General features: G+C 73.5%; 58 protein-coding genes (2 of these 58 running past the window's edge). 36 read left to right on the top strand and 22 right to left on the bottom strand.

Annotation, left to right across the window (positions count from 1 at the left end; genetic code table 11):
• The 7 genes in view from ATL31_RS08155 to ATL31_RS08125 are tightly spaced (at most 20 nt apart) and all read left to right on the top strand, a layout consistent with a single transcriptional unit that may run on beyond the window.
• A protein-coding gene (locus ATL31_RS08155) for a glutamine synthetase family protein (RefSeq protein ID WP_101395329.1) crosses the window boundary here: on the top strand, positions 1-891 show its 3' portion. Its footprint begins 465 nt before the window's first position; only the last 891 of its 1,356 coding nucleotides appear in the window; the start codon falls outside the window, past its left edge; it ends in the stop codon at positions 889-891.
• Between the two features lies 1 nt (position 892).
• Entirely contained in the window at positions 893-2,059 is a 1,167-nt protein-coding gene (locus ATL31_RS08150) for an amidohydrolase family protein (RefSeq protein ID WP_101395328.1), read from the top strand.
• Positions 2,056-2,823: an SDR family NAD(P)-dependent oxidoreductase gene (locus ATL31_RS08145; protein WP_101395327.1), complete on the top strand. Its 768-nt coding sequence runs from the start codon at positions 2,056-2,058 to the stop codon at positions 2,821-2,823. The genes ATL31_RS08150 and ATL31_RS08145 overlap by 4 nt, the downstream gene beginning before the upstream one ends.
• 20 nt (positions 2,824-2,843) lie before the next feature.
• The gene (locus ATL31_RS08140) at positions 2,844-3,614 is read left to right on the top strand and encodes a class II glutamine amidotransferase (protein WP_101395326.1); all 771 of its coding nucleotides are present in this window, start codon (positions 2,844-2,846) and stop codon (positions 3,612-3,614) included.
• 15 nt (positions 3,615-3,629) lie between these two features.
• Positions 3,630-4,283, top strand: coding sequence for a GntR family transcriptional regulator (locus ATL31_RS08135; protein ID WP_101395325.1), 654 nt, complete (start codon positions 3,630-3,632; stop codon positions 4,281-4,283).
• Complete coding sequence (locus tag ATL31_RS08130; RefSeq protein ID WP_101395324.1) at positions 4,280-5,551, top strand: methylaspartate ammonia-lyase; 1,272 nt, start codon at positions 4,280-4,282, stop codon at positions 5,549-5,551. Before ATL31_RS08135 ends, ATL31_RS08130 begins: the two co-directional genes overlap by 4 nt.
• Positions 5,548-6,882 carry a class I adenylate-forming enzyme family protein gene (locus ATL31_RS08125; protein WP_211283989.1) on the top strand — a complete coding sequence of 445 codons (1,335 nt, stop codon included), beginning with the start codon at positions 5,548-5,550 and terminating at the stop codon, positions 6,880-6,882. The genes ATL31_RS08130 and ATL31_RS08125 overlap by 4 nt, the downstream gene beginning before the upstream one ends.
• 10 nt (positions 6,883-6,892) lie before the next feature.
• Here the strand turns inward: ATL31_RS08125 and ATL31_RS08120 are convergent, their stop codons facing one another.
• The 3 genes from ATL31_RS08120 to ATL31_RS08110 form a co-directional block, all read right to left on the bottom strand.
• Entirely contained in the window at positions 6,893-7,594 is a 702-nt protein-coding gene (locus tag ATL31_RS08120) for a class F sortase (RefSeq protein WP_101395323.1), read from the bottom strand.
• Positions 7,594-8,364 carry a CHRD domain-containing protein gene (locus tag ATL31_RS08115; RefSeq protein WP_101395322.1) on the bottom strand — a complete coding sequence of 257 codons (771 nt, stop codon included), beginning with the start codon at positions 8,362-8,364 and terminating at the stop codon, positions 7,594-7,596. Before ATL31_RS08115 ends, ATL31_RS08120 begins: the two co-directional genes overlap by 1 nt.
• A 158-nt stretch (positions 8,365-8,522) precedes the next feature.
• Positions 8,523-8,969 carry a ferritin-like domain-containing protein gene (locus tag ATL31_RS08110; protein ID WP_101395321.1) on the bottom strand — a complete coding sequence of 149 codons (447 nt, stop codon included), beginning with the start codon at positions 8,967-8,969 and terminating at the stop codon, positions 8,523-8,525.
• A gap of 105 nt (positions 8,970-9,074) precedes the next feature.
• On the opposite strand from ATL31_RS08110, the gene ATL31_RS08105 reads away from it, so the two are divergent.
• On the top strand, positions 9,075-10,061 hold the full coding sequence (locus ATL31_RS08105; RefSeq protein ID WP_101395320.1) for an aldose epimerase family protein: 987 nt from the start codon (positions 9,075-9,077) through the stop codon (positions 10,059-10,061).
• 6 nt (positions 10,062-10,067) lie between these two features.
• Here the strand turns inward: ATL31_RS08105 and ATL31_RS08100 are convergent, their stop codons facing one another.
• Both ATL31_RS08100 and ATL31_RS08095 read right to left on the bottom strand, forming a co-directional pair.
• Positions 10,068-11,315, bottom strand: a complete 1,248-nt coding sequence (locus ATL31_RS08100; RefSeq protein WP_101395319.1) for an FAD-binding protein — start codon at positions 11,313-11,315, stop codon at positions 10,068-10,070.
• Positions 11,316-11,393: 78 nt separating this feature from the next.
• Positions 11,394-12,896, bottom strand: a complete 1,503-nt coding sequence (locus ATL31_RS08095; protein WP_101395318.1) for an AAA-type ATPase lid domain-containing protein — start codon at positions 12,894-12,896, stop codon at positions 11,394-11,396.
• A gap of 159 nt (positions 12,897-13,055) precedes the next feature.
• On the opposite strand from ATL31_RS08095, the gene ATL31_RS08090 reads away from it, so the two are divergent.
• The 7 genes from ATL31_RS08090 (at position 13,056) to ATL31_RS08055 (ending at position 17,842) form a co-directional block, all read left to right on the top strand.
• A complete protein-coding gene (locus tag ATL31_RS08090) occupies positions 13,056-14,099 on the top strand; it encodes an amidohydrolase family protein (RefSeq protein ID WP_101395317.1) in 1,044 nt (347 codons plus the stop codon).
• Positions 14,099-14,878: an iron-sulfur cluster assembly protein gene (locus ATL31_RS08085; RefSeq protein ID WP_101395316.1), complete on the top strand. Its 780-nt coding sequence runs from the start codon at positions 14,099-14,101 to the stop codon at positions 14,876-14,878. Before ATL31_RS08090 ends, ATL31_RS08085 begins: the two co-directional genes overlap by 1 nt.
• Positions 14,879-14,881: 3 nt before the next feature.
• Positions 14,882-15,916: an NAD(P)-dependent alcohol dehydrogenase gene (locus ATL31_RS08080; RefSeq protein ID WP_211283988.1), complete on the top strand. Its 1,035-nt coding sequence runs from the start codon at positions 14,882-14,884 to the stop codon at positions 15,914-15,916.
• Positions 15,917-15,953: 37 nt separating this feature from the next.
• The gene (locus ATL31_RS08075) at positions 15,954-16,457 is read left to right on the top strand and encodes a DUF1097 domain-containing protein (protein WP_101395315.1); all 504 of its coding nucleotides are present in this window, start codon (positions 15,954-15,956) and stop codon (positions 16,455-16,457) included.
• 109 nt (positions 16,458-16,566) lie between these two features.
• Entirely contained in the window at positions 16,567-16,911 is a 345-nt protein-coding gene (locus tag ATL31_RS08065; RefSeq protein ID WP_101395314.1) for a putative quinol monooxygenase, read from the top strand.
• Positions 16,912-16,988: 77 nt separating this feature from the next.
• Positions 16,989-17,513 (top strand): polyketide cyclase, encoded by a 525-nt coding sequence (locus tag ATL31_RS08060; RefSeq protein WP_101395313.1) that lies wholly within the window; start codon positions 16,989-16,991, stop codon positions 17,511-17,513.
• A gap of 32 nt (positions 17,514-17,545) precedes the next feature.
• On the top strand, positions 17,546-17,842 hold the full coding sequence (locus ATL31_RS08055; RefSeq protein ID WP_101395312.1) for a putative quinol monooxygenase: 297 nt from the start codon (positions 17,546-17,548) through the stop codon (positions 17,840-17,842).
• A 20-nt stretch (positions 17,843-17,862) separates the two neighbouring features.
• Here ATL31_RS08055 and ATL31_RS08050 read toward each other — a convergent pair whose 3' ends face one another.
• Positions 17,863-18,648 carry an isocitrate lyase/PEP mutase family protein gene (locus ATL31_RS08050; protein WP_101395311.1) on the bottom strand — a complete coding sequence of 262 codons (786 nt, stop codon included), beginning with the start codon at positions 18,646-18,648 and terminating at the stop codon, positions 17,863-17,865.
• Between the two features lie 121 nt (positions 18,649-18,769).
• Here ATL31_RS08050 and ATL31_RS08045 point away from each other — a divergent pair, with 121 nt between their 5' ends.
• The 8 genes from ATL31_RS08045 (at position 18,770) to ATL31_RS08010 (ending at position 23,424) form a co-directional block, all read left to right on the top strand.
• On the top strand, positions 18,770-19,051 hold the full coding sequence (locus tag ATL31_RS08045) for a DUF427 domain-containing protein (protein WP_101395310.1): 282 nt from the start codon (positions 18,770-18,772) through the stop codon (positions 19,049-19,051).
• Positions 19,052-19,171: 120 nt separating this feature from the next.
• Positions 19,172-19,669 (top strand): DoxX family protein, encoded by a 498-nt coding sequence (locus tag ATL31_RS08040; protein ID WP_101395309.1) that lies wholly within the window; start codon positions 19,172-19,174, stop codon positions 19,667-19,669.
• Positions 19,669-20,598, top strand: a complete 930-nt coding sequence (locus ATL31_RS08035; protein ID WP_101395308.1) for a glucosyl-3-phosphoglycerate synthase — start codon at positions 19,669-19,671, stop codon at positions 20,596-20,598. Before ATL31_RS08040 ends, ATL31_RS08035 begins: the two co-directional genes overlap by 1 nt.
• Before the next feature lie 59 nt (positions 20,599-20,657).
• Positions 20,658-21,470: a dihydropteroate synthase gene (gene folP, locus ATL31_RS08030; RefSeq protein ID WP_101397391.1), complete on the top strand. Its 813-nt coding sequence runs from the start codon at positions 20,658-20,660 to the stop codon at positions 21,468-21,470.
• Positions 21,467-22,102: a class III extradiol ring-cleavage dioxygenase family protein gene (locus ATL31_RS08025; RefSeq protein ID WP_101395307.1), complete on the top strand. Its 636-nt coding sequence runs from the start codon at positions 21,467-21,469 to the stop codon at positions 22,100-22,102. The genes folP and ATL31_RS08025 overlap by 4 nt, the downstream gene beginning before the upstream one ends.
• A 79-nt stretch (positions 22,103-22,181) precedes the next feature.
• Complete coding sequence (locus ATL31_RS08020; RefSeq protein ID WP_101395306.1) at positions 22,182-22,532, top strand: ArsR/SmtB family transcription factor; 351 nt, start codon at positions 22,182-22,184, stop codon at positions 22,530-22,532.
• Entirely contained in the window at positions 22,529-23,011 is a 483-nt protein-coding gene (locus tag ATL31_RS08015; protein ID WP_101395305.1) for an SRPBCC family protein, read from the top strand. Before ATL31_RS08020 ends, ATL31_RS08015 begins: the two co-directional genes overlap by 4 nt.
• A 5-nt stretch (positions 23,012-23,016) precedes the next feature.
• The gene (locus ATL31_RS08010; protein WP_101397389.1) at positions 23,017-23,424 is read left to right on the top strand and encodes a VOC family protein; all 408 of its coding nucleotides are present in this window, start codon (positions 23,017-23,019) and stop codon (positions 23,422-23,424) included.
• A gap of 26 nt (positions 23,425-23,450) precedes the next feature.
• Here the strand turns inward: ATL31_RS08010 and ATL31_RS08005 are convergent, their stop codons facing one another.
• On the bottom strand, positions 23,451-23,633 hold the full coding sequence (locus ATL31_RS08005; RefSeq protein WP_101395304.1) for a hypothetical protein: 183 nt from the start codon (positions 23,631-23,633) through the stop codon (positions 23,451-23,453).
• Positions 23,634-23,675: 42 nt separating this feature from the next.
• Between ATL31_RS08005 and ATL31_RS08000 the strand changes: the two genes are divergently transcribed.
• Positions 23,676-24,341: a hypothetical protein gene (locus tag ATL31_RS08000; RefSeq protein WP_101395303.1), complete on the top strand. Its 666-nt coding sequence runs from the start codon at positions 23,676-23,678 to the stop codon at positions 24,339-24,341.
• On the opposite strand, the gene ATL31_RS07995 is transcribed toward ATL31_RS08000, so the two are convergent.
• The 11 genes from ATL31_RS07995 to ATL31_RS07945 all read right to left on the bottom strand — a co-directional run bounded on the left by ATL31_RS07995 (position 24,293) and on the right by ATL31_RS07945 (position 36,103).
• A complete protein-coding gene (locus tag ATL31_RS07995) occupies positions 24,293-24,679 on the bottom strand; it encodes a hypothetical protein (RefSeq protein WP_101395302.1) in 387 nt (128 codons plus the stop codon). The two genes, ATL31_RS08000 and ATL31_RS07995, sit on opposite strands and share 49 nt — an antisense overlap.
• A 71-nt stretch (positions 24,680-24,750) precedes the next feature.
• On the bottom strand, positions 24,751-25,110 hold the full coding sequence (locus tag ATL31_RS07990) for a fluoride efflux transporter FluC (protein ID WP_245862113.1): 360 nt from the start codon (positions 25,108-25,110) through the stop codon (positions 24,751-24,753).
• Positions 25,107-25,520: a fluoride efflux transporter FluC gene (locus tag ATL31_RS07985; protein ID WP_211283987.1), complete on the bottom strand. Its 414-nt coding sequence runs from the start codon at positions 25,518-25,520 to the stop codon at positions 25,107-25,109. The genes ATL31_RS07990 and ATL31_RS07985 overlap by 4 nt, the downstream gene beginning before the upstream one ends.
• Positions 25,520-26,737 (bottom strand): pyridoxal phosphate-dependent aminotransferase, encoded by a 1,218-nt coding sequence (locus ATL31_RS07980; RefSeq protein ID WP_101395301.1) that lies wholly within the window; start codon positions 26,735-26,737, stop codon positions 25,520-25,522. Before ATL31_RS07980 ends, ATL31_RS07985 begins: the two co-directional genes overlap by 1 nt.
• Before the next feature lie 145 nt (positions 26,738-26,882).
• The gene (gene mmsB, locus ATL31_RS07975) at positions 26,883-28,289 is read right to left on the bottom strand and encodes a multiple monosaccharide ABC transporter permease (RefSeq protein WP_101395300.1); all 1,407 of its coding nucleotides are present in this window, start codon (positions 28,287-28,289) and stop codon (positions 26,883-26,885) included.
• A gap of 2 nt (positions 28,290-28,291) precedes the next feature.
• The gene (gene mmsA / locus ATL31_RS07970; RefSeq protein WP_101395299.1) at positions 28,292-29,827 is read right to left on the bottom strand and encodes a multiple monosaccharide ABC transporter ATP-binding protein; all 1,536 of its coding nucleotides are present in this window, start codon (positions 29,825-29,827) and stop codon (positions 28,292-28,294) included.
• An 80-nt stretch (positions 29,828-29,907) separates the two neighbouring features.
• Positions 29,908-31,002, bottom strand: coding sequence for a multiple monosaccharide ABC transporter substrate-binding protein (chvE, locus tag ATL31_RS07965; protein WP_211283986.1), 1,095 nt, complete (start codon positions 31,000-31,002; stop codon positions 29,908-29,910).
• A gap of 98 nt (positions 31,003-31,100) precedes the next feature.
• Complete coding sequence (gene araA / locus ATL31_RS07960) at positions 31,101-32,597, bottom strand: L-arabinose isomerase (RefSeq protein ID WP_101395298.1); 1,497 nt, start codon at positions 32,595-32,597, stop codon at positions 31,101-31,103.
• A complete protein-coding gene (locus ATL31_RS07955; protein ID WP_101395297.1) occupies positions 32,594-33,295 on the bottom strand; it encodes an L-ribulose-5-phosphate 4-epimerase in 702 nt (233 codons plus the stop codon). Before ATL31_RS07955 ends, araA begins: the two co-directional genes overlap by 4 nt.
• Entirely contained in the window at positions 33,292-34,953 is a 1,662-nt protein-coding gene (araB, locus tag ATL31_RS07950; RefSeq protein ID WP_101395296.1) for a ribulokinase, read from the bottom strand. Before araB ends, ATL31_RS07955 begins: the two co-directional genes overlap by 4 nt.
• 124 nt (positions 34,954-35,077) lie before the next feature.
• Positions 35,078-36,103 (bottom strand): LacI family DNA-binding transcriptional regulator, encoded by a 1,026-nt coding sequence (locus ATL31_RS07945; RefSeq protein ID WP_245862110.1) that lies wholly within the window; start codon positions 36,101-36,103, stop codon positions 35,078-35,080.
• A gap of 39 nt (positions 36,104-36,142) precedes the next feature.
• Here ATL31_RS07945 and ATL31_RS07940 point away from each other — a divergent pair, with 39 nt between their 5' ends.
• From ATL31_RS07940 to ATL31_RS07925, 4 genes are all read left to right on the top strand, one after another.
• Positions 36,143-36,490: an MGMT family protein gene (locus ATL31_RS07940; protein ID WP_101395295.1), complete on the top strand. Its 348-nt coding sequence runs from the start codon at positions 36,143-36,145 to the stop codon at positions 36,488-36,490.
• 98 nt (positions 36,491-36,588) lie between these two features.
• Entirely contained in the window at positions 36,589-37,857 is a 1,269-nt protein-coding gene (locus ATL31_RS07935) for a PQQ-dependent sugar dehydrogenase (protein WP_101395294.1), read from the top strand.
• Positions 37,858-38,002: 145 nt separating this feature from the next.
• Positions 38,003-38,923, top strand: coding sequence for a hypothetical protein (locus ATL31_RS07930; protein WP_101395293.1), 921 nt, complete (start codon positions 38,003-38,005; stop codon positions 38,921-38,923).
• Positions 38,924-39,006: 83 nt separating this feature from the next.
• The gene (locus tag ATL31_RS07925) at positions 39,007-40,194 is read left to right on the top strand and encodes an IS30 family transposase (protein WP_425440338.1); all 1,188 of its coding nucleotides are present in this window, start codon (positions 39,007-39,009) and stop codon (positions 40,192-40,194) included.
• 90 nt (positions 40,195-40,284) lie between these two features.
• Here ATL31_RS07925 and ATL31_RS07920 read toward each other — a convergent pair whose 3' ends face one another.
• On the bottom strand, positions 40,285-40,962 hold the full coding sequence (locus ATL31_RS07920) for a hypothetical protein (protein ID WP_101395292.1): 678 nt from the start codon (positions 40,960-40,962) through the stop codon (positions 40,285-40,287).
• A 107-nt stretch (positions 40,963-41,069) separates the two neighbouring features.
• Here ATL31_RS07920 and ATL31_RS07915 point away from each other — a divergent pair, with 107 nt between their 5' ends.
• The 6 genes from ATL31_RS07915 (at position 41,070) to pntB (ending at position 50,723) form a co-directional block, all read left to right on the top strand.
• The gene (locus ATL31_RS07915; RefSeq protein ID WP_101395291.1) at positions 41,070-42,437 is read left to right on the top strand and encodes an MFS transporter; all 1,368 of its coding nucleotides are present in this window, start codon (positions 41,070-41,072) and stop codon (positions 42,435-42,437) included.
• A complete protein-coding gene (locus ATL31_RS07910; protein WP_101395290.1) occupies positions 42,434-43,894 on the top strand; it encodes a pyridoxal phosphate-dependent decarboxylase family protein in 1,461 nt (486 codons plus the stop codon). The genes ATL31_RS07915 and ATL31_RS07910 overlap by 4 nt, the downstream gene beginning before the upstream one ends.
• Positions 43,895-43,975: 81 nt before the next feature.
• Positions 43,976-45,604, top strand: a complete 1,629-nt coding sequence (locus tag ATL31_RS07905) for an AMP-binding protein (RefSeq protein ID WP_101395289.1) — start codon at positions 43,976-43,978, stop codon at positions 45,602-45,604.
• 136 nt (positions 45,605-45,740) lie between these two features.
• Positions 45,741-47,597 carry a sunset domain-containing protein gene (locus tag ATL31_RS07900; RefSeq protein ID WP_101395288.1) on the top strand — a complete coding sequence of 619 codons (1,857 nt, stop codon included), beginning with the start codon at positions 45,741-45,743 and terminating at the stop codon, positions 47,595-47,597.
• Positions 47,598-47,772: 175 nt separating this feature from the next.
• Complete coding sequence (locus ATL31_RS07895; RefSeq protein WP_101395287.1) at positions 47,773-49,326, top strand: Re/Si-specific NAD(P)(+) transhydrogenase subunit alpha; 1,554 nt, start codon at positions 47,773-47,775, stop codon at positions 49,324-49,326.
• Positions 49,323-50,723, top strand: a complete 1,401-nt coding sequence (gene pntB, locus ATL31_RS07890) for a Re/Si-specific NAD(P)(+) transhydrogenase subunit beta (RefSeq protein ID WP_101395286.1) — start codon at positions 49,323-49,325, stop codon at positions 50,721-50,723. The genes ATL31_RS07895 and pntB overlap by 4 nt, the downstream gene beginning before the upstream one ends.
• A gap of 46 nt (positions 50,724-50,769) precedes the next feature.
• On the opposite strand, the gene ATL31_RS07885 is transcribed toward pntB, so the two are convergent.
• Positions 50,770-51,318, bottom strand: a complete 549-nt coding sequence (locus ATL31_RS07885; protein WP_101395285.1) for a hypothetical protein — start codon at positions 51,316-51,318, stop codon at positions 50,770-50,772.
• A 234-nt stretch (positions 51,319-51,552) separates the two neighbouring features.
• On the opposite strand from ATL31_RS07885, the gene purM reads away from it, so the two are divergent.
• Positions 51,553-52,689 (top strand): phosphoribosylformylglycinamidine cyclo-ligase, encoded by a 1,137-nt coding sequence (gene purM / locus ATL31_RS07880; protein ID WP_101395284.1) that lies wholly within the window; start codon positions 51,553-51,555, stop codon positions 52,687-52,689.
• Positions 52,690-52,778: 89 nt separating this feature from the next.
• The gene (locus ATL31_RS07875; protein WP_101395283.1) at positions 52,779-53,168 is read left to right on the top strand and encodes a hypothetical protein; all 390 of its coding nucleotides are present in this window, start codon (positions 52,779-52,781) and stop codon (positions 53,166-53,168) included.
• 48 nt (positions 53,169-53,216) lie between these two features.
• Here the strand turns inward: ATL31_RS07875 and ATL31_RS07870 are convergent, their stop codons facing one another.
• Both ATL31_RS07870 and ATL31_RS07865 read right to left on the bottom strand, forming a co-directional pair.
• Entirely contained in the window at positions 53,217-53,741 is a 525-nt protein-coding gene (locus ATL31_RS07870) for a cysteine hydrolase family protein (protein ID WP_101395282.1), read from the bottom strand.
• Positions 53,741-54,830, bottom strand: partial view of a purine-cytosine permease family protein gene (locus tag ATL31_RS07865; RefSeq protein WP_101395281.1) — the 3' portion only. Its footprint extends 452 nt past the window's final position; only the last 1,090 of its 1,542 coding nucleotides appear in the window; the start codon falls outside the window, past its right edge; its stop codon occupies positions 53,741-53,743. The genes ATL31_RS07870 and ATL31_RS07865 overlap by 1 nt, the downstream gene beginning before the upstream one ends.

Raw genomic sequence — 54,830 nt, 5'->3', positions numbered from 1 at the left:
GCCCCGGTCTACAGCCCGATCGGCCACGACCTCAACGCCGAGCTCATGGTGGAGATGGTCGACGCCCTGTCGGCCCAGGGGATCATCCCCGAGCAGGCGATCAACGAGTACGGCGCCGGCCAGCAGGAGATCTCGATCCGCTACACCGACGCGCTGGGTGCGGCCGACAACCAGATGAAGTTCCGCGACGCCGTGCGCGGTGTCGCCCTGCGGCACGGGCTGCTCGCGTCGTTCGCCCCCAAGCCCTACCCCGACCAGATCGGCAGCGGCGCGCACATCCACTTCAGCCTGTGGGGCCCGGACGGCCGCAGCGTGCTGTACGACCCCTCGGCCGAGCGCAGCCTGTCGGACGTGGGGCGGAGCTTCATCGCCGGGGTCGCCGAGCACCTGCCCGCGCTCGTGGCGCTGACCGCGCCCAGCTACAACTCCTACCGGCGGCTGCAGCCCAGCGCGTGGGCGTCGAGCACGACGGCCTGGGGGTTCGACAACAAGGAGGTCGCGCTCCGGGTGGTCTCGCCCTTCTACCGCCGGGAGGAGGCGAGCTACAACATCGAGTTCAAGCCCTCGGACGCGAGCGCCAACCCCTACCTCGCGCTGGGAGCTCTCATCGCCTCCGGGATCGACGGCGTCGAGCGTGGCCTGCAGCCGGGCGAGCCGGCCGAGCACGACCCGGCGCGGCTGACGCCGGAGGAGCTCGAGCGCTGCCGGGCTCGCCCGCTGCCGAACACGATGCACGGCGCCCTCGACGAGCTCGAGAAGGACGACGTGCTGCTCGCCTCGATGAACGACCTCCTCGCCCGCTGCTACGTGGCGGTGCGGCGCTCGGAGGCCGACGCGTTCGGTGCCGAGGACCTCGACTTCGAGATCCGCAACCACTTCTACAGGTTCTGACGTGGTCCAGCCCCTCGACCTCTCCGCCATCGGTGTGGTGGACAACCACTGCCACGCCCTCGACGCCGAGCAGTCCACGGAAGGCATCTCCGCCTGGCGGGCCCGGTTCACCGAGTCCCCGCACGACCGGATGCGGCGCGAGGACGCGGCCGAGACCGCGTTCTACCGCCGCCTGATGCGCCGGCTGGCCGTGCACCTGGGCCTGCCGGCCGAGTCCGACGAGGCGGCCGTGCTCGCCGAGCGCGACCGGCGATCCGCCGCCGAGCTGACGACGGGCATCTACGCCGGTGCGGGGATCAGCGGTGTCGTGATCGACACCGGCTACCCGCCGCCCGAGACGGCCATGGCCCGCGAGGACTACCGGGCGGCCACCGGCGTCGCTCGCGTGGACCTGCTGCGGCTGGAGCTGCTCTTCCAGGACCTGCTCGCAGCCCACGACCGCTGGGACGACGTGGTCGAAGCACTCCGGCACCGCCTGGCGGACCTGCGAGGCCAGGGGTTCGCCGGCTTCAAGAGCATCGCGGGCTACCGCACCGGTCTGGGGATCGAGCGGTGGTCCGACGGCGATGTCGGGGCGTCGTTCGCCGCGGTCCGCCGGGAGGCCACGGAGACCGGCGCCGTCCACCTCGGGCACAAGCCCGTCCTCGACAGCCTCCTGCACGTCAGCCTCGCCGCGGCTGCCGCCCAGGAGCTGCCCGTGCAGTTCCACGTCGGCTACGGCGACCCCGACGCGGACCTCCGGCACGCCAACCCGCTCGAGCTGCGGGCCGTGCTCGAGGAGCCGGCGTACCGCGCCGTGCCGATCGTGCTGCTGCACGGATGCTGGCCGTACTTCCGCGAGGGTGCCTACCTCGCCGCGGTCTACGAGAACGCCTACCTCGACCTGTCCTACGGCATCCCCTTCCTCTCCACCGGTGAGCTGACCTCGATGACCCGGGCCGCGCTCGGCTCGGCTCCGTTCACCAAGCTCATGTACAGCTCGGACGGCACGCGCGTGCCCGAGCTGCACTGGATGGGCGCGGTCGAGGGCCGCACCGCGATCGGCCGCGTGCTCGCCGAGCTGGTGGACGACGGCGACCTCAGCACCGACCAGGCGATGACCGCGGCGGACCAGGTGCTCGGCGGCACCGCGTGGAGGCTCTACGGGTTCCCGGGGTCGCGCTCATGAGCTCCATGGCCGGGCGGCGGGTCCTGGTCACCGGGGCCGGAGGTGCGATCGGGCGCGAGACGAGCCTCACCCTGGCGCGGGCCGGCGCCGCCGTCGCCGTCGTCGACCTCTCACGCGAGTCGGCCGACGAGACGACCGCGCTGGTCACCGCGGCGGGCGGGACGGCCGTGAGCATCGTGGCGGACGTGGCCACGGAGGACTCGGTGCGCGAGGCGGTCGCGACGGCCGTCGACGCGCTCGGGGGGCTGGACGGCCTGGTGAACAACGCGGGGATCATGCCGCACCAGGACGAGTCCTTCCTCGACGCCGACAGCGACGTCTGGCGGCTCATCGGCGACATCAACCTCATGGGCACGACCTACTGCTCCAAGCACGTCGTGCCGCACCTGATCGAGGCCGGGGGAGGTTCGGTGGTCAACATGAGCTCCTTCCTCGCCGTGGTGGGGTGCACCGCCCCCCAGGACGCCTACGCCGCCAGCAAGGGCGCCATCATGTCCCTGACCACGTCCATGGCGGTGCAGCTCGGCCGCCACGGGATCCGGGTCAACGCGCTCGCCCCGGGGCCGATCATGACCGCCCACGTCGAGAAGTTCTTCCCCGACGCCGAGGCGCGCAACCGGCGCCTGGCCCGGGTTCCCCTGGGCCGGTTCGGAACCCCTACCGACGCCGCGGAGCTCATCACCTTCCTGGCCTCGGACGCCGCTTCGTGGGTCACCGGCCAGGTGGTCGTGCTCGACGGCGGGATCAGCGTCAACTACCTCTGAAAGGACCGGTCACCACCTCCATGTGCCGCCTGCTCGCCTACGCGTCCGCGACCCCCCGCACCCTCGCCGAGATGCTGGGGCCCGAGGGGCTCATCCAGTTCACCGAGCTGTCCACGCGGCACGCGGACGGATGGGGCAACGCCCGCGCGCAGGGCGACCGGATCGTCACCGAGGTCGAGCCGGCCGCCGCCCGCTCCAGCGGCCGCTTCGCCCAGCTGGCGTCGTCCGAGGCGACGGACCTCTCGCTGCTGCACCTGCGGTGGGCCACCCTGGGCCTGCCCGTCGCCCCCCAGAACACCCACCCCTTCACCGACGGATCGGTGGCCTTCGCCCACAACGGGTCGGTGTCGCCCCCGAGCGCACTGGAGGCCCTGATCAGCGACCGGTGGAAGCCGCTCCTGCGCGGCGACACCGACTCCGAGCGGTACTTCCTGGCCCTGATGTCGCGCCTGCATGGGGTCGAGCCCACGCCGGAGTCGGTGGCGACGGCGTACGCCGAGCTCCTCACCGACATCATGACGTCGTTCACCTACACCAGCCTCAACAGCATGCTCATCACGCCCGACCACCTCATCGTCGCCTGCGCGTTCGACGAGGCGGCCGAGGCGAAGGACGAGGAGCCCGAGTACTTCCGGCTCCGGTACCGCGTGCAGGAGGACCACGTCCTGGTGAGCTCGAGCGGCTGGGGCACGGGATGGAACACTCTGCCCAACGGCCACGTCCTGGTGGTCGAGCGAGGGAGCCTCAGGACCTACGAGCACGCGCTCCGGGCTCCGTCGACCCGAACCTGAGGGAGGGGCAGTTCGATGGCAGCAGCACGGCCACGGGCGAGTGACGTCGCCTACCAGGAGATCCTCGACCGGATCCTCGACATGCGGCTGCCACCCGGAGCCCAGGTCAACGAGATCTCGCTCGCCGAGGAGCTCGGTCTGAGCCGGATGCCGGTGCACGAGGCGGTGGCCCGGCTCGCGGTGGACCGCTTCGTCACCGTGCAGCCCCGGCGCGGCTCCTACGTGTCCGCCCTGCAGGTCGAGGACGTCCTCGACATGTTCGAGGCGCGCGAGGCCATCGAGTGCGGGGTGGCGCACATCGCCGCGCGCCGGGCGTCGGACGCCGACCTCGCCCAGCTGCGTGCCCTCGTGCAGGACGCGGAACAGGCCCGCGAGGGCTTCGACCACGACCGGTTCCTGCGGGACGACCTGGCGATCCACCAGTTCCTGGTCCACATGGTCCGCAACACCCTGCTGCAGGACGCCGCCGACCGGCTGCTGCTCCACAACGTGCGCTTCTGGCGTTCCTACTGGGCCTCGCGGCCCGCCCTGGAGGGTTCCATGATCAGTCACGAGGCGCTGCTCCTCGCCCTAGAGTCCCGCGACGCCGAGGGGGCCGAGCGGGCGATGCGCCAGCACATCTTCACCTCCCTCGAGCTCGTGCAGGCGCCGTTCCGGGGTCCGCGATGAGGATCGCGGAGGTCCTCGCGGTCCCCGGTCGAGCGGGCTTCTTCGTCGACGATGCCGCGGCCATCGCCGCCGGAGCCACGCACGACGGCTTCCTGTACGTGGGGGACCCGGTGACGGAGGGGTTCCAGGCCATCCGCCAGCCCGGCGAGGCGCTCTCGGTGCTGCTGGTCCTCGAGGACGGCCAGGTGGCGCACGGCGACTGCGCGGCGGTGCAGTACTCCGGCGTCGGGGGGCGGGACGCGCCGTTCGCCGCGGCCGCGGCCGCCGAGGTGGTGCTGCAGCACGTCGCGCCGGTGCTGGTGGGAGCCGACGCCGACGACTTCCGTGGCCTGAACGCCCGGCTCGAGTCGGTGACCGTCGAGGGGCGCCGCCTGCACACCGCGATCCGCTACGGCGTGAGCCAGGCACTCCTCGATGCGGCCGCGCGGTCGCGCCGCGTGACGATGGCCGAGGTCGTCCGTGACGACTTCGCCACCGGCGTCGACCTCGTCGAGCTCCCGATGTTCGTGCAGTCGGGGGACCAGCGGTACGACAACGTGGACAAGATGATCCTCAAGAGGGCCGGTGCGCTCCCGCACGGGCTCGTCAACCACGTGGGCACCAAGCTCGGCGCCCACGGCGAGATCCTCGCCGAGTACGTCGGCTGGGTCCGGGACCGGATCCTGGCGCTGCGCACCGACCCCACGTACGCCCCCATTCTGCACTTCGACGTCTACGGCACCGTCGGGTCCGCGTTCGACCACGACACCGAGCGGATGGCCGACTACCTGGTCGAGCTCGAGCAGGTCGCCGCGCCGTTCGCACTGCGCATCGAGCAGCCGCTGGATGCCGGCAGCCGGTCGGCCCAGGTCGAGGCGATGGCCGCCCTGCGGGCCGCGCTCCGAGAGCGCGGGTCCGCCGTCGCCCTCGCCGCGGACGAGTGGTGCAACACGCTGGACGACATCCGCGCGTTCGTCGACGCGGAGGCGGCCGACGTCATCCACGTCAAGACCCCGGACCTCGGGTCCGTCGCCGACACCATCGAGGGCCTGCTGCTCGTGCGTCGCGCCGGGCTGACGGCGTACGCCGGCGGCACGTGCAACGAGACGGAGCGTTCCGCCCAGGTCTGCGCGCACGTGGCGATGGCCTGCGGCGCGCTCCAGGTGCTGGCCAAGCCCGGGATGGGGGTCGACGAGGGCATGAGCATCGTCGGCAACGAGATGGCCCGCACCATGGCCCTGGTCCGGGCGCGCTCGTCGGCCGCCGCGGCACGAGGACCGCGGCGGTGAACGCGGAGGAGGGGCTGCTCGGCGCCGCGACCAGCGAGGCGCAGCAGCGGTGCGTGGCAGGCGCCCTCCGTGGTCGGGGCCTGGCTCCGGGGGACCGGGTCGCCTTCCTGCTCGGCGGGTCCACCCGGCTCGTCAGCGCGGTGCTCGGTGCGCTGCGGGTCGGGATCGTCCCCGTGATGCTCGACCCCGCGCTCGCTCCCGTGGAGCGGGCGACGATCCTCGGTGACGCCGATGCGGCGCTCGTCATCGACACACCGACCGCGCTCGACGCGTTGTTCCAGGCCGCGCCCGTCGAGATCGCGCCCGTGCCGCTCGCCCGGCCCATGCACTACACGTCGGGGACCTCGGGCCGGCGCAAGGGGGTGTGGACCGGTGTCCTCGGGATGGACGATGCGCGCGCCCTCGTGGACGAGGAGCGCGAGCAGTGGGGCTTCGTCTCGTCGGACGTGCACCTCGTCTCGTCGGCGCTCCACCACTCGGCCCCCCTGCGCTTCGCCGCGTCCACGCTCCTGGCCGGCGGCAGCATCGCGGTCCTGCCGAAGTTCGAGGCCACTGCCTGGGCCGAGCGCGTGGCACGGCTGCGACCCACGACACTGTTCCTCGCCCCTGCTCACCTCCAGCGGATCTTCGCGGCGGTCGATGACGGGATGGCGCTCCCGGACCTGGGGGACGTCCGCCTGCTGGCCTACGCGGGCGCGCCGTGCCCGCGGCCGCTGCAGGAGCGCGTGCATGCGGCGTTCCCTCCGGGCTCGGTGTGGGAGTTCTACGGCTCGACAGAGGGGCAGTTCACCTCGTGCGCTCCCCACGACTGGGCGCAGCACCCGGGCTCGGTGGGTCGGGCCCGCCCGGGCCGCGCCCTCTCGGTCGACCCGGACGGGACGATCTGGTGCGCCGTGCCGAGCCACGCCCGTTTCGAGTACTGGCGTGACCCCGAGAAGACGCGCAGCGCGTGGCGCGGTGACTCGTTCACGGTCGGCGACATCGGACGTCTCGATGACGACGGCTTCCTCCACCTCGACGGCCGGCGCGAGGATCTCATCCTCAGCGGAGGGGTCAACGTGTACCCACGAGAGGTGGAGATGGCGTTCGAGGGCTGTCCCGGCCTCACCGACGTGATCGTGGTCGGCCGTCCGGACGAGCGGTGGGGTGAGCGCGTCGTCGCCGTCGTCGTCGGCGACGTGCGGGAGGAGCAGCTCAGGCAGTGGGCCGGGGCGCGGCTGGGGCCGGCGCGGCGACCCAAGGAGTACCTCGTGGTCGAGCAGATCCCGCGATCGACCACCGGCAAGGTGCGGCGCCAGTTCCTGCTCCGCGACCTGGGCGTCGCTGGGTGACCTCCGGGGCTCAGGCTCCCGGGACGAGGTGTGCGTAGGCCACGACGTTGTCGAGGTAGTGGCCGCTCTGGCGGTCGATGTCGCCCCCGCAGGTGATCAGGCGCAGCTCGGCCCGCCCTCCGGTGTCGGCGTAGACCTCGGACGTCGGGAAGTGCGCCTTCGGGTAGCGCGCGACGCGGTCGACGACGAACGTGGCGGTCGAGCCGTCCTTGCGGTCCACCATGACCTGCGCGCCCTTCTCGAGGGCGCCGAGGCGGTAGAAGACCGCCGGGCCGAGGGTGCTGTCGACGTGCCCGGCGATGACGGAGGGGCCGAACTCGCCGGGGGTCGGGCCCGCGGCGTACCACCCGGCCCGCTGGAAGTCCTTCGGAGCCTCCAGCTCGCCGCGCGTGCCGATGCCGAGCTCGACGAGACCCTTGGTGGCGAGGTGGATCGAGGGGATGCGCAGGGCGACCGGCGCACTGGGCGCCATGAGCAGACCGAAGTCGGGGTCCGGGGCTTCGGCCTCCGTGGGTGCGGCGGACGGAGATGGCCGGGCCGACGCCGGGGGCGTACTCGGCGCGGCCACGGCCTGGCTGCTGTCGGGCTGGGGCGGCGGCCCGGGCGCGGTCAGCGCGCGGGCCACCAGCCCCCCGCCCAGGACGAGCAGGACGACGGTGGCCACCGCGGCGAGGACACCGCGGCGGCCACCGAAGGTCGAGGAGATCGACATCAGAGGCGGTTGGTCGCCTTGCGGGCGGCGAACGCACCGGTGCCGACGGCTGCGAGGATCAGGCCGCCGCCGAGCGCCAGGGCCAGCCCGTTGTCGGGGGTCGAGGTCCCGCCGCCACCGGTCTGGACGCCGCCGGCCGGAGCCGCCGCGAGGACGCCGCAGATGGCGGGGTCGGTGGCCTCGGTGGGAAGGCTCGGGTCGAGGTCGCTCTTGGTCTCACCGTCGTACTTGCCGTTGCCGTTGTGGTCCACGCCGTGGACGACGACGACACTCTTGCCGTCCGCGATGGCCTGGGCCACCTCGGGGGACACGGTGATGCTGCCGCGCTCGTAGGAGATCTTGCCGCCGGGGGCGGTGTCGAAGCGGTCGACGGCCAAGCCGCTCTTCGGCGAGGTGTCGCCGGTCTTGGTCAGCGAGACGACGATCGGCCCGTACGCGGGGCCGCCCTCGGTCGTGTTGAGGGTGCCGCTGCCGTCCTTGTCATCGGAGGCCTGGGGGCACTCGTGACGGGCGTCGGCGCCGAAGTGGATGTGGGCGGCGTGCGGGCTGTCGGCGAGCAGGCCCGATGCGGCCATGGTGACGTCGATGCGGTTGCCCGAGACGGTGACCATCGCGGTCCCGCTGGCGTTGACGCCGTTCAGGGCGACGGGGCGCAGGGTCGCCATGGTGTTGCCGTCGGCCACGGTCGCGGCCTGGGCCATACCGGCGCCGAGGGTCAGCAGGAGGGCCGACCCGAAGGTTGCGGTGCCGAGCTTGGTGGTGATGCGCACGAAGAACTCCCTTGTTCGTGGGCCCGGAGTCGGGCCCGACGTTGCCGTGGTGCTGCCTGGGAGGTTCGGCGCCGGCGCCCCGCCGGATTGGTCTGGGGGCGGACACGACGACGGCGGGCGGTGCCGTGTGGCACCACCCGCCGTCGCAGCCCCTCCGGTCAGGAGGTGTGCTGGAGCGCCTTCACCTCGTCGCGCGCGGCGACGATGGCGGTGTGCTGCTGCTGCACGACGGCCCGGAAGCCCTCGCTGAGGTCGGACTCCTGGAGCGCCTTCTCGTACTCGGAGACGGCGTGGTCCTCGCCGGACACGGCGGCGCCGATGACGGCGGCGGCGTCCTCACCGGTGACGGCGTCCTTGAGGGACAGCCAGCCGCGGTGGACCTTGGCCGCGACCGAGCCGCTCTCGTCGACGTCGTCGCCGTAGTCGTGGCCCAGGGCCACGATGTCGCGAGCGAAACCGGCGCGCTGCTCGGAGAAGCGCTGCATGGTGGAGGCCGCCGTGGGGTTGTCGCTGTCACGCAGCTTCTCGGCAGCGGACGCGAACCCGTCGCGGCCGTCCTTGAGGGTCTCCACGAGGTCCTTCGCGACCTTCTCGTCAGCCGACATGGCTGGTTCTCCTTCTGTCGATGATGTGACGTGCTCCGGTCCCGTACCCGAAAACCCCCCGGATGAACATCCTTCGACGGATCCGGCCTGCGCGAGGATGGCGCGATGGTGACCCCGCGCATCCTCGACCTGCACGCCGACGGCCTCCGGCTAGAGCTCCTCACCGCGGGGGCGTCGGTGCGGCGCCTCGTCGTCGACGACGGGGACGGCCCGGTCGACGTCGTCCTGGGCCTCGCCGAGCCGGCGTCGTACATGGCCGACGGTGGGTACGTCGGGGCCGTGGTGGGGCGGTTCGGCAACCGCATCGCCGCCGGCCACCTGGCGGTCGACGGCGTCGAGCACCGGCTGACGACCAACCAGTTCGGCAACACCCTGCACGGGGGCGCCGACGGGTTCGACCGCCGCGACTGGGAGGTCCTCGACCACGGGCCGGCGCACGCGACCCTCGGCCTCACCAGCCCCGACGGTGACCAGGGCTTCCCCGGCACGCTGGCCGTGACCGTCACCTACCGTGTCGCTCCCGGGAGCGTCACCATCGAGTACACGGGCGAGACCGACGCCCCCACGGTGCTGAACCTGACCCACCACGCCTACCTCCGCCTCGACGACGGGCCGACCGTCGACGACCATGTCCTCGAGGTGCCGGCGTCCTCGTTCCTCGCGCTGCGCCCCGACCTCGTGCCCACCGGCGAGGTGCGCCCGGTGGCCGGCACCCCCTTCGACCTGCGCACCCCGACCGCCCTGCGCGACGTGCTCGCGAGCGACGACGAGCAGCTGCGCATCGCCGGCGGCATCGACCACCACTACGTCGTAGACGGCACCGGGATGCGGAGGGCCGCGCGGCTCACCGCGCCGTCCGGGCGCTGGCTCGAGGTGCACTCCGACCAGCCCGGGGTGCAGGTGTACACCGGCGCCCACTTCGACGGCACCCAGACCGGGCTCGACGGCCGGCCGCTCACCGCCCGGGCCGGCGTCGCCCTCGAGACCCAGGGCTACCCCGATGCGCCGCACCACCCCGACTGGCCGAGCACCGTGCTGCGCCCCGGCGAGCGGTACGCGACCAGCACGCAGTGGCGCCTGGGCCGCGACTGAGCCGGGTCAGGGCAGGACGCGCTCGAGGAAGGCGTTGCCGAACACCCGGTCGGGGTCGACCCGGTCGCGCAGGGCCACGAAGTCGGGCAGCCGCGGGAAGGTCTCGGCCAGCGCCGCCGCGTCGAGCTCGAAGACCTTGCCCCAGTGCGGGCGTACGCCGAACGGCGCGAGCGCGCTCTCGATGAGGCGCACCACCGCACGCACCGCCGGCTCGTCGCGCACCCAGGTGAAGTGGAACGCCACGACGTCCTGACCCCCGGCGCCGCTGAGCCACTGCTCGTCGGCGGCCACGGTGCGGATCTCGGCCACCTCGAGCAGCGGACCGATGGTCGACGACAGCGACCGCAGGGCCTCGATGCCGGCCACGGCGTGCTCGCGCGGGACGAAGTACTCGCTCTGCAGCTCGGCGCCGGCGCTGGGGGTGAAGCCCATCCGGAAGTGCGGTAGCCGGTCGAGCCAGGGCCCGGGTTCGCCGCCCTGCCCGGTCACGGCCTCGACGGCGCCGCCGCGGATCATGTGCATCGTCGCGCCGGCGGCCAGGGTGCCGAAGGCGTCGGCCAGCGGCGGCTCGTCCGCACGGCTCTTGACCCACAGCTGGGCCACGCCCTCGTCGTCGAAGCGGGTGAAGAGGCTGACGCTGTAGCCGGCCCCCGCGATGTCGTGGAAGCGCGCCTCCACGACCTCCCAGGCCAGACCCGTGCGCACCTCCTGGCGCACCCGGTAGGTGGGCTCGACGTCGAGCTCGAGCCGGGTGACGATCCCCATCGCCCCGAGCGAGACCACCGACCCGTCGAAGTCGGCGTCGCCGCGGCGTACCCGGCGCAGGTCGCCGTCGGGCCCGACCACGTCGAGCGCCGCCACCGCCGCGGCCAGCGAGCGGTTGTGCGCCCCGGACCCGTGCGTCCCCGTGGCGACGGCCCCCGCGACCGAGATGTGGGGCAGGGACGCGAGGTTGGCCAGCGCCCAGCCCTCGCGCTCGAGCTGCTCGGCGAGCTCGCCGTAGCGGACACCGCCGGCCACCGACACCGTGCCGGCCTCCGCGTCGACCCGGATGCCGGAGGGCAGCCCGGTCAGCTCGACCAGGACGCCGTCGGTGTCGGCGAGGTCGGAGAACGAGTGCCGCGAGCCCAGCGCCCGCACGTGGGCGGAGCCGGCCACGAGCTCCTGGAGCTCCTCGACCGACGCCGGCCGGGCCAGGCCCGCGGCCCGGTAGTGGTAGCTGCCCGCCCAGTTGGCCCCGACCGTCGTCGTCATGCGCCCAGCCTGTCACGTGGGGCGGGCGTCCTCGAGCGCCGGTCCGCGGGCCGGTCGGCCGCGCTCGGCCGGGCCCGTTCAGCGCAGGTCGTCGAGGCCGTAGTGCCCGATCTTGCGGTAGAGCGACGACCGGCTCATCCCGAGCTCGGTGGCGGCCTGCTTGACCGTCATCCCCGGCTCGGACAGCACCCGGGCGATCTCGTCGCGCTCGACCGTCTCGATGCGGGTCAGGCGGGTGCTGGCTCCCCGCAAGACGAACGGGGGCAGGTGCCGCACGTCGACGGTCTCGGTGCGGGCCGCGGCGTCGTGGACCACGCGCATCAGCTCGTCGACGTTGCCCGGCCAGCCGTAGGTGGTGAGCGCGTGCTCGGCGGCCGGGGTGAAGCCCACCTCGCGCAGCCGGGTCTGGTGCCCGGCGTACCGCGCCAGCGGCATCACGTCGCCCACCCGCTCGCGCAGGGCCGGCACGTCGACCACGGTCTCGATGAGGCCCGCGAGCGGGTGCGGGACGGTGTCGAGCGACTCGGCGGTGACGGCCCACGCGAGGCGGACGCCGTGGCCCTCGGCGCCTCCCGCCGAGCGGCGCACCGCGACGGCGCGGGTGTGCAGCTCCTGGGCGGCCCAGGCCGGCAGGATGTAGACGCCCTCGACGATCACGGCGGTCTCGGGTTTCGCGAGCTCCGGGGTCCACAGCGACAGCCAGCCCTCGACGTCCTCGGGGGCTGGGGCGGCGGCGCTGAGGATGCGGAAGCGGGGGTGGGCCCGGCGCAGGGCCTGGGCCAGCAGGGTGGCGCGCCCCGAGCCGGGCTCTCCAACGGCGGCCACCACCCGCCCGGCCGCGAGGGCGTCGGTGGCCCGGCCCAGGGCGTCGGTCCAGCGCGCCGACATCGCGTCGAGGGTGCCGGCCCCCGGCTCGAGCCGGGCGCGCTGCATCCGGAAGACCCCGCCGCGGGGCGGGGTGCGCGGGGTACGACCCCGCGACCGGGCGAGCATCAGGGCGCTGGTGGTGCTGGCCGCCGACTCGGCCAGCGCCAGCAGCAGGCCGGCCGACGACCGGGCCCAGGTGGTGATGTTGACGCTCCCCTCGAGCCGGCCCGTGGTGGGGTCGAGCACCGGGACGGCCGCGCAGGTGTAGGTGCACAGGCTCGCGCTGTAGTGCTCCTCGGCGCGCACCAGAGATGGCGTGCGGTCGGCCAGCGCCAGGCCGAGGCCGTTGGTGCCGGCCTCGCGCTCGGAGAAGGCGAACCCGGGCGCCAGGTGCACGGCGTCCAGCGCCCGCAGCAGGGAGGTGTCGCCCGAGAACCGGTTGAGCACCAGCCCGTCGGCGTCGGTGAGCATCAGGCTGAGCGGCTCGGAGGCCAGCGTGCGGTGCAGCCCGGTGAGCACCTCGTGACCGCACTCGACGAACAGCGAGTCGGTGACGACGGTGCCGCCCCACACCGGTTCGACGTTCTCGAGCGAGACGCCGTACTCCTCGCTGCGGCGCCACGAGGCCAGCAGCCGGCGCGAGGCCGTGGGCGCCTGACCGGGCGCGGACGCGACGGCCCGATGCGGCAGGCGGGCCTCCTCGGACGGCGTCATCGCCGGCTCCTCTCGACCCTCCGACGGTAACGCCGCGGGGTGCGCGGCGACATCCCCGGATGTCCCAAAGTGGGACACCGCCCCTCTCCCCGGCCGCCGGGGCCCGACCTAGCGTCGGTCGGGTCAGCGACGACGGCGTCGCGGGAACGGAGAGTGCGGATGTACACCAAGGACGGCGAGAGCTACTACATCGTCGACGCCCACGTGGCGTTGTGGGATGCGCGGCCCGAGAACCAGCGCAACATCCACGGCAAGCAGTTCATCGACTGCTTCTACGACTACCACCGCAACCTCTCGCCCGAGGGCGAGGTGTGGAGCTACGAGGACTACCTCTACCAGGGCGGCCGGCGCCTCCTGAAGGACCTCTTCGAGGACGGCTACGTCGACCACGCCATCTTCCAGCCGGCGGCCCTGACCGAGTTCTACGTGAACGGCTTCGGTCAGACCGAGGAGGCCTTCGAGCTGGCCCGGGCGAACCCGACCAAGCTCACGTACAACCACAACTTCGACCCCCGCAACGGGGAGCAGGGCCTGGACCGGCTGCGCGCCGACCACGAGAAGATGAAGTTCACCGGCGTCAAGCTGTACACCGCCGAGTGGCACGGGGAGTCGCGCGGCTGGAAGCTGACCGACCCGTGGGCCGTGCGCTACCTCGAGGCCTGCCGCGAGCTGGGCGTCACCAACATCCACATCCACAAGGGCCCCACCATCCGCCCGCTCGACCGCGACGCCTTCGACGTGGCCGACATCGACCACGTGGCCACCGACTTCACCGACCTCAACTTCGTCGTCGAGCACGTGGGCCTGCCGCGCCTGGAGGACTTCTGCTGGATCGCCACCCAGGAACCCAACGTGTACGGCGGCCTGGCGGTGGCGATGCCGTTCATGCACACCCGCCCGCGCTACTTCGCGCAGATCCTCGGTGAGCTCCTCTACTGGATCGGGGAGGACCGGATCTTCTTCTCCAGCGACTACGCCATCTGGACGCCGAAGTGGCTCGTCGAGCGCTTCGTCGACTTCCAGATCCCCGAGGACCTCACCGAGTACGCCCCGATCAGCACCGACCAGAAGAAGAAGATCCTCGGGCTGAACGCCGCCAAGATGTACGGCCTCGACGTGCCGGCCGAGCTGCGGCTCCCGGACGCCGATGAGACCGCGACGGGTCCGCGCGACCCCGAGGCGGCCGACCTGGCGAGCGTCTGATGACGGCGCTCGCCACCCGGCCCGTTACCGAGGAGGCCGTGCGCGGCGCCCTCGGGGCGGTGCTCGACCCCGAGCTCGACGAACCCATCACCGACCTGGGGTTCGTGCGCTCGGTCGCCGTCGACGACGGCGACGTGACGGTGCACCTGCGCCTGCCCACGTCGTTCTGCTCGCCGAACTTCGCCTACCTGATGGCCTCCGACAGCAAGGACGCGGTCACCGCGCTGGAAGGCGTAGGCGTGGTGGTCGTCGAGCTCGACGACCACCACGACTCCGACCTCATCAACGCGGGGCTGGCGGCCGACGCCGGCTACGTCGGGACCTTCCGGCACGAGGCCGAGCAGGACCTCGACGAGCTGCGGGCCACGTTCCGGCGCAAGGCCCACACGGCCGCGATGGAGCGCGCCCTCACCGTGCTGCTGCGGGCCGGCTCCCCTCTCGCGGAGGGCGGCCCGGAGCGGGTCCGGCTGGGCGACCTCCCGGCCGGGCGGGAGCGCGACGCGCTGCTGCGCCGCCGGGAGGCCCTGGGGCTCTCGCGGGCCGACGACGCCCCGGTGCTCGTCGACCACGAGGGCCGACCCCCGGCACCGGGGTCGGCGGCGATGTTCCTGCGCCGGGCCCGCGCCACCAGGGTCAGCATCGACGGGAACGCCCACTTCTGCCGCGGCCTGCTGCGCACGCGCTACGAGGGCTCGGGCGCCGACCAGCGACCGCGCCCCGAGGGCGCCGAACCCACCGACCACCACCACCTGCTCCCCCTCAGCCCCAAGGAGTCCTGACCGATGAGCACCATGCGCGCCGTCCGCGTCGTCGGCTACCACCAGAACCTCGAGATGACCGAGACCGCGATCCCCGAGGCCCGCGGGCCGTGGGACGTCGTGGTCCGCATCGGCGGGGCCGGGGTGTGCCGCACCGACCTGCACATCCTCGAGGGCCAGTGGGCCGAGAAGTCCCAGGTCACGCTGCCGTACACGATCGGCCACGAGAACGCCGGATGGGTGCACGCCGTCGGCAGCGCCGTCACCAACGTGGCCGAGGGCGACAAGGTGATCCTGCATCCCCTCGTCACCTGCGGGCTCTGCCGGGCCTGCCGCTCCGGCGACGACGTGCACTGCGAGAACAGCGCCTTCCCCGGCATCGACACCAACGGCGGCTACGCCGAGTACCTGCTCACCTCGGCCCGCTCCTGCGTCAGACTCGACGACGCCCTGGAGCCCGCCGACGTGGCCGCCCTGGCCGACGCCGGGCTCACCGCGTACCACGCGGCGGCCAAGGCGGCCCGCCGGCTGACCCCGCGCGACACCTGCGTGGTCATCGGGGCGGGCGGCCTCGGGCACATCGGCATCCAGGTCCTCAAGGCCCTCACCCCGGCGCGACTGGTCGTCGTCGACCGCAACCCGGCGGCCCTGCGCCTGGCCGAGTCCGTCGGGGCCGACGTCGGGGTCCTCGGCGACGGCGGCCACGTCGACGAGGTGCTGGGGCTCACCGGCGGCGCCGGGGCCGAGGTGGTCGTCGACTTCGTCGGCGAGAACGGCTCGACCGCCGAGGGTCTCGCGATGACCCGGCAGGCGGGCGACTACCACGTGGTCGGCTACGGCGAGAACGTCGACGTGCCGACCATCGACCTGATCTCCAGCGAGAAGAACGTCATCGGCAACCTGGTCGGGTCCTACAACGACCTCCAGGACCTGATGGCGCTCGCGGCCAAGGGCCTGGTCACCCTGCACACCCAGAAGTACGCGCTCGACGACTTCCAGCAGGCCGTCAGCGACCTCGACGCCGGCGAGGTCCGCGGGCGCGCCATCCTCGTGCCCTGACCGGCACCGTTCCCCCCTCCGGACAAAGGAGTCCGCTGTGAAGAACTACCTCGGTGTCGCCGTCTCGATCGGCGTCCTGGCCGGGATCTGGACCCAGCTCAGCGTCACGCTGGGCCTGGTCACCTGGATCGCCTTCGTCATCTGGGCCGGCTTCTACGCCGCCGGTGCCCACCGCGACGGCTTCGTCCGCGTCCTCGCCTCGGCGCTCTCGGGCGTCGTCTACGGCTGGCTCGCGGTCTGGTTCGCCGGAGCCGTCACCTTCCCGGGGGCGCTGGCCGTCGCCGTGGCCGTCATCGCCGCCCTGATGTGCCTCCAGGCCGGATGGCACGTCCTGTCCTTCATCCCCGGCGCGTTCTTCGGGGCGGCCTCGTTCTTCGGCAACGGGGCCGCGTTCTGGTCGACGGTCCTCGCGATCGTGCTCGGGGGCGTCTTCGGCTGGGCCTCGGCGGTGGCCGGCGCCCGCATCCAGGACGCCCTCACCCGGCGGGTGTCGGCGCCCCCGCCGGCCGCCGCCCCGCCCTCCGCGCCGGCGGCGGCCTGACCCGACCCGGCCCCGCCCCCGTCCCGCCCGGCCCACCCCCCGGGCGGGCCGGGGGCGCGGCCCGTCCTACCGTGGAGCCGCCCGCTCCGTCCCCACCAGGAGAGACCCCATGATCCTGATCACCGTGAAGTTCCCCATCCGCGAGGACAGGCTGGCGCAGTGGCGTGAGCTGTCGCGCTTCTACGTCGACGCCGTCACCGCCGAGCCCGGCAACGTGTTCTTCGAGTTCTCCGAGTCCGTCGACGAGCCGAACACCTTCGTGTGCATCGAGGGCTTCCGCGACGGCGCCGCCGGGGCCGCCCACATGCAGCAGCCCCACGTCGAGCGGTTCATGAGCGAGATGCCCGACATCGTCGCGGCCCAGCCGCAGATCATCTACGTCGACACCGAGGAGGTCACGGGGTTCGGGCCGATGGGCGAGATCCAGCCCCGTCCCGGACCCGAACGTGTGTGAACACGCCGGGATCCCCGGGGTGTTTTCACACACGTTCGGGGACGGCGGGGGCGGCCGGCCCGGCGGATGATGGGGCGATGATCGCCGACCGCTGGGGTGTCACCGACGCCGAGGTCTCGCGTCGGTACGCCTGCGACGACCTCGTCCCCGCCCCGGTGCTGGCCGTGTGGCGCGGCGTCGATGTGGCCGCGCCCGTCGACGCGGTGTGGCCCTGGCTCACCCAGATCCGGGCCGCCCCCTACTCCTACGACCTGGTCGACAACCTCGGGCGGCGCTCGCCCGACCGGCTGCTCGGGCTCGACGAGCCCCGCGTCGGCGAGCCGTTCACGGCGGCGGCCGGCCGCCCGGTCGGGGAGGTGCTGGCCGTCGAGCCCGGGCGCGAGCTTACCGGCCGCATCCTCGGTGCGGTCATGTCGTACCGGGTCGAGCCGGCCGGCCCGGATGCCGCGCGCCTGCTGCTCAAGCTCGTGATGGCCCGGGGCCGGGCGCTGGCGCCGTTCGTGGCCATGGGCGACCTCGTGATGGCGCGCCGCCAGCTGCTCAACCTCGCCGCCCTGGCCGAGCGGGGCGGGCACTGGCCGGGCGCGCGGCCCGGGGTCTAGCCTGGGGCTCCTTCAGGACAGAGAGGTCCACCATGTCGCTGCACGTCGTCGCCACCCTCCCCGCCAAGCCCGAGGCCACCGACGCCATCCGCGCCGCGCTCAGGACGCTCGTCGAGGCCACCCGGCAGGAGGAGGGCTGCCTCTCGTACGACCTCTACGAGTCGGCCTCCGCCCCGGGGATGTTCGTCACCGTCGAGGAGTGGACCGACCAGGCGGCGTTGGACGCGCACATGCGGACGCCGCACATCGCCGCCGCGCTGGAGGCGGCCGAGGGTGCGCTGGCCGGCGACATCGCCATCCACCCGCTGGTGCCGGTCTCGGCCGGCTGACGGCCGCCCCCCGAGGGGCTTCAGGTGAGCGGGCGGACGTCGCCGGGCAGGGCGCCCTCGCCGTCGCGGACCCGCTCGGCCAGCTGCTGCAGCGCGGTCAGCGCCACCCGCTGGGACCACGGGCCGTACGAGACGCGGGCCACGCCCAGCTCCTCGAGCTCGGCCAGGGGCAGCATGCCCGGGAGGACGATGAGGGTCAGGCGCTGCGGCCCGAGCTCGGCGACCAGCCGCTCGACGTGGGCGCGCTCGGTCACGCGGGGCACGAACACCACCGGGGCCCCCGCCTCGAGGAAGGCCAGCCCACGGGTGACGGCCTCCTCCAGGCACTCCTGCGGCGAGCGGCCCTCGGCCCTGACGAAGGCGTCGGTGCGGGCGTTGAGGACGAAGTCGGGCACGCCGGCGTCCCGCGCCGCGCCCATCGCGGCCTCGACCGCCCGCACGGCGTCGGGCAACGGGCGCATCCCGTCCTCGAGGTTGCCCCCGACGACCCCGGCCTCGATCGCGCGCCGGACGGTCGCGCCCGGGTCGCCGTAGCCCGACTCGAGGTCGGCGCTCACCGGCAGGTCGGTCACGGCCACGATGCGGCCGATCATGTCGAGCATCAGGTCGAGCGGGATGTTCTCGCCGTCCTCGTAGCCGAACGTCGCGGCGATCGAGTGCGATGCGGTGGCGAGCGCCGTGGTCCCCTCGACGGAGGCGACGGCGCGGGCACTGGCCGCGTCCCAGACGTTGACCACCCGCAGGAGGGTGGGGGCGCGGTGCAGCTCGAGGAAGCGCGTGGCGAGGGCGGCGGTGTCCTGGGTCATGCCCCGAGCATCGCCAACGACGGCGGCCGCGGCAACCCTCGACAGCGGGTGAGCCGTGCGGAAGAGGAGCACGCCGCCGCGCGTTCACCCTGAACCGACCCCGAGTGAAGCGGAGTGCGCCATGAAGGCCATCTGGAACGGCACCACCATCGCCGAGAGCGACGACACCGTCGTCGTCGAGGGCAACCACTACTTCCCGCGCACCGCGGTGCGCGACGACGTCGTGCGCCCGTCCGCGACCACGTCGGTCTGCCCGTGGAAGGGCACCGCCTCCTACCTCAGCCTCGAGGTGGACGGGAAGGCCAACCCCGACGCCGCCTGGTTCTACCCCGAGCCCAAGGACGCGGCCCGCGAGATCACCGGCCGGGTGGCCTTCTGGAAGGGCGTCGAGGTCACCGCCTGACCTCGGGCGCGCCGACCCGGCGACCTAGACTCGTGAACCACCGGAACCGGGCGTTCGCGCCCCTCGCGGGGCGGGGGCCACGGTCACCGGGCCCTCGACCTCGACCACGGACGGAGTGGGATGGACCTCGACCTCGGGATGCTCGTCGTCCGGCTGGCCCTCGGGCCGATGCTCGTCGCGCACGGGGCCAACAAGGTCTGGGGCGGCGGCGGCCTGGCCGGCACGGCCGGGTGGTTCGAGTCGCTCGGGCTGCGCCCCGGCCGGCTGCACGCCCGGCTGGCCGCCGTCACCGAGCTCACGGCCGGTGTGCTCGTCACGCTCGGCCTGCTCACCGGGCCGGCCTGCGCCGCGTTCGTCGGCCTGATGACGGTCGCCGCGCTCACCGACCACCGCGGCAAGGGCTTCTTCGTCTTCAAGGGCGGGGCCGAGTACGTCGTCCTCGTCGCGATGGTGGCCGTGGGGCTCGCCCTGGTCGGGCCCGGCTCCTGGTCGCTCGACGCCGCCCTGGGTCTGCCGTTCTCCGGCCTGGTCTGGGGCGTGGTCGCGGCGGTCGGCGGGGTCCTGGCCGCCCTGGGCCTGCTGGCCGTCTTCCGCCGTCCGGCGCAGGACGCCGCCTGATGCCGGTGCGCACGCTCGCGACCCCGGTCGACCTCGACACCCTGCTGGCCGCCAAGGGCACCACCCGGGTGAGCGTGGTCATCCCGGCGCGCGACGAGGAGGCCACCGTGGCCGACGTCGTGGCCGGCGTGCGGCGCGCCTGGGTCGAGGAGGTCCCCCTCGTCGACGAGCTCGTGGTCATCGACTCCGACTCGACCGACCGCACCGCCGAGGTCGCGCGGGCGGCCGGCGCCACCGTGCACGCCGCCGCCGACATCGCGCCGGCTCTGGGGCCGGCCCGCGGCAAGGGCGAGGCGCTCTGGAAGTCGCTGCACGTCACCACCGGCGACGTGCTGGTCTTCCTCGACGCCGACCTCATCGAGTGGGGGCCGCACTTCGTCAGCGGGCTGCTCGGGCCGCTGCTCACCGAGCCGTCGGTGATGCTCGTCAAGGCCGTCTACGACCGCCCGCTGCTCGACGAGCAGGGGCACGAGGCCGAGTCCGGCGGCCGGGTCACCGAGCTGGTCGCACGCCCTCTGCTGGCCCTGCACCACCCCGAGCTGACTGGGCTGGTACAGCCCCTCGCGGGCGAGTGGGCCGTGCGGCGAGCCGCAATCGAACGGTTCTCGGTGCCCGTCGGCTACGGGGTCGAGATCGCCGCCCTCGTCGACACCGCCGCGGCCCACGGAGCCGACGCCATCGCCCAGGTCGACCTCGGGCGCCGCACCCACCGCCACCACCGGCACGACACCCTGGGCCCGATGGCCGTCCAGGTCGTCGCGGCCGTCGAGGCCCGGCGCGGGGGCCGGGGCGAGCCACGCGACGCCGCGGTGCTCACCCAGTACGACCGCACCGCAGCCGGCTTCACGCCGCGCCCCCGTGACGTCGACCTGCGCGAGCGCCCTCCGGCCGCGGCCGTCGACGGCTACCGCACGAGGGTGCCCGCGTGAACCGGGGCGCCCCGCTGCGGCTGGGCCGTCGCGAGTTCCCGGCCTCGGCGCGGCTGGTCATGGCCATCGTCAACCGCACCCCGGACTCCTTCTACGACAAGGGGAGGACCTGGGCCGAGGACGCCGCGTTCGACCGCGTCCGGCAGGTCGTCGACCAGGGCGCCGACCTCGTCGACATCGGCGGCATCAAGGCCGCGCCCGGGGCCGAGATCGACGCGGCCGAGGAGAAGAGCCGCGTCGTGGGGTTCGTCGAGCGGGTCCGCGGCGCCTACCCCGACCTGGTCATCAGCGTCGACACCTGGCGTAGCGAGGTGGCGCGTGCCGTCTGCGAGGTCGGTGCCGACCTCATCAACGACGCCTGGGGCGGTGCTGACCCCGAGCTGCCTTCCGTGGCAGCCGAGTTCGGGGCGTCCCTGGTCTGCACCCACACCGGCGGCGTGACGCCCCGCACCCGCCCGCACCGCATCGAGTACGACGACGTCGTCGCCGACGCGCGGGCCTCGCTGCTGCGCCAGGCCGAGCGCGCCGTCTCGATGGGGGTGGCCCGCGACCGCGTGGTCATCGACCCCGCCCACGACTTCGGCAAGAACACCTGGCACTCCCTCGAGGTCACCCGGCGGCTCGACGAGCTGACCACCCTCGGCTGGCCGGTGCTGGTCTCGCTCTCGAACAAGGACTTCGTGGGCGAGGCCCTCGACCTGCCCGTCGGCGAGCGGCTCACCGGCACCCTGGCCGCCACGGCCCTGTGCGCCTGGCACGGCGCGCAGGTCTACCGCGTGCACGAGGTCGTCGAGACCCGCCAGGTCCTCGACCTGGTGTCCGTGGTCGCCGGCGACCTCCCCCCGGCGCGCACGGTGCGGGGGCTGGCATGAGCTCGTCGGTCGTCGTCGTCCCCAGCGCCCCGCTGCTGCTGCCCGAGTACACCGGGCGCCAGGACGTCGGCGCCGACCTGCGCGCTCGCTGCGTGGAGGCCGTCCAGGCCGCCACCGACGCCGACGGCACCGACCGGGTCGTGCTCGTCGTCGCCACCGACCGCGAGCAGCGCGGCACCCGGCCCCCGCTGGGCCAGCGGGTGGGCCGGCACCTGGCCGGCCTGGCCGGCGTCGGGGTCGACGGCATGGTCGTCGTGGCCTGGGACGCCCCCACCGCCGAGTGCCGCGCGCTCGGGCGGCACCTGTCCGGCCGCCCGGCCGCGACCCTGGTCGTGGTCGCCGACGGCAGCGCCCGCCGCGGCGAGAAGGCGCCGGGCCACCTCGACGAACGCGCCGCCGCCGTCGACGAGAGCATCGTGAGCGCGCTGCGGGCCGCCGACGCCGACGCGCTGCTGGCCCTCGACCCCGCCCTCTGCGCCGACCTGCTGGTGCAGGGCCGGGCCCCGCTGCAGGTCGCCGCATCGGTCATGGCGGCCCGGGGCGGGCTGTCGTGCGACGCGCTCGACGTCAGCGACCCGTACGGTGTGCTCTACGTCGTCGCCCGGCTGACGCCGCCCATCACGGCGCCCTGAGCATCTCCACCCCGTCGCCGCTCTGGTCGGAGCGGTGGATCAATGGACAGATTGATCAACCTTGTGATTGACTAATGGGATGGGGCGGACCGACGACGCGATCGACCGGGGCTTCGCGGCCCTGGCCGACCCCGTGCGCCGCGCCCTGGTGGCCCGGCTCAGCCGTGGCTCTGCCACCGTCAACGAGCTCGCGGAGCCGTTCGACATCTCGCTCCAGGCGGTCTCGCGGCACATCCAAGTCCTCGAACAGGCGGGGCTCGTGACCAAGGCCCGTGAGGCACAGCGCCGCCCGGTCCACCTCGCCCCCGAGGCGCTGGAGCGGCTCACCGCCTGGATCGACGGTTACCGCCTGGCCCACGAACAGTCCTACCGACGCCTCGACGCCCTCCTGGCGACCCAGCGTCCTGACCCCGAGAGGAGGAGCCGATGAGCGGCTCCCTGCACCTGGAGGCCCCGGCGGCACTGCCGTGGGTCGACTTCACCCGTGAGTTCGACGCCCCGGTGTCGGCCGTCTACGACGCCCACCGCGACCCGGACAAGGTCCGCCGCTGGCTCGGCCCGCACGGCTACGAGATGGAGGTCGTCCGCTGGGACTTCGCGGCCGGCGGCGCCTACGAGTACCTGCACCGCAGCCCCGAAGGCACCCAGTTCGGCTTCCGGGGCGTCTTCCACACCGTGCGTGAGAACGACACCGTCGTGCAGACGTTCGAGTACGCCGGGGCCCCTGACGAGGTCAGCCTCGACTTCCTGGCCTTCGAGGCCCTCGGCGACGGACGCACCCGGCTGCGCGGCCGGAGCGTCGGGCGCACCGTGGAGGGCCGCGACGCGATGCTCGGCTCCGGAATGGAGCGGGGCATGAACGAGGGCTACGTGCGCCTCGACGCGTTGCTCGCGACGGACCGGGGGTGAACGGCATGGACTTCACCCTCGAGGTCGTGACCCTGCCGGTGTCGGACGTCGACGCCGCCATCGCCTTCTACCGCGACGGGGTGGGCTTCCACCTCGACCACGACGTCGACGCCGGCTTCGGCCGCGTCGTCCAGCTCACCCCGCCCGGCTCGGGCTGCTCGGTGGTGTTCGGCACCATGCCGGCGATGCAGCGGATGGAACCCGGCTCCCTGCACGGCCTCCAGCTGGTGGTGGCCGACGCCGTGGCGGCTCGTGACGGGCTGACTGCCCGCGGGGTGGCCTGCGACGACATCACCTCGTTCGACGAGCGGGACGGCTCGACGTTCTTCGGTTTCGCCGACCCCGACGGCAACACCTGGGCGGTACAGCAGATCCGGGCCCGCGCCGAGAACCCCCTCATCCCCCGCTCCTGAGGGCCGGCGCGCGGCCCGGCCGGTCGTCAGCCGTCGTCGCCCGGGCGTTCGGTGGCCCGGTCGGCGCGCCGCCGGAGCCGGTCGCGGACCTCGTCGGGCGAGTAGGCGCGGCGGGCGCGCTCGTCGCGGGCCACCAGCACCCCGGTGGCCACCACCCCGGCCGCGCTCGCGACCCCGAGGAGCTTCAACCAGCGGTTGCGGTTCGCCATGTCGCTCACCCTAGCGACGCGCCGGCCCGGCAGACTGGGGCCATGGCGCGCACCGGCTCCCACGCCGTCCCCTTCGACGAGGCCGTCGCCGCCACCCGCACCGGCGACCTCTGGATCTTCCGGGGCGGCACGGTGGCCGACCGTGTCATCCAGACGGCCAGCAACGCCCCGGTCAACCACGTGGGGATGGCGCTCGTCCTCGACGACCTGCCGCCCCTGATGTGGCACGCCGAGCTCGGGCGGTCGCTGCGTGACCACTGGACCGGCGAGCACCACCGCGGGGTGCAGCTGCACGACCTCGCCGAGGCCGTGGGGACCTGGCAGGGCCGGTACGGCCAGCGGGCCTGGCTGCGCCAGCTCGAGCCGGCGGCCGGGCCCCCCGAGGAGGACGCCGCCCTGCGCACGGTCGCCCGGCTCGACGGGGTCTCGTTCCCGTCGACCCTGCGCCTCGGCTGGCGCTGGCTCAAGGGCCGCGACGCGCACGTCACCCGCGCGACGCTCGAGCGCAAGGGGCTGCGGCCCGAGGACGCCTACTGCGCCGAGGTCGTCGCGGCCACCCTCGAGGAGATGGGAGTGCTCCGCGCCGACGCGCCGACGAACTGGTACGACCCGGGCCGCTTCTGGAGCGGCGACACCCTGCCGCTGGCGCCGGGCTGGTCCTACGGGCTCGAGGTCGAGGTCGCACCCTCGACGGCCACCCCGGCCTGACCCTCGCGCCGCCGGCGGCGCACCCACGGCAGGGCGACCACGAGCACACCGAGCGCCAGGCTGCCGGCCCCGGACAGCAGCCCCCACAGGCCGCACCACAGGACGAGCGCGACACCCTCCCAGAGCAGCGTGGTGTACGCGATGTCGGGGGTGTGGCCCGACGCGACCCAGGCACCGCCGACGGTGCCCAGGCCCGCCAGGACCATCAGGACCACCGTCAGGCCGGCCGAGCGGACCAGGCTCCACCCCGCGGGGAGGTCGCCGCCGCCGGCGTCCTCGACCTGGTCGGGGAACGCCGCGAACACGTCGGGGACGGGACCCCGGGGATGGCGTGGCATACGGCCAGAGCATACGGACCTGCCCCGAGCGGCCCGCCCCGCACCGCCGCAGCGCCCCCGGGGCGGGGAGGTCAGGAGGCCAGGGCGTAGCCCAGGGCGGCGGCGCCGAGGCCCAGCACCAGCGAGAGCCCGACGACCGCGGCCGCCTCGGCCCGGCGACCGTCCTCGACCGCCTCCCACACCTCGAGGGCCAGCGTCGAGAACGTCGTGAAGGCCCCGCAGAACCCGGTGCCGAGCAGTGTCAGCCACCCCGGACCGGCCCCGCCGCCCACCAGCAGTCCCAGGAGGAGCGACCCCCCGACGTTGACGGCCAGGGTGCCGGCGGGCGGGACGGCCGACCAGCGCGTGCGCAGCCAGTGGCCGACGAGCAGCCGGGCCGGCGCCCCGACGGCGCCCCCGAGCGCGACCAGCAGCGCGTGGGTGGCGGTCACGGGCCCGGCCAGACCCGGCGCCCGAGGGCCGCCCCGGCCCCCACGGCCGCCACCCCGACCACGAGGGTCCCCACGAGGTAGCCCAGGAGGACCGGCACCCGGTCGGCCGCGCCCAGCTGCACCACGTCGACCGCCAGCGTCGAGAACGTCGTCCAGCCGCCGAGCATCCCCACCCCGACGAACGGCCGCAGCAGCCGGTGCACGCCCGGCCGGTCGACCAGGAAGGCCACGAGCAGCCCCATCGCGAAGGCGCCGGTGACGTTGACGACCACGGTGGCCCACGGCATCCCGCCGGCTGTGTGCGGCAGCGCGAGCCCGACCGCCCACCGCCCCAGCGACCCCAGCACGCCGCCGGCCGCCACCGCCCCGAGCAGCCGGGCGTCGGGGAACGCGCCCTCTCGTGCCGGCATCAGGCGCGCAGGGTCTCGAGGTACTCGGCGATCCGCCCGATGGCCTCGGTGAGGACCTCCTCGTCGGGCAACGTGACGAGGCGGAAGTGGTCGGGGGCGAACCAGTTGAAGCCGGTGCCGTGGGTGACCAGGATCTTCTTGGCCCGCAGCAGGTCGATGACGAACGCCTCGTCGGACTCGATCGGGTAGACGGCGGGGTCCAGGCGCGGGAAGCAGTACAGCGCGCCCATCGGCTCGACGCACGAGACGCCGGGGATGTCGTTGAGCAGCCGCGACGCCAGCTTGCTCTGCTCGCGGAACCGGCCGCCGGGGGCGACGAGCTCGCTGACCGACTGGTAGCCGCCGAGCGCGGTCTGGATGGCGTGCTGGGCCGGCACGTTGGCGCACATCCGCATGTTGGCCAGCAGGGTCAGGCCCTCGAGGAAGTCCACGGCCAGGTGCTGGGGCCCCGAGACCATGACCCAGCCGGCGCGGTAGCCGCAGACCCGGTAGGCCTTGGACAGGCCGCTGAAGGTGAGGCACAGGACGTCCTCGCCGGCGGCGGCCGCGGCGTGGTGGTGCACGGCGTCGTCGAACAGGATCTTCTCGTAGATCTCGTCGGCCATGACGACCAGGTCGTGGCGCCGGGCGATGTCGACGAGCGCGTGGACCATCTCCTGCGAGTACACCGCCCCGGTGGGGTTGTTCGGGTTGATGATCACCAGCGCGTGGGTGTTCGGGGTGATCTTGGCCTCGATGTCGGCGAGGTCGGGCATCCAGCCGTTCGCCTCGTCGCAGCGGTAGTGCACCGGGGTGCCGCCCGAGAGGGAGACCGCGCCGGTCCACAACGGGTAGTCGGGGGCGGGGACCAGGACCTCGTTGCCGTCGTCGACGAACGCCTGGAGCACCATCGTGATGAGCTCGGAGACCCCGTTGCCGATGTAGACGTCGTCGACGGCGGTGTCGCGCAGGCCCCGCGACTGGTAGTACTGCGCCACCGCGGTGCGGGCCGAGTAGATGCCGCGCGAGTCGGCGTAGCCCTGGCTGTCGGGCAGGTTGTGCACCATGTCGGCGACGATCGACTCGGGGGCCTCGAACCCGAAGGGCGCGGTGTTGCCGATGTTGAGCTTGAGGATCTTGTGGCCCTCGGCCTCGAGCCGCTGGGCCTCGACGAGGATGGGCCCGCGCACGTCGTAGCGGACGTGTTGCAGCTTCTTGCTCTGGACGATGCGGCGCATGGGGCCAGTGTTCCACCCCGACCTGCGCGCCGCCCCCGTGTTCCGCGCCGGTGTGCCGCCGGCCCCTCCCGGGTCCGCCACCGCCCCCGGACACAGGTCGGCCGGGGTGGGACCCAGATCCCCACCCCGGCCGACGTTCAGGGCGTCAGCCCCGTCGTGACGGTTCCTCGGGGACGACGTCGTCGAGGTGGATGGAGTGCGCTGCCTCCTCGACGGCCGCCGTGGAGCCGCCCGTCGGCCGGGCGCCGGGCTCGTCGACCCCCGTCTCCTCGGGTGGCGCCTCGAGCGGTGCGTTCCCGCGCCGGCCGCCGAAGGCCTCCATGACCATCCCGATGAACGAGCGGCGCCCGGCCTTCTTCGACAGCACGTCGAACGCGACGGCGCCGAGCAGGACCAGGCCCTTGATGACCTGGATCCAGTTGCTGTCGACGCTCATGTTCGCGAGGCCGAGGTTGAGCACGCCCATGACCAGACCACCGATCATGGCGCCGGTGACGGTGCCGACACCACCGGCCACGGCCGCGCCGCCGATGAACACGGCGGCGATGGCGTCGAGCTCGAAGCCGACGCCGTCCTTGGGGTTGGCGGCGTTGAGGTAGGCGGTGAAGACCATGCCCGCGATGCCCGCCAGCAGCCCCATGTTGACCATCACCAGGAAGTCGACGCGCTGGGTGTTGACGCCCGACAGCCCGGCGGCGTTGCGGTTGCCGCCCACCGAGTAGATGTGGCGCCCGGTGACGGTCCGCTGCGTGATGAAGGTGTACAGCAGCACCAGCGCGAACAGGATGAGCCCGACCACGGGCACACCCTTGTACGACGCCAGCAGCAGGCCCAGCGCCAGGAGCAGGCCCCCGGCGAAGACGATCTTGATGACGGTGACCGTCATCGGCGCGACCTTCATCTCGTACTTCTTGCGCTCCGCGCGGTTCTTCAGCTCGAAGTACGCGAAGGCGGCGATCGCCAGCAGGGTCAGGATCAGCGTGGGGTTGTGGTACCCGGTGTTCGGGCCCATCTCGGGCAGGTAGCCGTTGGCGATCTTCTGGAACGCGTCGGGCACCGGGATCGACTGGGCGTTGAGGATCATCAGGTCCAGGCCGCGGAAGAGGAGCATGCCGGCGAGGGTGACGATGAAGGCCGGGATGCCCACGTAGGCGACCCAGTAGCCCTGCCACATCCCGACGAGGATGCCCAGCGCGACCCCGAGCAGGATGGCGGCCGGCCAGGGCAGGCTCCACTGCTGCATCGCCAGGGCCACGGTGGCGCCCACGAAGGCACACACGGAGCCGACCGACAGGTCGATGTGGCCGGCGATGATGACCATGACCATGCCGATGGCCAGGATCAGGATGTAGCCGTTCTGGACCAGCAGCGAGGTCACGTTGCGCGGCTCGAGGAACAGGCCGTCGGTGAGGAAGTAGAACATCCCCACCAGCAGCAGCAGGGCGATCATCATCCCGTACTGCCGGAAGTTGCCGCCGAGGCTGGCCCGGATCTCCGCGAGGAGGGGTCCGCGCGCGGTCTTCTCGCGCTCGGGTGCGACGTCTGCGGGCATGGTCAGCCTGCCTTTCTCTGGGTCATGTGGCGCATGAGCAGCTCCTGGTCAGCGTCCGCGCGGGGAACGTCGGCGGTGATGACGCCGGCGCTGAGGGTGTAGATCCGGTCGCAGATGCCCAGCAGCTCGGGGAGCTCGGACGAGATCACGAGCACCCCCCGCCCGGTGTCCGCGAGCTGGTTGATGATCTCGTAGATCTCGTACTTGGCGCCGACGTCGATGCCGCGGGTGGGCTCGTCGAGGATCAGCACGTCGGGCTCCGTGAACATCCACTTGCCGAGGACGACCTTCTGCTGGTTGCCGCCCGAGAGCTTGTTGACGCCGACGTCGACGCTGGGCGCCTTGATGTTGAGGCTCTTGCGGTACCGCTCGGCCGCCACGACCTCGGCGTTGTCGTCGACCGCCATGTTGCGGCGGATCTTGGTCAAGCCGGCCGAGGTGATCGAGACCTTGATCGAGTCGAGCAGGTTCAGCCCGAGCGCCTTGCGGTCCTCGGTGACGTAGGCCAGCCCGGCCTTGATGGCCTCGCCGACGTTGCGCGCCCGGATCTCCTTGCCGTCCTTGAGCAGGGTGCCGCCGCGCTTGGTGCCGTAGGACTCGCCGAACACGCTGCGCGCGAGCTCGGTGCGTCCGGCGCCCATGAGGCCGGCCAGCCCGACGATCTCGCCGCGGCGCACCGTGAGGTTGGCGCCGCGCACGACCAGCCGGTTCGGGTCGGCCGGGTGGGCCACCGTCCAGTCGCGGATCTCGAGCAGGACCTCGCCCACCGACGACTCGTGCGGCGGGTACCGGTGGTCGAGGTCGCGCCCGACCATCCCGCGGATGATCCGGTCCTCGTCGACCCCGCCGGCGCTGACGTCGAGGGTCTCGATCGTCCGGCCGTCGCGGATGATGGTGATGGAGTCCGACACCTGCTCGATCTCGCCCAGCTTGTGGCTGATCATGATGCAGGTGATGCCCCGCTCGCGCAGGCCGTCGAGCAGGCTCAGCAGGTTCTGGCTGTCGGTGTCGTTCAGCGCGGCCGTGGGCTCGTCGAGGATGAGCAGCTTGACGTCCTTGGCCAGGGCCTTGGCGATCTCGACGAGCTGCTGCTTGCCGATGCCGATGTCGCGGATGAGGACGTCGGGGTCCTCGTGCAGGCCCACGTTCGCCAGCAGCTCGACGGCGCGACGGCGGGCCTTGAGCCAGTCGATGGCACCGCGGGAGGAGGTCTCGTTGCCGAGGAAGAGGTTCTCGGTGATCGAGAGCTGGGGGATGAGGGCCAGCTCCTGGTGGATGATGACAATGCCCGCGCGCTCGGAGTCGCGGATGCCTTTGAACTCCACCTCGCGGCCCTCGAAGTGGATCTCGCCGGTGTAGGAGCCGTGCGGGTACACCCCGGACAGCACCTTCATCAGGGTCGACTTGCCGGCCCCGTTCTCACCGCAGATGCTGTGGATCTCGCCGCGCCGGACGTCGAGGCGGACCTCGTCGAGGGCCCGCACGCCCGGGAACTCCTTGGTGATCCCGCGCATCGACAGGATCGTGTCGTCCGCCATCTCGCTCCTTCTCCTTCTGGGGACTGGTCGACCGGGGGCGGCGGCGCGTGGCCGCACCGCCGCCCCGGGGCCTCGGACCGTTACTTCAGCTGGTCCGCGGTGTAGTAGTTCGCCTTGAGGAGGACGTCCTTGACGTTGGACTTGTCGATCGCGACCGGCTGCAGCAGCTGCGTCGGGACCTTCTTGACGCCGTTGTCGTAGGAGGTGGTGTCGTTGACCTCGACGGTCTTCTTCTCGAGGATCTGCTGGATCATCGTGACCGTGGCCTTGGCGAGCTCACGGGTGTCCTTGAACACCGACGAGTACTGCTCACCCGCGAGGATTGACTTCACGGACTCGAGCTCGGCGTCCTGGCCGGTGACGACCGGGAGCTTCTTGCCGCCGGTGCCGTAGCCGGAGCCCTTGAGGGCCGCGATGATGCCGCGCGAGAGGCCGTCGTAGGGCGAGAGCACGCCATTGACGTCCTTGTCGGAGTAGGCCTTGGTGAGGACGTTCTCCATGCGCTTCTTGGCGACGGCGGCGTCCCAGCGAAGGGTGGCGACCGTCTTGAAGTCGGTCTCGCCCGAGGCGATCTTGATGGTGCCGTCGTCGATCTTCGGCTGGAGGACCTCCATGGCCCCGTTGAAGAAGAAGGTCGCGTTGTTGTCGTCGGGCGAGCCGGCGAACAGCTCGACGTTCCACGGCTTCGGGGCGCCCGAGGCCTCGAGGCCCTGGAGCAGGCTCTCGGCCTGCAGCTTGCCGACCTTGAGGTTGTCGAACGTCGTGTAGTACTGCACCGCGTCGGTGTCGCGCAGCAGGCGGTCGTAGGCGATGACCGGGATGTTGTCGGCCTTGGCGTCGGCGAGGGCACCCTTGAGGGCGGTGCCGTCGATCGAGGCCACGACGAGGACGCCGTTCTTCTTGGTGACCATGTCCTGCAGCTGGGTCACCTGGGTCGGGATGTCGTCGTTGGCGTACTGGAGGTTGACCTTGTAGCCGGCGGCCTCGAGCTGCTGCTTGATGTAGTCACCGTCCTTGATCCAGCGCTCGGAGGTCTTGGTCGGCATGGCGACACCGACCGTGATGTCGGCCGGCTTGGCCGACGCGTCGGCGGCAGCACCGGTGGGCTCGGTCGAGCGCCCGCAGGCGGTGAGCGCCATCACCGTCACTGCGGTCACCGCAAGGAACTTGCGCATCGTGGTGGTTCTCCTTCGTCTCCAGGGCCGGCGGGGAAGCCGGTCCGTCTGTCCGTCGAGCGGCGTCGGTGCCGTCGTCGGGTCTGTCGCGCCGAGGGTCAGAGGCCCCCGGCGAGTCGGTGGTACGCCGCGTTCCAGCGCAGCTCCTGGCGGAACGCGCGCAGCGTGGTTCCCTCGCCGATGACGGCGAGCTCGAGCCCGACGATCTCGGCGAGCTGGTCGAGGTGGGCGGAGGTGAGCGCGGTCGAGAGCACCGTGTGGTGCGGGCCGCCGGCCATCAGCCAGCCCTCGGTGGAGGTGGCGAAGTCCGGCTTGGGGCGCCACACCGCGCGGCCCACCGGCAGGTTCGGCATCTCGTGCGGCGGGGTCACGACGGTGACCTCGTTGGCGACGAGCCGGAACCGGTCGCCGAGGTCGTTCCAGCCGAGCACGACACCCTCGCCGGGGTCGGCGTCGAAGACCATCCGCACCGGGTCCTCGCGGCCGCCGATGCCGAGGGGGTGGATCTCGATGCGCGCCGGCGTGCTCGACAGGGTGGGGCAGACCTCGAGCATGTGCGCCCCGAGGACCAGCTCCTGGCCCGGGGTGAGGTCGTAGGTGTAGTCCTCCATGAAGGAGGTGGCCCCCGGCAGGCCCTGGGCCATCACCTTGAGGGTGCGCACCAGGACCGAGGTCTTCCAGTCGCCCTCGCCGCCGAAGCCGTACCCGTCGGCCATGAGGCGCTGCACGGCCAGGCCCGGCAGCTGCGGCAGCCCGCCGAGGTCCTCGAAGTTCGAGGTGAACGCGGTGTAGCCGCCGTCGCCGAGGAAGCGGCGCAGGCCGGCCTCGATGCGGGCGCCGTAGCGCAGCGACTCGTGGCGCTCGCCGTCGGGGAGCAGCTCGGGCGCGACGTCGTAGAGGTCGGCGTACTCGGTGACCAGCGCGTCGACCTCGCGGTCCTCGACGGCGTCGACGACCGCGACGAGGTCGTTGACCCCGTAGGTGTTGACCGACACCCCGAGGCGGATCTCGGCCTCGACCTTGTCGCCCTCGGTGACGGCGACGTCGCGCATGTTGTCGCCGAAGCGGACCACGCGCATCGTGCGCAGCTCGGCGGCGGCGGTGGCCGCGCGTGACCAGTCGGCCACCCGCTGGAGCACCGCCGGGTCGGAGGTGTGCCCCGACACCGTGAGCCGCGGCTGGCGCATCCGGGTCTGGATGAACCCGAACTCCCGGTCGCCGTGGGCGGCCTGGTTGAGGTTCATGAAGTCCATGTCGATGCTGGCCCACGGCAGGTCGCGGTCGGCCTGGGTGTGCAGGTGCAGCAGCGGCTTGCGCAGCGCGTCGAGCGCCCCGATCCACATCTTGGCGGGGGAGAAGGTGTGCATCCACGCGATGACCCCGACCACGCGGTCGTCGGAGGTGGCCTCGAGCATCATCCGCCGCATGGCCGGCGCGTCCTTCAGCACGGGCTGCGCGATGACCTCGGCCACGATGCCGTCGTACCCGGCCAGGGCGTCCGAGACCCGGCGCGACTGGGCCGCGACCTGCTCGAGCACGTCCTCGCCGTAGAGGCCCTGGCTCCCGGTGAGGAACCAGATCTGACGGTGGGTCACTGGAGGTCTCCTTGCTGTCCGTAGACGTTCTGGTAGCGGTCGTGGAGCCGGGTGACGTCGGCGGCGTCGATGGCCACCGGCTCGCCCAGCTGGCGGGCGATGTGGGTGGTGCGGGCGACGTCCTCGACCATCACGGCCGCCTTGACGGCGTCGCGGGCGTCGCGCCCGATCGTGAACGGGCCGTGGCCCGCCATCAGGACCGCCCGGCTGCGCGACCCGCGCAGCGTCTCGACGATGCCGCGCCCGATGGAGTCGTCGCCGATCAGCGCGAACGGGCCGAGCGGGATCTCGCCGCCGAACTCGTCGGCGGTCATGGTGAGGACGCAGGGGATGGCCTCGTGGCGGGCCGCCCACGCGCAGGCGTAGGTCGAGTGGGTGTGCACGACGCCGCCGACCTCGGGCAGGTGCCGGTAGACGTACGCGTGCGCGGCGGTGTCGGAGCTCGGGGCGTGCTCGCCCTCGACGAGGGTGCCGTGCAGGTCGGTGACGACGATGGCCTCGGGGGTGAGGTCGTCGTAGGAGACCCCCGACGGCTTGATGACCATGAGGTCGGCACCGGGCACGCGGGCGCTGACGTTGCCCGCGGTCCAGATGACCAGGCCGTAGCGGGTGAGCTCGCCGTGCAGGGAGGCGACCTCGGCCCGCAGGCGCTCGACGGTGCCGCGCACGGCATCCGAGATCGGGGTCGTCGCGCTCACGCGTGCGCCTCCCGCCGGATGGCCTTCAGCGTGCGCATGGCCCCGCTGGTACGGCCGAAGTGGTCGTGCAGCTCGCGGTAGACCGCGTAGAGCCGGTCGTAGGCGGCGACGTTCTCGGCGATCGGGGTGAAGGCGGCCTGCTCACGCCGGCCCATGGCCTTGGCGGCGGTCGGCACGTCGCCGTAGGCCCCGGCGGCCACCGCCGCGTGCAGGGCCGAGCCCAGGGCCGGCCCCTGGGTCGAGGTGACCACCGAGAGCGGCATGTCCAGCACGTCGGCGTAGATCTGCATGAGCAGGGCGTTCTTCTGGAGGCCGCCGGTGACGATGAACTCGGTGACCGGCACGCCCGACGCGGCGAAGGTCTCGACGATGACGCGGGCCCCGAAGGCGGTGGACTCCAGCAGCGCGCGGTAGACGTCCTCGGGGCGGGTCGTCAGGGTCATCCCCATGACCAGGCCCGAGAGGTCGTGGTCGACCAGCACCGAGCGGTTGCCGCTCCACCAGTCCAGGGCGACCAGGCCGTGGGCCCCGATGGGCTGCTCGGCGGCCAGCGCGGTGAGGTGCTCGTGCACCCCGACGCCGGCCGCGTGCGCGTCCTGCTCGTAGGTCTTCGGCACCTGGTTCGCGACGAACCAGCCGAAGATGTCGCCGACGCCGGACTGCCCGGCCTCGTAGCCGTAGAGGCCGGTGACGATGCCGCCGTCGACCACACCGCACATGCCGGGGACCTCGGCCAGGACGTCGCTGCTCATGACGTGGCAGGTGGACGTGCCCATGATGGCGACCATCTGGCCGGGCGCGACCGCGTCGGCGGCCGGGGCCGAGACGTGGGCGTCGACGTTGCCCACGGCCACCGGGATGCCCTCGGGCAGGCCGGTCCAGGCGGCGGCGCGGGCGCTGAGGCGGCCCGCCACGGTGCCGAGCTCGCCGATCGGGTGGTCGAGCTTGTCGTCGACGAACCCGGCGAAGTCGGGGTTGAGTGCGGCCAGGTAGTCGCGGCTCGGGTAGGCGCCGTCCTGGCGGATGCCCTTGTAGCCGGCGGTGCACGCGTTGCGGACGTAGCGGTCGCACAGCTGCCAGACGATCCAGTCGGCGGCCTCGACCCAGTGCTCCATCGCGGCGTAGACCTGGGGGGCCTCCTCGAGCAGCTGCAGGCCCTTGGCGAACTCCCACTCGCTCGAGATGACGCCGCCGTAGCGCGCCAGCCAGCCCTCGCCGCGCTCGCGGGCCAGCTCGGTGATGCGGTCGGCCTGGCCCTGGGCGGCGTGGTGCTTCCAGAGCTTGACGTAGGCGTGCGGCTCGTCGCGCAGGTCGTCGGTGTCGCACAGCGGGGTGCCGTCGGCGAGCGTGGGCACCATCGTGCAGGCGGTGAAGTCGGTGGCGATGCCGATGACGTGGGCCGGGTCGACGCCGGCGGACTCGACCGCCGCGGGGACGGCGGTGCGCAGCACCTCGACGTAGTCGGAGGGCACCTGGAGGGCCCAGTCCGGCGGGAGGCGGCGGCCAGAACCCGGCATCACGGAGTCGACGACGCCGTGGGGGTACTCCAGGACCGCGGAGCCCATCTCGGCCCCGTCGCTCACGCGGACGACGAGGGCCCGGCCGGACAGCGTCCCGTAGTCGACGCCGATGACGTAGCGGTCGTCATCGAGGGTCATCCCTGGCTCCTTCGCCGTGTGCCCCCACCGTCGCCGTCGACGGGGTGATGTGAGCGCTCACATTGTTAGCGCTCACATCCGGCCCGCGCAAGGGATGTGACCGATTCGTGACCTGCGCCCGGTCTCAGCGGCGGCGGCCGCGGGGAGAGCGGGCGGTCGAGCCGCGCGCCACCAGCCGCGGCGGCACGAGGGTCGACGGCAGCTCGTCGTCTCCCCCGATCGCGCCGACGACGAGCCGCACGGCCTCGCGCCCCAGCGCCGCGAAGTCCTGCCGGATGGTCGTCAGCGGAGGCTGCGAGAAGGCCGCCTCGGGGATGTCGTCGAAGCCCACCACGGAGACGTCCTCGGGCACCCGCCTGCCGGCCTCGCCCAGGGCCCGCAACGCGCCCATCGCCATCTGGTCGTTGGCGACGAAGATGGCTGTGGTGGAAGGGTCCTGGGCCAGTATTCGCAGGCATCCCTCGTGGCCGGCCCGGGGTGACCAGTCGCCGGTGACCACGGGCCCCGGCCGCGTGCCGGCCTGCTCCATGGCCTCGTGGAAGCCGGCCTGCCGGGCCTCCGACTGCGGCCAGTCGCGGGGGCCCGTGATGTGGCCGATGCGGCGATGGCCCAGGTCGAGCAGGTGACGGGTGGCCATCGCGCCCCCGGCCCGCTGGTCGACGCCGGCGGTGGGGGAGCCCGCCCCGAGGAAGCCGTCGAGGGCGATGAGCGGCACGTCGAGGTCGCGCAGCACCGCCGGGTCGGGGGTCTCGCCGTGGGCCGCGACCAGGACGATGGCCTCGACCGCCTGGCTCAGGTGGTGCTCGAGCGCCGCCGAGACGCTGGGGCCGGTGACGTCCCAGAGCAGGTCGAGGGTCATCCCGTAGCCGGCCTCGCGCGCGGCCTGGGCGATGCTCGACACGGTGCTGGCCGGCCCGTAGAGGCGCAGCTCGTCGACGATCACGCCGATGAGGCCGCTGCGCCGGGTGACCAGCGCCCGGGCGGCGGAGTTGCGCCGGTAGCCGAGCTCGGAGATGGCGCGCAGCACGCGGTCGCGGGTCTCGGGGCGTACGGCGTCGGCGTCGTTGAGCACGCGCGACACCGTCTGGTGCGAGACGCCGGCCCGACGCGCGACGTGCGCCATCGTCGGCGCCGCGGTCGGTGAGCCCATGGCGCGCACTCTAGTGGGGCGCTCGGGCACACTCGGACGGTGGACGACGTCGTCGTGGAGCGGGTGCTGCGGGCGGTCGAGCAGGTGCCCCGCGGCCGGGTGGTCTCCTACGGCGACCTGGCCGCCCTGGTCGGCATCGGGCCCCGGCAGGTGGGCTCGATCATGCGCGTCTACGGCGGCAACGTCACGTGGTGGCGGGTCACCAACGCCTCCGGGGACCTGCCCGAGCCGCTGCGCGAGCCCGCCCGGGTGCGGTGGGCCGAGGAGGGCATCCTGATGAAGCCGAACGGGCTCGGCTGCCGGATCGCGGACCACCGGGCCGACCGGGCGGCGCTGGTGAGGGCCTACGAGCGGGTGACGGCGGACCTGCGGGGTCCCGTCGGCTGAGCGACGAGGGGGTCGACGGGGACCCTCAACCCTGCACGGGGGCCCGGGTCGGCGGCCGGGCCCCGCGCCCAGCCCAGGATCCGGTGTGAGACTGGGGTATGCGAGCCCGCGCCAGCGCCCGTCCACGTCTCCGCTCCCTGGCGGCGGTGGCCGGCCTGGCCCTGCTGGCCACCGCCGCCTGCTCGTCCCCGGCGGGCGACGACGGCTACGGGGAGGTGCCGGCCCGACCGCCGGCCTCGGGCTCGTCGGCCCCGGTGTCGAGCACCCCGGCTCCGCGCAGCACGGCGGTCCCCGACCTCGCGGTCGAGGTGGTCGCGAGCGGCTTCGAGCACGGCTGGGACATCGGGTTCCTGCCCGACGGGAGAGCGCTGGTCACCGAGCGCCCGGGGCGGATCGCCCTGGTCTCGGGGCTCCGCGCGGGCGCCACACGCACCCAGGTCCGGGCCGACCTGAGCGACCTCTACGTCAACAGTGAGGGCGGCCTGATGGGGATGGTCGTGCATCCCGACTTCGCGACGAGCCGCGAGTTCACGACCTGCCAGACCCACCAGGAGAGCGGCACCCCGGTCGACATCCGGCTGGTCACCTGGCGGCTCTCGCCCGAGGGCGCTGCGGCGGCCAGGGTGCGCGACCTGCTGACCGGGCTGCCCCTCTCGACCGGGCGCCACTCGGGATGCCGCCCCACGCTCGACGCCGGCGGGGCGCTGGTCGTGGGGACCGGCGACACCGCCGTCGGGTCGCTGCCGCAGGACCTCACCAGCCTCGGGGGCAAGACGCTCCGGCTGGACCTCGGGACGGGGAAGCCGTTGCCGGACAACCCCTTCATCGGGTCCGCCAATGCGAAGCAGCGGTACGTGCAGACGTACGGGCACCGCAACGTGCAGGGGGTGGCGCTGCGTCCGGGCACCGACCAGGTGTTCACCGCCGAGCACGGGCCGGACAACAACGACGAGGTCAACCTCATCCGGCCCGGCGCCAACTACGGGTGGGACCCGGCGCAGGGCGGCACCGTCGGCGGCTACGACGAGGGCGTGCCGATGACCGACACCGCGCGCTACCCCGACGCCGTGCCCGCGGTGTGGCAGTCGGGCCGGACGACCCAGGCGGTGTGCGGGCTGGCGTTCCTCCAGGGGCCGCAGTGGGGGGCGTTCGACGGCGCGCTGGTCGTCACGGCGCTCAAGGGTGCCAAGCTGCTGGTGCTGACCCTCGACGACGCCGGCGCCGTGACCGACGTCGCCATCCCCGAGGCCACCAACGGCCCGTACGGCCGGCTGCGGGCGGCGCGGCTCGGGCCCGACGGTGCGCTGTACGTGACCACGACCAACGGCGACGACGACGAGCTGCTGCGCATCACGCCCCGCACCTGATCCCCGGCCGCGGGGCGCGCCGGGCGCGGTCGAGAGGCCAGGACATGGGGACGGCTGCGGCCATCCATCGGCGTGTTCTGGCCTCTCGTCCCCAGCCTGTGGATGACGACCGCGGGGGCCCGTCGCCGTCGGGGACAGTGGACCGATGGGGAGGGTCGAGCTGCCGGAGGATCTGGGCGACGGCCCGTTCAGCGTGGGTCAGGCACGAGCCGCCGGCCTGCGCGACGGCGACCTGCGGGCCCTGCACCGGCCCACCCGCGCGGTGCGCGTGGCGGCCCTGCCGGCGTCGCTGGTCGAGCGGGCCACGGCGTTCGCGGTGGCCCTGCCCCCGGACGCCGCGTTCTCGCACGCCACGGCCGCTCGGCTGCTCGGGCTTCCCCTCCCCGCGGCGCTGGAGGCCGAGGTCCTGCTCGACGTGATGCGCCCCACCGGCCGGTCGAGGACGCGCCGCGCCGGGTGCCGGGGGCATCGAGGGCTCGAGTCGCGCGAGGTGGTGCTGTGCCACGGGCTGCGGGTGGTCGGGGGTGCTGACACCTGGTGCGACCTGGGCGAGCTCCCCTGCGGCTCGATGACCGTCGACGACCTCGTGGTGGTGGCCGATGCGCTCCTGGGGCCGCCCCATCCCCTGGCCGTCGGGACGCTGTCCGCCGCCCTCGAGCGTCGCGTGCGGCCGCGTGGGCGGGGAGCGCTGCTCGATGCGCTCACGCTCGCGCGGCCCGGGAGCCGATCGCCCATGGAGACGCGCGCCCGGCTGATGTTCGTCCGCGCCGGCTTCCCCGAGGCCGAGGTGAACGGTGTCGTGCGTGATGCGAACGGCGGATGGCTGCTCGAGGGCGACCTCGTCTGGCGCCGGCAGCGGGTCGTGGGCGAGTACCAGGGCGAGGCGCATGCCGACCGACGCCGCCGGAGCAGCGACGCGCAGCGCGCCGGACTCGCCCGGGACGAGGGCTGGACCGTCCTGGAGCTGTGGGCCGAGGACATCTGGTCACCGCCCCGACGACGGACGACGCTCCGGGGGTTCGCGGCCGCGCTCGGGCTCGACCCGGGGACGCTGCGCATCCAGTGACGCCGCCCCCGGGCCGGCCGGGTCGAGAGGCCAGGACATGGGGGCGTTCGGCGTGCGGCCTCAGGGGGTGAACGCAACACGACCTGTGGAGGTGTGTTGTGACATTGAAGTTGGCTCGTCGGTTTGAGGACGCGTTCTGGCGTGAGTACCGGCTCGATGGTGACGTGCTGCGGTCCGCGGCTGTGGCTGGGGTCGGATCGAGCATCGCGGGGCGGTGGGTCCGCGAGTCTGGTGGCGTGATCAGGATGCGGGTTGCGGACTCTGGCCACCGGCTCAGCTTCGAGGAGCGTGAGGCGATCGAGGAGATGCTCGCCCGGGGCCATACCCAGGCGGAGATCGCGCGCGAGATCGGGCGGGCGCGGTCGACGATCAGTCGGGAGATCGCGCGCAACCTTCGCCCCAAGGGCCGCACCAGCGCCGGGACGGTGCGGATGCGGCCGTACTCGGCGCGGATCGCGCAGCTGAAGGCTGAGCAGCGGGCCCGCCGGCCCAAACCGACCAAGCTGTCCGGGCACCGGGTGCTCGCGGCGACGGTGCAGGCGTGGATCGGCGGGACCGAGCGGATGAGCCCTCAGCAGGTCAGCAACCGGCTCAAGGTGCTCTTCCCCGATGATGAGTCGATGCGGGTCTCCCACGAGACGCTCTACCAGGAGCTGTACGTCCAAGGCCGTGGCCACCTGCGCGCTGACCTGCACCACGCGCTTCGCACCGGTCGGGCCCGTCGGGCCCCGCGCAAGGCCGCCAAACGGCCCCGGGTGCCCGGGGAGCTGCTGATCGCGAATCGACCCAAGGACGTCGACGCCCGCACCGTGCCCGGGCACTGGGAAGGTGACCTGATCATCGGCAAGAACAGCGCCTCGGCGATCGGGACCCTGGTCGAGCGCACCACCCGGTTCGTGATCCTGCTTCACCTACCAGGGCGGCACGACGCCGAATCCGTCGCCGACGCCATCGCGCAACAGATCACCGCCCTACCCGAGCACCTGGCCCGCTCCCTGACCTGGGACCAAGGCGTCGAGCTGGTCGGCTCCCACCAACGAGTCCGTGCCGAGACCGGGCTGAGCGTGTGGTTCTGCGACCCCGCCTCGCCCTGGCAACGCGGCAGCAACGAGAACACCAACGGGCTCCTTCGCCAGTACTTCCCCAAGGGCACCGACCTGTCCGTGTACACCCAAGAAGACCTCGAGACCGTCGCAGACGGACTCAACGCCCGACCCCGCATGACCCTGGGATGGCGTACCCCAGCCGAAGCCCTCGCCGAAGTAGCCTGAAACCAACCCGTTGCGCTCACCGATTGAGACCGCCGCGGCGTCCATCCGCGTGTCCTGGCCCCTCGACCGGGCGCGGCGGCCCGGAGCGGGTCAGACGTCGACGATGCTGGTGGCGACCTCGGTGACCGACGGGCGCCGCGGGGTGGACGAGAAGCCGAAGCGGCACGGCGGGTCCACCGGGGCGAGGGCGCCGAGCTCCACGCCGTCGAACGTGCCGTGCATCCCGATGACCGCCCGGACGTCGGTGGCGCCGTAGTACTCCCGCCGCCCCGCCCGGGCGACGCCTCGGGTCCGGACGCCGCGCATCGCGACGCGCGCGACCGGGTCGGCCAGGGTCGCGAAGGCCGGGCTGGTCGCCACCGGGCGCGGCACGAGCACGAGCATCCGGCCGAGCGGGGTGCGGACGCCGACGTCGAGCGCGAGCGACAGCGACGGCGTCTCGACCGACCAGCTCCGCGGGGGGATTTTCGAGCTCGCCGGGGAACCGTGCGGGTGCGGACCTGAAGGTTGCGGCATCGGGGGAGAAAGTGGAGCCCCGGCCACGGTGACGGGCTCGAGGCGCACCTCGTCGAAGGCGTACGTCGTCGAGACCAGCTCGGCAACCTGCTCGCTCGGCGCCAGCAGCACCCGGTGCCCGTCCGGCCCCTCGACCATCACGTCGGCGAACGGCCCGAACGGCGTCTCGAACCACCACCCGACGACCACCCGCACCCCGGACGTCGAGCCCACGCCGGCGATGCGCCCCCGGAACCGTCGCCGCTCGCCCATCCCCCCATCCTGCCCGGGGCTCACCGCGACGACGCCCGCCGCCACCCGCGCCCGCGACCCTCCGCGCGTCGTGGCCCGCGACCGCCGCCCGTGACTAGGGTCCGCCCATGACCTCCGACGCAGCGGGTCGGCCCACGGGCCGCCGCGCCCCGACCGCGCCCGGCCCGGCCCGCGCACTGCCGGCGTCGGCCCGGCGCGGGTACGGCCTCGGCTCGGTCGCGACCGGCTCGTTCGGCACCGTCCCGGGTCTGCTCCTGCTGCCGTACCTCACCGACCGCCTCGGGGTGGCCGCCGGGGTCGCCGGGCTCGTGGTCTTCCTGCCCAAGGCCTGGGACGTCCTGCTCAACCCGGTGGCGGGCCGCATCAGCGACCGGTCCACCCACCCCGGCGGCCGTCGCCGGCCCTTCCTGCTGCGGGCCGGTCTGCTCCTCGCCGTGCTGTTCGTCCTCCTGTTCTCGGGCCCGACCGCACCCACCGGGATCGCCACCGCCTGGGTCGTCGTGGCCTTCCTCGGCTGCGCCACCGCCTACGCGTTCTTCCAGGTGCCGTACGTGGCGATGCCGGCCGAGATGACCGACGACTACGACGAGCGGACCCGGCTGATGACCTGGCGGGTGGCCGTGCTCGCCCTCGCCATCCTGGTCAGCGGCGGCCTGGCCCCGGTGGTCCGCGACGCCCTCGGCCCCACGTGGGGCTACCGCGGTGTGGGGCTGTTCGTCGGCGCGCTCATCGCCGTCGGCACCCTCGGCGCCTGGTGGGGCACCCGCACGGCCCCGACCAGCCGGGCCGCGACCGCGGGTGGCAGCCTAGGCGACCAGCTGCGCGTGGTCGCCTCCTCGCGCGAGTTCCGCACGCTGCTGGGCGTGTTCGTGCTGCAGGCGCTGGCGACCGGGTCGATGCTGGCCGGCGTCGACTACGTGGCGCGCGTCCTGCTCGGCAGCCCGGCCGCCTCGACCGTGCTCTTCGTCTGCTTCGTCGGCCCGGCCCTCCTGGTCACGCCCCTCTGGCAGCGCGTCGGGCGCGCCCGTGGCAAGCGCTCCGGCTACCTCTGGGGCTCGCTGCTCCTGGGGCTGGGCGCTCTCGCCACCCTGGCCGCGGTGCCGCTCGGCCTCGCCGCCACCGCCGTCACCGTGGCCGTCGTCGGCGTGGGCTACGCCGCCTGCCAGATGTTCCCGCTCGCGATGCTGCCCGACGTCGCCGCCGCCGACACCGCCCGCACCGGCGAGGACCGGGCCGGCACGTACACCGGGGTCTGGACGGCCGGCGAGACCCTGGGCCTGGCCCTCGGGCCCTTCCTCTACGCGGGCGCCCTGACCCTCGGCGGCTACGTGTCCTCGACCGACGCCGCGGCCGCGCAGCCCGCCTCCGCCCGCACCGCCATCGCGCTCGGCTTCACCGTCGTGCCGGCCGTGCTGGTGGCCCTCTCGCTGGTGCTCCTGCGCCACTACCGACCCGACCGGGAGGTCGCCCGATGACCGACGCGACGCCGCCCCTCGCCTCCGGCCCGGCCGCCGGCCGGGTGCTCGCCGAGCTGCGGCGGATGCAGGCGACCGACCTGCCGACGCACGGGGGTCGCACGCTCGCCTACGTGTACGACTCCGGCCTGGCCGACGCCGACGCCCTGGGCCGCGAGGCGCTCGCCATGTTCGCGTCGTCGAACGGCCTCGACCCCACCGCGTTCCCCTCGCTGCAGCGCATGGAGAACGACCTCGTCGCGCTGGCCGGCGCCCTGCTCGACGCGCCCGACGGGTTCGTGGGGGCCGCGACCTCCGGCGGCACCGAGTCGATCCTGCTGGCCGTCCTGGCGGCGCGCAGGGGCGCGCCCCACCTCACCGCCCCGAGCATGGTCCTGCCCGCCAGCGCGCACGCCGCCTTCCTCAAGGCCGCCTCCTACCTCGGGGTGCGGCCGGTCGTCGTCGACGTCGACCCCCTCACGCTGCGAGCCGACCCGGCCGCGATGGCCGAGGCCGTCGACGACTCCACCGTGCTGGTGGTGGCCTCGGCTCCCTCGTACGCCCACGGCGTGGTCGACCCCGTGGCCGAGGTGGCCGCCCTGGCCGCGGCCCGCGGCATCCGCTGCCACGTCGATGCGTGCATCGGCGGCTGGGTCCTGCCGCACCTCGACCACCTGCCGCCCTGGACCTTCTCCGTCGAGGGCGTCACCAGCATCAGCGTCGACCTGCACAAGTACGCCTACACCCCCAAGGGCGTCTCGCTCCTGCTGCACCGGGACGCCGACCTGCGTCGCGGGCACCTGTTCGCCTCGGCCGCCTGGCCCGGCTACACGATGCTCAACACCACCGCGCAGTCGACCAAGTCGGGAGGGCCGCTGGCGGCGGCCTGGGCCGTGACCCGCCACATCGGGACCGACGGGTACGCCCGGCTGGCCCGCCAGGCGCGCCGCGCGACGCTCGAGCTCGCCGCGGGGGTCGACGCCATCGACGGTCTGCACGTCCTGGTGGCGCCCGACTCGACCCTCCTGGCGCTGACCACCGACGACACCTGCGACGTCTTCACGCTGGCCGACGGGATGCTCGCGCGGGGCTGGTACACCCAGCCGCAGATGGCCTTCGGCGCCGTGCCCCCCACGCTGCACCTGACCCTCTCGGCCGCCACCGCGCCCTCGGTGCCCGACTTCCTCGACGCCCTGGGCGTGACCACCGCCGCCGCCCGCGCCGCCGGCCCGGTGGCGGTCGACCCCGGCCTCGGCGCGCTGCTCGTGAGCCTGGACCCGACGGCGCTCGACGACGCCGCCTTCACCGGGCTCCTCGCCGCCGCCGGGCTGTCCGGCGAGGGCGGGGCCATCGAGCTCCCCGACCGGATGGCGCCGGTCAACGCACTGCTCGACGCCTGCCCGCCCGCGGCCCGCGAGGCGCTGCTCCTCGGGGTCCTCGACCGGCTGAGCCGCCCCACCCCGCGCCCGTCCCCCTGATCCCGTCCGCCCCGCTGTTGCCGCCACGGCCCCGGGCCGTGTTGGCTGGGGACCCAGGCATCGTTGCTCGGAAGGAGCCCCATGGCCACCACGCCCGACCCCACGCTCTCGCACACCGTCGGCCCGCTCGAGCCGCCCCTGCTCGAGCAGACCATCGGGGCCTGCCTCGACGCCACCGTCGAGCGCTTCGGTGACCGCGACGCCCTCGTCGACCGGGCCCAGGGCGTGCGCCTCACGTACGCCGAGCTCGGCGAGCAGGTCGACCGGCTGGCCCGCGGGCTCGTGGGCGCGGGCATCGAGAAGGGCGACCGCGTCGGCATCTGGGCCCCCAACCGCAGCGAGTGGGTGCTGGTGCAGTTCGCGACCGCCAAGGTGGGCGCGATCCTGGTCACCATCAACCCGGCCTACCGCACCCACGAGCTGACCTACGTCCTGAACCAGGCCGGCATCCGGATGCTCGTCACGGCCGCGTCGTTCAAGACCTCCGACTACGTGGCGATGGTCGAGGCCGCCCGCCCCGAGTGCCCCGGGCTCGAGCAGGTCGTGGTGCTGGGCGAGGAGTCGTGGGACGCCCTGCTCGCTCGGGCCGACGAGGTCAGCCCCGAGCGGCTCACCCTGCTGGCCAGCGAGCTCGACCCGCACGACCCCATCAACATCCAGTACACGTCGGGGACGACCGGGTTCCCCAAGGGCGCGACCCTCTCGCACCACAACATCCTCAACAACGGGTACCTGGTCGGCGAGATGTGCCGCTACACCGAGGCCGACCGGATCTGCATCCCGGTGCCCTTCTACCACTGCTTCGGGATGGTGATGGGCAACCTCGCGGCCATCACGCACGGTGCCTGCATGGTCATCCCGGCGGCCGGCTTCGACCCCGCGCTGACGCTCGCGGCCGCCGCGGAGGAGCGCTGCACCTCGCTGTACGGGGTGCCGACGATGTTCATCGCCGAGTGGAACCTGCCGACCTTCGGGGACTACGACCTGTCGTCGGTGCGGACCGGGATCATGGCCGGCTCGCCCTGCCCGGCGTCGATGATGACGCGCCTGATCGAGTCCGGCATCGAGGAGGTCACCATCGCCTACGGCATGACCGAGACCTCGCCGGTGTCGATGCAGAACCGGGTCGACGACACCTTCGAGCAGAAGGTCAACACCGTGGGCTCGGTGCATCCGCACCTCGAGATCAAGGTCGTCGACCCTGTCACCGGCGAGACCGTGCCGCGGGGGACGCCCGGCGAGTTCTGCACCAAGGGCTACTCGGTGATGCTCGGCTACTGGGAGGAGCCCGAGAAGACCGCCGAGGTGCTGGTCGACGGCTGGATGCGCACCGGCGACATCGGCGTGATGGACGACGACGGCTTCGTGCAGATCACCGGTCGCATCAAGGACATGGTCATCCGCGGCGGTGAGAACGTCTACCCCCGCGAGGTGGAGGAGTTCCTCTACTCCCACCCCGACATCCAGGACGTCCAGGTGATCGGCGTGCCCGACGAGAAGTACGGCGAGGAGCTGTGCGCGTGGGTGCGGATGCGCGACGGCGTCGAGCCGCTGACGGCCGAGGCGGTGCGCGAGTACTGCGCCGGCCGGCTCGCCCACTACAAGGTGCCCCGGTACGTCAAGGTCGTCGACGAGTTCCCCATGACGGTCACCGGCAAGGTCCGCAAGGTCGAGATGCGCCAGGTCACGGTGGCCGAGCTCGGCCTCTGACCAGCGCGGACGCCTCGGTACGGCGGACGAGGCGGCCCGCGACATCACCGTGCGGCACGGCGGTGGCGCGCGGGCGCTCGGCGGTAGGTTGTCGGCCGACGCCTACGGAACGGCGTCCTCGACGACAGGAAGCCCCATGACCACGACGCAGCTGATCATCCTCCTCCTCGTCATCGTCGTCGCGGTGGCCCTCGTCCTGCTCCTCGTCCGACGGTCGTCGGCGAGGAAGGACGAGGCCCGCGTCGAGGCGGCGGGGATCCGCGCCGAGGCCGAGGCGGTCGCGAGCGCGATGGCGGGGCAGCAGGTGTTCGCGCAGCAGGCCGACGAGCGGGCCGAGCTGGCGCGGGCCGAGGCCGAGGCCGCGGCCCGGCAGGCGGCGGAGGCGGCCCGGGAGGCCGACCGCCTCGCGGCCGAGGCCGGTCAGCACCGGGCGGTGGTCGAGGAGACCCGCAGCGACTACACCTCGATGCTCTCGCGGGCCGACGAGGTCGACCCCGACGTGCGCACGCCCGCGCCGCAGGACACCGACGTGGTCGCGACCGACGAGCCCGACCTGACCGACGACGACCCCGACCGCGAGCCGCAGACCCGCGCCGAGGCCCGGGCCCGCCGCGAGGACGCCGAGCGGGCCGCCTGGGCCGGCAGCCCCGCGGCGCCCGTGCCGGGGGTCTCGGGGGCGGCCGTCGCCGGCGCCGGGGTCTGGGCCGAGCAGCACGACGACCAGCACCGCGACGACGCCACGTCGGGCCGGGCCGACGAGCCGGTCACGTCCGACCACGCCGCCGGTGGCGAGGACGGCCCTGCGCCCACGTCCGGCGAGCCCGCGTGGTGGGACGAGCCCACCGACGTCGAGGGTGGTCGGGTCGCCCCCGTCGCGACCGCACCGCACGACGACGAGCCCGACGAGGACCGCAGCGCCCGCATCGCCACGGCCGCCGACTACCGCGACGCCACCGACGACGCGCCGGCCGCGGCGGAGCCCGACGCCGGCTCCGCGCTCGCATCCGACGCAGCGCCAGGGTCGGGAGAGGTGTGGACCGGCGCCGCAGCGGGTACGGAGGCCGGCATGACGACGACGTCCGGCTCCTTCGACGACCCCACCCCGGCCCCTGCGGACGACGAGACCGTCGACGCCGCCCGGGACGCGCAGACCCCCACCAACGAATGGGGCGGACCGCACGAGAGCACCGACGCGGACGAGGCCGTGCAGCACGAGGGCAGCTCCGCCGACCCGGCCGAGGAGCTGCCGGGCGAGGGGACCCCCTCCGCCGCGGCCGACCCCGAGGCGCTCGCCGACGAGCCCAGCGAGGACCCCGCGGCCGGGCCGGCGGCGACCGATGCCTCCGCTGACGATCGCTACGACGCCACTCCTGAGCGCGACTGGGGCGCCGACGAGCCGGCGCTGCTGGCCGAGAACGAGGAGCGCGGCGAGCGGCTGGCCGAGGACCGCGCGGACATGGAGCGGGAGGCGGCCGCCGCCGGCATGGACACGCCGCATCCTGTCGAGCCCGAGCCCGACGAGGCCGTCGACCACGACGAGCCCGCGAGCCACGAGCAGGCGAGCGACGAGCCGGAGGCCGCCCACGACGAGTCCGCGGCCGCTGAGCCCGTCGACCAGGACGAGCCGGAAGCGGCTCACGGCGAGTCCGCGGCGGACGGGCCCGTCGACCACGACGAGCCCGCGGCCGCTGCGCCTGTCGACCAGGACGAGCCGGCCGTCTCCCCGGACGCTCCGGCCGAGGAGTCGGCGGCGGCGTCCGCTCCCCGGCGCATCTCCGAGTTCCACGAGATCCGCGACGGCGGCTACGGGATGGGCTCGGCGGCGGCCCTCGACGACGGGGCCCAGCCGATGGACCACCCGGTGCAGGCCTACCGCGACACGATGACCTTCCGCGTCCCGGGCGACCCCGGCTACGACGAGGCCCGGGCCGACGTCTGGTTCTACGACGCCGGCGCCGCCGAGCGCAGCGGCTTCCGCCGGTCGGAGGGCTGAGCACCCCCCACCGGCCCGGGCCCGACCGCCCACCGACCCCGTCGCGCCGCCCCCACTCGGGGAGCGGCGCGTCGTGGCGTCCGGGCGGCGCGCGATCCGGGTGACACGGGTCGTGCCCACCGGGCGCGACCCGATAGGTTCGGTCGCACCCGTCCCCTCCGGAGAGGAAGCACCCGTGCGCATCGGCGTCCCTCGCGAGTCCAGACCCGGTGAGACGCGGGTGGCCGCGACGCCCCGGACCGTCGAACAGCTCGTCGCGCTCGGCTATGTCGTCTTCGTCGAGCACGGCGCCGGCCGCCTCGCCAGCTTCGACGACGGCGCCTACCGCACCGCGGGCGCCGACGTCATCGACGACGCCGTCTGGAACGCCGACGTCATCCTCAAGATCAACGCGCCCTCCGACGACGAGCTCGAGCGGCTGCGCCCCGGCCAGCTCGTGGCCTCCCTGATGTCCCCCGCCCTCGAGCCCGAGCTGGTGCAGCAGCTGGCCGCCCGCGGGGTCACCGCCATGGCGATGGACGCCGTGCCGCGCATCTCGCGGGCCCAGTCCCTCGACGTGCTGTCGTCGATGGCCAACATCGGCGGCTACCGGGCCGTGATCGAGGCCGCCCACGAGTTCGGCTCGTTCTTCACCGGGCAGGTCACCGCGGCCGGCAAGGTGCCGCCGGCCAAGGTCCTGGTGGTCGGCGCCGGCGTGGCCGGGCTGGCCGCCATCGGCACCGCCAACAGCCTGGGTGCCGTGGTGCGCGCCTTCGACGCCCGCCCCGAGGTCGCCGAGCAGGTCGAGTCGATGGGGGCGCGCTTCCTCCGCATCGACGTCGACGACGCGGGCCCCTCGGCTGACGGCTACGCCAAGGAGACCAGCGCCGACTTCGACGCCAAGGCCGCCGCGCTGTACGCCGAGCAGGCCGCCGACGTCGACATCGTCATCACCACGGCCCTCATCCCCGGCCGCCCCGCCCCCCGCCTGCTCACCGAGGAGATGGTCGCCTCGATGAAGCCGGGCTCGGTAGTGGTCGACATGGCGGCGGCCAACGGCGGCAACGTCGCGGGCACGGTGGCGGGGCAGAAGGTCGTCACCGACCACGGCGTCACGATCCTGGGCTACACCGACCTCCCGGGGCGCCTCCCCACCCAGGCCTCGCAGCTGTTCGGCACCAACCTGGTCAACCTCATGAAGCTGCTGACCCCCGGCCAGGACGGTGAGGTCGTGCTCGACCTCGACGACGTCGTCCAGCGCGGGATGACGGTCGTGCGCGAAGGGGAGGTGCTGTGGCCACCACCGCCGGTTCAGGTGTCGGCGGCCGCCCCCGCGCCCGGCAGCGCCGTCGCCACGCTCGACCGGGTCGCCCCTGAGCCGAAGGCGCCGATGAGCGGCTCCACGAAGCTGGCCCTGGCGGCCGCCGGTGCCGCCCTGTTCCTGCTGGTCTCGGCCTTCGCGCCGGCCCCCTTCCTGCGGCACTTCATGGTGTTCATGCTCGCGGTGGTCATCGGCTTCTACGTCATCGGCAACGTGCACCACGCGCTGCACACCCCGCTGATGTCGGTCACCAACGCCATCAGCGGCATCATCGTCGTGGGCGCTCTCCTCCAGGTCGGCCGGGGCAGCGCGGCCGTCACCGTGCTGGCCTTCGTCGGCATCCTCGTGGCGAGCATCAACGTGTTCGGCGGGTTCCGGGTCACGGCGCGGATGCTCGGCATGTTCCGCCGCGAGGAGGCCACCCGATGAGCGCGACCCTGGTCCAGGGCGCGTACGTCGTCGCCGGCCTGCTCTTCATCCTCGCCCTCGCGGGCCTCAGCCGGCACGAGACCGCCCGGCGCGGCAACCGGCTGGGTATCGCCGGGATGGCCGTGGCGCTGGTCGCCACCGTGCTGGCGGCCACCTTCGGCGCCGGCGGCTCCGGGTGGCTGGGACTGCTGCTCATCCTGGTCGCGATGGCCATCGGAGCCGCGGTCGGCCTCGACCGGGCCCGCAAGGTCGAGATGACCGGGATGCCCGAGCTCATCGCGCTCCTGCACAGCTTCGTCGGGCTGGCGGCCGTGCTGGTGGGCTGGAACAGCTCGTACGAGGTGGCCCCCTACCCGACCATCCACGACATCGAGGTGTTCGTCGGGGTCTTCATCGGGGCCGTCACCCTCACCGGCTCGATCGTCGCGTTCCTGAAGCTCTCGGCGCGCATCCCGTCCAAGCCGCTGATGCTCCCGTACCGCAACGGGATCAACCTCGGGGCGCTCGGGCTCTTCGTCGTGCTGACCGTCGTCTACGTGGCGGTGCCCGAGCACGCCGTCTTCGTCCGGCACGCTCTGCTGGGCCTGGTCACGCTGCTGGCGCTGGCCCTCGGCTGGCACCTGGTCGCCTCGATCGGCGGGGGCGACATGCCGGTCGTGGTGTCGATGCTGAACAGCTACTCCGGCTGGGCGGCGGCGGCGGCCGGCTTCCTGCTGAGCAACGACCTGCTGATCATCACCGGCGCGCTCGTGGGCTCCTCGGGTGCGTACCTGTCGTACATCATGTGCCGCGCCATGAACCGCTCGTTCATCTCCGTGATCGCCGGGGGCTTCGGGGTCGAGGGCGGCACCACGGCCGACGACACCGACTACGGCGACCACCGCGAGATCACCGCCGAGGGTGTGGCATCCCTGCTCTCGGACGCGTCGTCGGTCGTCATCACGCCCGGCTACGGGATGGCCGTCGCGCAGGCGCAGTACCCGGTTGCGGCGCTGACCAGGGCGCTGCGGGAGCGGGGCGTCGACGTCCGCTTCGGCATCCACCCGGTGGCCGGGCGGCTGCCCGGCCACATGAACGTGCTGCTGGCCGAGGCCAAGGTCCCCTACGACATCGTCCTCGAGATGGACGAGGTCAACGACGACCTGGCCGCCACCGACGTGGTCCTGGTCATCGGGGCCAACGACACCGTCAACCCGGCTGCGGCCGAGGACCCCACCTCGCCCATCGCGGGGATGCCGGTCCTGCGGGTGTGGGAGGCCAAGGACGTGGTGGTGTTCAAGCGGTCGATGGCCACCGGGTACGCGGGCGTGCAGAACCCGCTGTTCTTCCGCGAGAACACCCAGATGCTGTTCGGCGACGCCAAGGACCGGGTCGAGGACATCCTCAGGGCCCTGTGACGCCGACGGCGGGCCCCCGTGAGGGGCCCGCCGTCGACCAGGTGGCTCAGCCGACGGGCGGGAAGCCCTGCTTCGGGGTCGTGCTGCTGCGGGTCAGGGCGGCGAACGGGGGTACGGGCAGCGGCGCGGGGTCCACCGCCGTCGACGGGGCCGGGACCGACAGGGTGAGGCGGGTCGTGCCCGTGGCGGCGTCGGAGTCGAGGGAGTACCCCACGTCGGGCGTGGCGATGCTGTCGCCCGGGGCGAGCGGGACGTTGGTGTTGCCGACGTACGAGGCAGAGGTCATGTCGTTCCCTGTGCCGTCGGTCCAGTTGAAGTACGTCGTGGTCCAGGCGGTGTCGTTGTTCAGCTGCCCGCCCGTGATGGTGCCCGTGGTGAGGTCGGCCTGGATGCGGATGGTGACGACGACCGCGACGGCCCCCTGGTTGGTGATGACACCGCTCTGCACCACCAGGCCGGACTGCCGGTCGACGGCGTAGGTGGCGGTGACGGACGTGCCGGACGCGGCGAGCGCGGGCGCGGCGGTGCCGACGACGATGACGGGGGTCGACCAGGCAGCGGCGCCCAGGACGACGCGGCGGGTGGTGACGGACACGGAGAGCTCCTCGGGGCAGGGGGGTGGCGCACCTCAACCTAGGCCCTGGTGGGACGGGTGTGACGACGTTGCCGGTATTGCCGTCCGAACGGCGTGTCGTGCCGCCGTTCGGCCATGGTCGAGAGGAGGTGACACGCGGAGCGCCGGGGCGGACGGTCGGCGTGTCACCTCCTCTCGTCGGACCGGCGCGGGCGGCGCCCGGCCCCCGCGCCGCGGCTCGGTAGGCTGCCGGGCGTGACCGAGCCCAGCGAGACCGAGCGGCCCACCGGCATCACCTACGCGGCGGCCGGGGTCGACGTCGAGGCCGGCGACCGGGCCGTCGAGCTGATGAAGGAGTCGGTGCGCCGCGCCACCCGCCCCGAGGTGCTGGGCGGCCTCGGCGGCTTCGCCGGGATGTTCGACGCCAGCGCGCTCGCCACCTACCGTCGCCCGGTGCTCGCGACCTCGACCGACGGGGTCGGCACCAAGGTCGCGATCGCGCAGGCCCTCGACCGGCACGACACCATCGGCTTCGACCTGGTCGGGATGGTCGTCGACGACATCGTGGTCTGCGGCGCCGAGGCGCTGTTCATGACCGACTACATCGCGTGCGGCAAGGTCGTGCCCGAGCGGATCGCCGCCATCGTGTCGGGCGTCGCCGCCGCCTGCGCCCAGGCCCGGGTGGCCCTCGTGGGGGGAGAGACGGCCGAGCACCCCGGCCTCCTCGGGCCCGACGAGTACGACGTGGCGGGCGCGGCCACGGGCGTCGTCGAGTACGACGACGTGCTGGGCCCGCAGCGGGTCCGTGCGGGCGATGTCGTCCTCGGGCTCGCCAGCAGCGGGCTGCACTCCAACGGCTACTCGCTGGTGCGCCGCGTGGTCGACCACGCCGGCTGGGCCCTCGACCGGCACGTCGACGAGTTCGGGCGCACCCTCGGCGAGGAGCTGCTCGAGCCCACCCGCGTCTACGCGGCCGACCTGCTCGACCTCGTGCGGCTCGAGGGGGTCGACGTGCACGCGCTGTCGCACGTCACGGGCGGCGGCCTGGCCGCCAACCTGGCGCGGGTGCTGCCCGACTCGGTGCACGCCCGGCTCGACCGTGCCTCGTGGACGCCGCCACCCGTGTTCTCCACCGTCGCGTCGCTGGGGGGTGTGCCCCGCGCCGACCTGGAGCGCACCCTGAACATGGGCGTCGGGTTCGTGGCGGTGCTTCCGGCCGCCTCGGTCGACGCCGCGAGCGCCCACCTCGAGGCCCGCGGCATCCGGACCTGGGTCATGGGTGAGGTGCATCCCGCGGCCGAGGCCGACGCCGCCCCCGGCGAGGTCGTGCGCGGGGCCAAGGGCGTCGACGGCGGCTCCGTGGAGCTCGTCGGCGACCACCCGCGCGCCTGACCCCGCCGGCCTCGTACGGCGGGGCGCAGGCCCGACCTGAGTACCGGCACTCATGACAGCGGGGGAGTCGCCCGGTCACGCTCGGGGGCATGCCCGCAGAGACGTCCGCGACCACCCTGGCCCCGCGCCACGCCGACCCCGACGAGCTCGCCCACCGGACGGCCCGCCGCTGGGCCGTGGGCGTCCTCCTGGCCGGCACGCTGGCGCTGGCGGCCTACCTGTCGCTCGTGATGCTGGCCGTGGCCCTGGTGGTCGCCCTGTTCGGGAGCGTTCTCGACCTCGGGTCGGGCCGCCTCGACGCCGGCGGTCTCGCGCTGGACGCGGCGCCGGGGCTCCTGGTCGCCTGGTGCCTGGGGCTCGCGGCCGTGGCGGCGCTGGCCGGGCGGACCGCGCTCGGCCCGCGGGCCGTCGGCCTGGCCGGAGGGCTGCTCGGCACCGCGGCGGGGGCCGGCATGCTGGCGCTGGCGGGCGTGCTCTGAGTCGCCGGTCGCCGGGGTGGCCCCCTGCGGCAGGGCCGGACGGCGCTGTCAGACCACGATCTGGGGCGCGAACAGCGCCATCGCCGCGAGCGCTCGCGCGTGGTTCTCGGGGGTCGAGCCCGCGCAGGCTCGCGCCGCGACCTCGACCCGCACGCCGGCGTCCGCCATCGGCAGGGCCGTGGAGATGACGCAGCAGTCGGTGGCCACCCCGGCCAGGGTGACCCGGTCGCCGGGCGCCACCAGCCCCGAGAGCACCGGCCACTTGCCGAACGTCCCGGCGGTCACCACGTGCCCGGCCAGCCCCTCGAGCTCGGGCACCACCTTGTAGAGCGGGTCGCCGTCGGGCACCAGCGCGAACGGCCACTCGCGGTAGTACGGCTCCCAGGAGCCGCCCAGCCCGGGGTCGGCCACGAAGCGCGTGACGACCGTGCGCTCGGGTCCGAACTCACGCGCCAGCGCGACCATCCCGCCCACGGCGTCGCCGAACATCGGCGAGCCCCAGGGCGACGCGCCGGGGTCGGCGAAGACCACCTGCGGGTCGACGACGACGAGCCAGCCGTCGGGGCCCGGCATCAGGCGACGGGTGCGGACGCCGGCTCGGCCGTGGCCTGCTCCTGCCGCCGGACCGTGGACCGGCGCGCGACCCCGGTGACCACGAGCCCGAGTACGAAGGCCAGGATGACGCCGATGTTGGCGTAGGGCCAGGTGCCGTCCCAGTAGGGGGCGCCCTCACCGGTGGTGACGTAGGTGCCGAGGTGCAGCGGCTCGAGCAGGTAGCCCTGCCAGTTGTTCCACGCGGCGTCCTGGGCGAACCCGTTCACGACCAGCCCCCAGCCCAGCACGGAGGCGACGACCATCGTCCCGACCGACACCCAGTCGACGGCGCCGTAGCGGCCGCGGGCGTCGAAGAGGGCGTCGGAGCCACCAGGGCCCCAGTCGTAGTCGCGCCGGCGCAGGACCAGGTCGGCGATGAAGATGCCGGCCCAGGCGGCCAGCGGCACGCCGAGGGTGATCAGGAAGGACTGGAACGGCCCCAGGAAGTCCTTCGCGACGAACACCACGAAGAACGTGCCGAGGGTGAGGATGACGCCGTCGACCAGGGCCGCGGCCGGGCGCGGGATGCGCACACCGAGCGAGAGCAGCGTCAGGCCGGAGGAGTAGATGCCGAGCACGGCGCCCGAGACGAGCGACAGGATGACCGCCACCAGGAACGGCACCAGGAACCAGGTCGGCAGGATGGTGGCCAGCGCGCCGACGGGGTCGCTGGCGATGCCGGTGGCGACCTTCGGGTCGGAGGCGGCGACCAGCAGGCCGAAGCAGACCAGCACGACCGGGGCGACCGAGCCGCCGACGGTGTTCCAGACGACGACCGCGCGGTCGGAGGCGTCACGGCGCTGGTAGCGGGACCAGTCGGCGGCGATGTTGATCCAGCCGAGCCCGAATCCGGTCATGACCATGACGAAGGCCCCGACGACGGCACCGGTGGGGCCCGCCGGGACGGCGGCGACGGCATCCCACGTGATGGTGCCCTGGACGAGCACGATGACCACGAACATGACCGTGACGATGCCGGTGAGCCAGGTCAGGACCGACTGCAGCCGCATGATGACGTGGTAGCCGGCCACCGAGGCGCTGACGATGAGCAGCGCCACGACGACCGCG

It is taken from the genome of Phycicoccus duodecadis (genome assembly GCF_002846495.1).
In the GTDB taxonomy this organism is placed as follows: Bacteria; Actinomycetota; Actinomycetes; order Actinomycetales; family Dermatophilaceae; genus Phycicoccus; species Phycicoccus duodecadis.
This window is presented reverse-complemented; position numbering and strand designations above follow the sequence as displayed.

Bases quoted from the DNA above. Each gene is read 5' to 3' on its own strand.
- ATL31_RS07980 (WP_101395301.1), bottom strand. From the start codon at position 26,737: ATGCGCCGCATCGTCCAGAGCAAGAAGCTGCAACACGTCCGCTACGAC.
- pntB (WP_101395286.1), top strand. From the start codon at position 49,323: ATGAGCGCGACCCTGGTCCAGGGCGCGTACGTCGTCGCCGGCCTGCTC.
- ATL31_RS07875 (WP_101395283.1), top strand. From the start codon at position 52,779: ATGCCCGCAGAGACGTCCGCGACCACCCTGGCCCCGCGCCACGCCGAC.
- ATL31_RS07920 (WP_101395292.1), bottom strand. From the start codon at position 40,962: ATGGGCGAGCGGCGACGGTTCCGGGGGCGCATCGCCGGCGTGGGCTCG.
- folP (WP_101397391.1), top strand. From the start codon at position 20,658: ATGGCCATCGTCAACCGCACCCCGGACTCCTTCTACGACAAGGGGAGG.
- ATL31_RS08005 (WP_101395304.1), bottom strand. From the start codon at position 23,633: ATGGCGAACCGCAACCGCTGGTTGAAGCTCCTCGGGGTCGCGAGCGCG.
- ATL31_RS07900 (WP_101395288.1), top strand. From the start codon at position 45,741: ATGACCACGACGCAGCTGATCATCCTCCTCCTCGTCATCGTCGTCGCG.
- ATL31_RS07910 (WP_101395290.1), top strand. From the start codon at position 42,434: ATGACCGACGCGACGCCGCCCCTCGCCTCCGGCCCGGCCGCCGGCCGG.
- ATL31_RS08135 (WP_101395325.1), top strand. From the start codon at position 3,630: ATGGCAGCAGCACGGCCACGGGCGAGTGACGTCGCCTACCAGGAGATC.
- mmsB (WP_101395300.1), bottom strand. From the start codon at position 28,289: ATGCCCGCAGACGTCGCACCCGAGCGCGAGAAGACCGCGCGCGGACCC.
- ATL31_RS07915 (WP_101395291.1), top strand. From the start codon at position 41,070: ATGACCTCCGACGCAGCGGGTCGGCCCACGGGCCGCCGCGCCCCGACC.
- ATL31_RS08120 (WP_101395323.1), bottom strand. From the start codon at position 7,594: ATGTCGATCTCCTCGACCTTCGGTGGCCGCCGCGGTGTCCTCGCCGCG.
- ATL31_RS08035 (WP_101395308.1), top strand. From the start codon at position 19,669: ATGCCGGTGCGCACGCTCGCGACCCCGGTCGACCTCGACACCCTGCTG.
- ATL31_RS07985 (WP_211283987.1), bottom strand. From the start codon at position 25,520: ATGCCGGCACGAGAGGGCGCGTTCCCCGACGCCCGGCTGCTCGGGGCG.
- araB (WP_101395296.1), bottom strand. From the start codon at position 34,953: ATGACCCTCGATGACGACCGCTACGTCATCGGCGTCGACTACGGGACG.
- ATL31_RS08090 (WP_101395317.1), top strand. From the start codon at position 13,056: ATGTACACCAAGGACGGCGAGAGCTACTACATCGTCGACGCCCACGTG.
- ATL31_RS08050 (WP_101395311.1), bottom strand. From the start codon at position 18,648: ATGACCCAGGACACCGCCGCCCTCGCCACGCGCTTCCTCGAGCTGCAC.
- ATL31_RS07930 (WP_101395293.1), top strand. From the start codon at position 38,003: ATGGGGAGGGTCGAGCTGCCGGAGGATCTGGGCGACGGCCCGTTCAGC.
- ATL31_RS08025 (WP_101395307.1), top strand. From the start codon at position 21,467: ATGAGCTCGTCGGTCGTCGTCGTCCCCAGCGCCCCGCTGCTGCTGCCC.
- ATL31_RS07870 (WP_101395282.1), bottom strand. From the start codon at position 53,741: ATGCCGGGCCCCGACGGCTGGCTCGTCGTCGTCGACCCGCAGGTGGTC.
- ATL31_RS08020 (WP_101395306.1), top strand. From the start codon at position 22,182: ATGGGGCGGACCGACGACGCGATCGACCGGGGCTTCGCGGCCCTGGCC.
- ATL31_RS07935 (WP_101395294.1), top strand. From the start codon at position 36,589: ATGCGAGCCCGCGCCAGCGCCCGTCCACGTCTCCGCTCCCTGGCGGCG.
- ATL31_RS07905 (WP_101395289.1), top strand. From the start codon at position 43,976: ATGGCCACCACGCCCGACCCCACGCTCTCGCACACCGTCGGCCCGCTC.
- ATL31_RS08110 (WP_101395321.1), bottom strand. From the start codon at position 8,969: ATGTCGGCTGACGAGAAGGTCGCGAAGGACCTCGTGGAGACCCTCAAG.
- mmsA (WP_101395299.1), bottom strand. From the start codon at position 29,827: ATGGCGGACGACACGATCCTGTCGATGCGCGGGATCACCAAGGAGTTC.
- chvE (WP_211283986.1), bottom strand. From the start codon at position 31,002: ATGCGCAAGTTCCTTGCGGTGACCGCAGTGACGGTGATGGCGCTCACC.
- ATL31_RS08000 (WP_101395303.1), top strand. From the start codon at position 23,676: ATGGCGCGCACCGGCTCCCACGCCGTCCCCTTCGACGAGGCCGTCGCC.
- ATL31_RS08010 (WP_101397389.1), top strand. From the start codon at position 23,017: ATGGACTTCACCCTCGAGGTCGTGACCCTGCCGGTGTCGGACGTCGAC.
- ATL31_RS08080 (WP_211283988.1), top strand. From the start codon at position 14,882: ATGAGCACCATGCGCGCCGTCCGCGTCGTCGGCTACCACCAGAACCTC.
- ATL31_RS08105 (WP_101395320.1), top strand. From the start codon at position 9,075: ATGGTGACCCCGCGCATCCTCGACCTGCACGCCGACGGCCTCCGGCTA.
- ATL31_RS08085 (WP_101395316.1), top strand. From the start codon at position 14,099: ATGACGGCGCTCGCCACCCGGCCCGTTACCGAGGAGGCCGTGCGCGGC.
- ATL31_RS08095 (WP_101395318.1), bottom strand. From the start codon at position 12,896: ATGACGCCGTCCGAGGAGGCCCGCCTGCCGCATCGGGCCGTCGCGTCC.
- ATL31_RS08100 (WP_101395319.1), bottom strand. From the start codon at position 11,315: ATGACGACGACGGTCGGGGCCAACTGGGCGGGCAGCTACCACTACCGG.
- ATL31_RS08015 (WP_101395305.1), top strand. From the start codon at position 22,529: ATGAGCGGCTCCCTGCACCTGGAGGCCCCGGCGGCACTGCCGTGGGTC.
- ATL31_RS08065 (WP_101395314.1), top strand. From the start codon at position 16,567: ATGATCCTGATCACCGTGAAGTTCCCCATCCGCGAGGACAGGCTGGCG.
- ATL31_RS07995 (WP_101395302.1), bottom strand. From the start codon at position 24,679: ATGCCACGCCATCCCCGGGGTCCCGTCCCCGACGTGTTCGCGGCGTTC.
- ATL31_RS08130 (WP_101395324.1), top strand. From the start codon at position 4,280: ATGAGGATCGCGGAGGTCCTCGCGGTCCCCGGTCGAGCGGGCTTCTTC.
- ATL31_RS08060 (WP_101395313.1), top strand. From the start codon at position 16,989: ATGATCGCCGACCGCTGGGGTGTCACCGACGCCGAGGTCTCGCGTCGG.
- ATL31_RS08055 (WP_101395312.1), top strand. From the start codon at position 17,546: ATGTCGCTGCACGTCGTCGCCACCCTCCCCGCCAAGCCCGAGGCCACC.
- ATL31_RS08145 (WP_101395327.1), top strand. From the start codon at position 2,056: ATGAGCTCCATGGCCGGGCGGCGGGTCCTGGTCACCGGGGCCGGAGGT.
- ATL31_RS08040 (WP_101395309.1), top strand. From the start codon at position 19,172: ATGGACCTCGACCTCGGGATGCTCGTCGTCCGGCTGGCCCTCGGGCCG.
- ATL31_RS07945 (WP_245862110.1), bottom strand. From the start codon at position 36,103: ATGGGCTCACCGACCGCGGCGCCGACGATGGCGCACGTCGCGCGTCGG.
- ATL31_RS08045 (WP_101395310.1), top strand. From the start codon at position 18,770: ATGAAGGCCATCTGGAACGGCACCACCATCGCCGAGAGCGACGACACC.
- ATL31_RS08140 (WP_101395326.1), top strand. From the start codon at position 2,844: ATGTGCCGCCTGCTCGCCTACGCGTCCGCGACCCCCCGCACCCTCGCC.